Here is a 57,671-nt window from a genome sequence, read left to right on the forward strand (position 1 = left end):
TAACTACTTCAGCTGTAACCATTACCTATTGTGCATCACAAGGCAATAGCACAGCTGATGAAAAAATAGGAAGAGTTGCAATCGGTTCGATCAACAATCCTTCAACTGGAACTGCTGGTTATGAGAATTTCACTTCATTATCAACTTCTGCAGCTCAAAATTCATCACAAACTATCACAATTACTCCTTCATGGACTTCATCTACTTACGCTGAAGGCTATGCTGTATTCATCGATTACAATAAAAATGGAGTATTTACAGATGCTGGCGAAACAGTTTGGACAAGAGCGGCTTCAACAACGACTCCGGTATCAGGTTCATTTACAATTCCTGCTTCTGCTAGTTTAGGTGCTACAAGAATGAGAGTTTCTATGAAATACAATGCGGTACCAACATCATGTGAGGCTTTCTCATACGGTCAAGTGGAAGACTACACGATTAACATCACTGCTGGAACTTCAGATACAACAGCTCCAACAGCTCCAACTAGCTTAACCGCTTCTGGAACTACATCTTCATCCACTAACTTATCATGGACGGCTTCAACCGACAATGTTGGTGTTACCGGATATGATGTATACCAAGGAGCAACGTTAAAAGCTTCTGTAACTACAACTTCTTATACAGTAACAGGATTAACCGCTGCAACTGCATATACATTCTCAGTGAGAGCGAAAGATGCTGCTGGTAACGTTTCTGCGGCAAGCAACACGGTTAATGTAACTACTTCATCTGTAACATTGACATACTGTACTTCTCAAGGTAACAATACTAATGACGAGAGAATCGGAAGAGTTGCTATTGGATCTATCAACAATGCATCTACAGGAACAGCTGGTTATGAAAACTTCACTTCTATCTCTACTAATGCAGCAAGAAGTGCTTCACAAACTATCACAATCACTCCAACATGGACTGGTTCAACTTATGCTGAAGGGTATGCCGTTTTCATCGATTACAACCAAAACGGTGTATTTACAGATGCTGGTGAAACAGTTTGGACAAGAGCAGCTTCAACAACAACTCCAGTTTCAGGTTCTTTCACGATTCCAGCAACAGCTACTTTAGGTGCTACAAGAATGAGAGTTTCAATGAAATACAATGGTGTACCAACTTCTTGTGAGGCTTTCTCTTATGGCCAAGTAGAAGATTACACTATCAATATTACTGCTGCAGCAAGAGAAGAAGATTCTTTCGAAAGCATTGTGGTTAATGACATCAAACTATATCCAAACCCAACTTCGTCAATTTTAAATGTAACTTCAGTTTCTGAAAACGCTTCATTTAGAGTTTATAACGTAATGGGACAAACTATTTTAGATGGTAAAATCAACAATGGAACAATTGATGTTTCTCGTTTGACAAATGGAAATTACATTATGGAAATTTCTGACAACGGAAATTCAACTACCAAACGTTTTATCAAAAACTAAATTATAAAACCAAACTTAAAGACGCCTTCTTAACCGAAGGCGTTTTTTTATAGTCATTATTCATCAGTCATAAAATTTCAGTAATTTAGCGACACTTTCAAAAAAATTAAAAATGAAAAAACTGCTTATTTTAACTCTTGGAATCATGGGATTATCAGCAAATGCACAAGAAGTTATGTCACCCGAATTGCTTTGGAAATTGGGCCGTGTAACTGCACTTGGAATTTCTAAAGACGGAAAAAACATTGTATACAAAGTTGCCACTCCTTCGGTTGAAGACAATAAATCCAATTCTAAATTCTACACCATTCCTTTAACAGGAGGAAAAGCCACTGAAGTTACAGATACTAAGGAATTACTAAAAGATAAAAACATTTCGCCAGATGGACTCTACTTACTTTCTCATCAAGAAGTAAAAGTAAATTCTGTACTAGGAAAAGATGTGTATCCGGAACTAACAAAGTCGGACGCAAAAGTTTACGATGGTTTGGATTACCGTCATTGGGATACATGGAGAGACGGAACTTACAATCATGTTTTTTTTAGTGGCGTTCCTGGACCCAATGTACGATTAGCTCCTCCTGTTGACATTATGCCAAACGAAGCTTTCGATTCACCTCAAAAACCATTTGGCGGAGACGAAGACTACATTTGGTCACCTGACAGCAAAAACATCATTTATGTTTGCAAAAAGAAAGCAGGCACTGACTACGCAACGAGCACTAACACCGATTTGTACGAATACAATATCGATACTAAAGAGACAAAGAATTTAACCGAAGGAAATTTAGGATATGATACACATCCCTTATTTTCTCCTAAAGGCGATTTGACTTGGTTACAAATGAAACGTGACGGTTACGAAGCCGACAAAAACGATATCATTGTTCGTTTTAAAGGAATGGACATGAACCTAACATCAGCATGGGATGGCACTGTAGAAAGTTTCAAGTGGAGTCCTGACAATAAAAAAGTATATTTCATTGCACCAGTTGATGGAACAAAACAATTATTTGAGGTTAATTTTCCGGGATTGAGCCGAATAGCAATAACTGTAAAGCAAATCACGAATGGAACATTTGATGTTACTGAAATTGTTGGCTTCAACCTTGACAAAGTAATTGTGGCTCGAAACGATATGAATCACGCCTCAGAACTTTTCTCCTATGATTTAAAAAAGAAAACCTGGAACCAGCTAACCAATGTCAATACAGAAACTTACAAAAATCTAGCATTAAGCAAAACGGAAAAACGATATGTAACCACTACCGATGGCAAAAAAATGCTGGTATGGGTAATTTTACCGCCAAATTTTGATGCTACTAAAAAATATCCTGCATTATTATACTGCCAAGGCGGACCACAAAGCGCCTTATCACAATACTACTCTTTCCGTTGGAATTTCCAAACCATCGCCGCGCAAGGATATATCGTAGTAGCGCCAAACCGCCGCGGAATGCCGGGTCATGGTGTACAATGGAACGAGCAAATTTCAGGAGACTGGGGCGGACAGGTGATGGATGATTATTTAGCAGCCATTGATGATGTTGCCAAAGAATCGTATGTAGACAAAAACCGTTTGGGAGCTGTAGGCGCGAGTTATGGTGGTTATTCTGTATTTCAATTGGCGGGTATCCACAAAAACAGATTTAAAACATTCATCTCTCACTGCGGAATCTTCAACACACAAAGTATGTACGGCACCACTGAAGAAGTGTTCTTTACTAATTGGGATTCGGGAGGAGCTTACTGGGAAAAAGAAAATAAAACAGCCCAAAAAACCTACAATGAGTTTAACCCGATGAACATGGTTAACAATTGGAATACACCTATTATGATTATCCAAGGCGGAAAAGATTACCGTGTACCTATCGGACAAGGTCAGGAAGCTTTCCAAGCCGCTCAGTTAAAAGGAATAAAAAGTAGATTTTTATTATTCCCGGAAGAAAATCACTGGGTATTGAAACCTCAAAATGCTTTAGTATGGCAACGTGAATTTTTCAAATGGTTAAAAGAAACCTTATAAATAAAATGATGTTTACAATAATTCACAATCGCGACTAAATTAAAGCTATAAGTAGCAACAAAAAAACCATTCGTAAACGAATGGTTTTTTTGTTTATAAAATCACTTATTTACAAAACATAACTTGACGTCCCTTTGTTAGGCCAAGCTGTATTTGCGCTAGGCAAAAATAAATCATCTACATGAATTGCAGGAGCTTTCGTATTATTCATAAAACTTGGATTTATAATATTAGGGTTGTAACCGTTTTTGATTCGAATATCAGTCAACAAGGTATTACCAGTGCAATACATAAACGTTAGTTTCGGGTTTGAGTCAAAATTAAGTGTTGTCCATCTGTTTGTAGAACAATTAATTTGCTTCAACAAGCTAAATGTAGAAAAGTTCAAAGCTGTTAATTTATTCGAATGAATGAATAAATCAGTGATTTTAACATTACCGTTCAAATTTAGAGTAGTCAATTGATTTCCATAACACCAAACACCCCAAAGCGTATTTACAGCCGATGGAATTGTCAGACTAGTCAATTGATTATTATTACACCAAATTTGAGACAAATTAGTATTGGTACTAAGATTCAGAGTTGTTAACAAATTGTTGTTGCATTCAAGCACGCCTAAAGTGGTCATTCCAGCCACATCCAAAGTCGTTAGATTGTTGTAACCAACTGATAATTGCACCAACGAAGTAAATGCTTTAACTCCAGTTAAATTACTAATACCAGCACCTGTCAGATTCAATCCAGCTCTACCTTGATCAATCATCACATAATTGTCGGTAGTATTTGTATCTGTAGCTGCACCCAAGCTTATCAATTTAGCTCTGAAAGCAGCATCCGGAACATAGGTATTAACCCATGGCGCTCTTTGAGCATTGCTTTTTCCTTCAATTGCATGCTCCATAGTTAAAAGATCGCTCATGAAATTTGGATAATTTGCTTTTCTGTAATCTTCCGGAGTTGGATTTGGATTGAAGCTACTTGGTTTTGTCTCAGCTACTTGAGTTGAAGATGTTTCATCTGTATCATTAGAACAGGAAACCAGATTCAGCACAAGCGCAATCATTAGTAATTTTTTCATGTTTTTTATATTTAAAATTTGTTCAAATGTATCCAAATCGCTTTGTCAAATAAAATTATTTGTTGGTAATTTCTTACAATTTTTATTGTGCTGATTTCAAAAAAAATATTAACAAAAGAAGAAATAACACTCTTTAAAGCGCTGAAAACGCAAACATCAAACCCAAAAAAAGCGCAAATAAAAAAATTCATTCTAAATCCTAAATACCGATAGGCAACACAATTTAGTCGAGCAGGTAACATTTTTATTATCTTTACTATTTGAATTTTACAACCTATGACTACAACAACCATAAAAGAATTTTACGACGAAATGTTTGGAGACTATTGTCCGGAAGTACTCAAATACGTGGAAGAGATGGACAAAAAAGATGTAGGTCATTTTAATGTTTTCAACATTAGCGACATGTATGATACTTGTAAAGCAAAACCCAGCATGCCTTACAATAGAAGAACCTATTACAAGATTAGTTTGATCAACGGAAAAAACAAAGTGGAATACGCTGACAAGACTATTGAAATAGATCAGTTTGCCATTTTATTCGCCACTCCAAAGATTCCGTACCGTTACACTCCTTATGACAGCAACCAAAAAGGCCATTTTTGTGTTTTCACTGAAGAGTTCATGACCAAATCCAAAACTGGTTTATTACTAGACGAACTACCAATATACCAACCCAATACCGATTTCATTTTTCAGTTGAATGAAAGACAATACGAAGAAATTGCCACTATTTTTGAGAAAATGCATCATGAGATTCAATCAGATTATCAATTTAAATACGATTTATTGCGGAACTATGTGATTGAATTATTGCACAACGGACAGAAACTCAAGCCAATGGATTCGTTAATTGATACCATGAATGCCTCGTCACGAATCACTTCATTGTTTCTGGAATTATTGGAAAGACAATTCCCGATTGAATCCAACACACAAGCCTTACTCTTGCGCAATCCGAAAGATTATGCCGAAACACTCAACGTACATGTTAATCATTTAAACAAAACCCTAAAAGAAAGAACGGGAAAAACCACCAGTGAAATCATTACTTCGCGACTACTACAAGAATCAAAAATATTATTAAAGAACACCAGCTGGAACATTTCGGAGATTTCAAATTGTTTGGGTTTTGAAGAAGTTGCACACTTTTCGAACTTTTTCAAAAAACAATCCGGATTATCCCCATTAGCTTTCAGAAGGTAATTATTTGATTTTTACAAAAGATAGATTGTTTAGAGCAACAACGAATCAATACAATCGATGCAACTTTGTACTGTAATTTAATACCTATCAAAATGACAAACAGTATCAATAAAATTGCATTGGTTACAGGTGGTAGCCGTGGTTTAGGAAAAAATTCTGCCTTGCAGCTTGCACATAAAGGATTTGATGTAATCATCACCTATCAATCTCAGAAAGAAGAAGCAGAAAAAACCGTATCAGAACTACGTTCTTTAGGAAGAAAAGCGAGTCTTTTACAATTGGATTTATCGAACATCCCTTCATTTGATGCCTTTGCAGGCAGTTTAAAAAACACCCTTTCCAATGATTTTGGAACTGAAAAATTTGACGCTTTGGTCAATAATGCCGGTTCAGGTTATTATGCATCAATCGCTGAAACAACAGAAGAAGGATTTGACGCTATGAGCACCATTCATTTAAAAGCTCCTTTTTTCTTAACCCAGAAATTAGCCTCATTATTAAATGACGGAGGAAGCATTGTGAATACCTCATCGGGACTTTCCCGCTTCAGCTACAACGGTTATGCCGCTTACGCTATTATGAAAGCCGCAATTGACGGATTAATCCGTTACCAAGCCGTTGAATTTGGCCCTAGAAAAATACGTTCCAATTCAGTAGCACCCGGCGCGATTGAAACCGATTTTGGTGGAGGTGCCGTAAGAGAAAACAAAGAGTTAAATCAGATGATCAGCAATTTGACACCACTAGGAAGAGTTGGTCAGCCTGATGACATTGGCGGTGTTGTGGCATTCCTTTGTTCTGATGAATCGAAATGGGTTAATGGACAAAGAATAGAAGCCTCTGGAGGAATACATAGTTAACCCAAGTACAAAGCCTCTGGTAAAACAGAGGCTTTTTTATGCTTTGGAATTAAATCATTGGCCTCAACAAATTCTGCTCGAGGCTTAACAAACTTTACAGAAGACATAACAAACTCTGCACAAGGCTTAACAAACTCTGCACAAAGCCTAACAAACATTACACAAGACATAACCAACTTTATTCAAAGCCTAACAAAGTTTACATAAAGCCTAACAAACTTTACAGAAGACAATACAAGCTTTTCTCAAAGCCTAACAAACTTAACACAAGACATAACAAACTCTGCATAAAGTCTAACAATAAATACAATTCACAAATCGTGACAGCAAGTTTTGCTAAATAAAAAAACTTTTAATTAAACGGTATTCCACAGACTGAGTACCATACTGCGCCTTGACACTTTCCTTGATTCTTGTGGCGCTATGGGAAAGATTTGAATAAGCCTCAATTCTTCTACTGTTAGTTAAAGAAAATTGGACATGAGAATCAACCACACCTTTATTTGCAGCAACAGCATCATTATATAAAGCTTGAAGAGAAATCACATTAAGTTTAGAATTAGCCGGGCTATATTCGGAACCGAAGTCAGAAATATTCGCTATTAAATCGGCAAAGAATTGCGTTTTTGAATGATAAGACTGATAGGATTGACTTACAGTATCAACTTCGGGATTTTTTGGCTTCGCTATATTAGCACCTCTCATTTTTTCGATGATACCCGCGACAAGCAATGCTTCTTTGGCACTTCTTCCATAAATAGCCTTTACATTGGCATTAATGGGTGACAACACTTTTTTAATTGAGTTTGGACTTTTTTCCAGAATTTGGAGACGGTGTTCGACAGCCAGTGAATAAGCTTGTTTTTTAGAAGCCACTTCGCTATTGAGTTTGTGGATTGCAGCAATTTGTTCGTTTAATTTGGCGATACTCAGTTCCGGTTGTACAGATTGGTAATTGGAGAAACTTTCGAGTGCCTGAACCAGTTTTTGAGCGTTACCGATGCGGGCTCCGTATCCTCTTTCCGTAGTTGAATTCATCTTGATGGTTTTAGTGGTTAACAAGACGATTACCGAACAATTATAGTGCCAAAGGGGGTTATGAGTTATGAGTTGTGAGTTGTGGGCGGATCTTTATTAGTGAGGATAGGTTTAAAAAAAAAGCCCTGATCAATCAGGGCTTCGGTATTAATTTTTAGGTTCTTTCATGACGAAAGACTCCATGAATTTTGTTGTATAGTTACCAGCTACATAATCAGCCTCGTCCATTAATTGTCTGTGGAAAGGGATTGTAGTTTTGATACCTTCGATTACGAACTCATCCAAAGCACGTTTCATTTTAGAAATAGCTTCTTCTCTCGTTTGCGCAGTTGTGATCAACTTCGCAATCATTGAGTCATAATTAGGTGGAATGGTATAACCTGCATACACGTGAGTATCCAAACGCACACCGTGACCTCCTGGAGCATGTAAAACGGTAATTTTACCTGGAGAAGGACGGAAATCGTTGTATGGATCTTCCGCATTGATACGACATTCGATAGAGTGCAATTGCGGCAAATAGTTTTTACCAGAAATTGGCACACCCGCTGCAACTAAAATTTGCTCACGAATTAAATCGTAGTCGATTACTTGTTCAGTGATTGGGTGTTCTACTTGGATACGCGTATTCATCTCCATGAAGTAGAAATTTCTGTGTTTGTCCACTAAGAACTCAACAGTACCCGCACCTTCATATTTAATAAACTCAGCCGCTTTAACTGCAGCCTCACCCATTCTGTGACGTAAATCGTCGGTCATGAAAGGAGAAGGTGTTTCTTCAGTTAATTTTTGGTGTCTTCTTTGTACAGAGCAATCTCTTTCCGAAAGGTGACATGCTTTACCGAATGAATCTCCGACTACTTGAATTTCGATATGACGTGGTTCTTCGATAAGTTTTTCCATGTACATACCGTCATTTCCGAAAGCAGCAGCAGCTTCCATACGAGCACTTTCCCAAGCTTTTTCAAGCTCTTCTTCTTTCCAGATTGCGCGCATCCCTTTACCACCACCACCGGCAGTAGCTTTCATCATAACAGGGTACCCGATTTCTTTGGCTGTTTTTTTAGCTTCTTCAAAAGAGGCTAAAATACCCTCTGATCCAGGAACACAAGGAACGCCAGCAGCTTTCATCGTTGCTTTTGCAGTTGCTTTATCCCCCATTTTATCAATCATTTCGGGAGAAGCCCCGATAAATTTGATACCATGTTCTTGACAGATTTTAGAGAATTTAGCATTCTCAGACAAGAAACCGTAACCAGGATGAATTGCATCAGCATTAGTAATTTCAGCAGCTGCGATAATGTTAGACATTTTCAAGTACGACAAGTTACTTGGTGCAGGTCCGATACAAACTGCTTCATCAGCAAATTTGACGTGCAAACTTTCTGCATCGGCTGTAGAATAAACCGCTACGGTTTTAATTCCCATTTCTTTACAAGTTCTAATTACACGAAGTGCAATTTCTCCCCTGTTTGCGATTAATATTTTTTTAAACATAACTTTACAATAAAATTTCAAATCCCAAAAACAAAATCCCAACCAAATTGGAATTTGGATTTTAATTACTTGGAATTTTATTAAATTATGACGGGTCTACTAAGAATAATGGTTGGTCGAATTCTACTGGTGATGCATCATCTACTAAGATCTTAACGATTTTACCAGACACTTCACTTTCGATTTCGTTGAATAATTTCATTGCTTCAATTACACAAAGCGTATCACCTTTACCGATTGACGAACCTACTTCAACAAATACAGGTTTATCTGGAGATGGTTTACGGTAGAAAGTACCGATCATTGGAGATTTCACAGTGATGTACTTCGCGTTGTCATCTGCATCAGCTACAGGAGTTGCTGCTGTAGGTTGAGCTGCTACAGGAGCTACAGGAGCTGCGGCTTGTACTTGAGGCATTGCAGCTTGCATAGGCACTTGTTGAATGTAAGTGTGCTCAGTTGCTCCAGCATCAGTAGTTTTGATAGTGATTTTGAAATCATCCATCTCTAATTTTACTTCAGTAGCACCTGATTTTGCTACAAATTTAATTAAGTTCTGAATTTCTCTAATATCCATGATATTCGATTTTTGGTTTATTATTTAGTATCATAAGCCCATTTCAGATAAATAGATCCCCAAGTGAATCCACCTCCGAAAGATGCAAATATAAGATTATCTCCTTTTTTTAATTGTTTTTCGAAATCACTCAATAACAACGGTAAAGTTCCCGAAGTTGTGTTTCCGTAACGATGAATGTTGATTAAGACTTTGTTTTCGTCCAAATTCATACGTTGAGCAGTAGCATCGATGATGCGCTTGTTGGCTTGGTGTGCTACCAACCAATCCACAGAATCTCCGGTTAAACCGTTGCGTTCCATGATTTGTTCACTCACATCAGCCATACCGGAAACAGCGTATTTGAATACTGTTTTTCCATCTTGGAACACGGTATGCAAACCGTTTTCTACGGTATCTTTAGAAGCTGGCATAATAGAACCACCTGCATCAATTTTAAGGTAATCACGACCGATTCCGTCGCTTTTTAAAATTTCGTCCTGTAATCCAAACCCTTCATAGTTAGGTTCAAAAAGAACAGCACCTGCACCATCTCCAAAGATAATGCAGGTTGCTCTGTCTGTATAATCAATAATTGATGACATTTTATCGGCACCAATTAGCAATACTTTTTTATATCTACCTGATTGAATGTAGGCTGCGGCATTTGACATTCCGTAAAGGAAGCTCGAACAGGCAGCTTGTAAATCATAGGCATAGGCATTGGTTGCACCAATTTGACTCGCCACATACACACCTGTAGATGCTACCGGCATATCCGGAGTAGCTGACGCCAAGATAACCAAATCAATGGTTTTTGGATCCAGACCCGTTTTTTCGATTAAGTTTTGAGCTGCTTTGATAGCAAGATAAGAAGATCCTTTTCCTTTTTCTTTCAGAATTCTTCTTTCTTTGATTCCTGTTCTGGTGGTAATCCACTCATCTGTCGTATCTATCATAGTCTCAAGAACTTCATTAGACAGAACATAGTCAGGAACATAGGCGCCTACGGCGGTTATTGCGGCAGTAATTGTATTCATGTTGTTCAAATAATTCAACTTAAAACAAATGTTTCAAAAAGAGGTTGAAGTTACGAAAAAACTTTAAAACAAAGACATTAAGTTCTTTGAAAAATAATTTCGGTTCTATCCAACAAAAAAACTCTCACATTTCGAGTGAGAGTTCGATTTTCTTTTTACTAAAACGTATTAAGCAACAGCTACTGATTTATCAATAACTACTTGACCTCTGTAATACATTTTACCTTCATGCCAGTAAGCTCTGTGGTATAAATGCGCTTCTCCAGTTACTGGACAAGTTGCGATTTGAGCAACAGTTGCTTTATAGTGAGTTCTTCTTTTGTCTCTTCTTGTTTTCGAGGTTTTTCTCTTAGGATGTGCCATTTTACAAAATTATTTATCCGTTAATAGTTTCTTTAATGCTGCCCAACGCGGGTCAATTTCTTCTTCTTTTATTTCTTCTTCGTCTTTGACTTCGATAGTATTCAACTTATCCATCGCGTCCGTTTTCAACGTTCCATCCTTCACTCCGGGATGAATCCTTTTTAATGGAATAGACAAGACAATCATTTCATAAATGTACTGCATGACATCAATTTGGTGTTCTCCAAAAGGAAGAATCAACAATTCTTCATTGTCATCGTTATACGTTTCTCCAAATCTAACAACCAATTTCAATTTTCCTTTAATAGGCAAATCAAACGGTTCATTTGTCAAATCGCAAGGAACATTTATGGTTCCGTTGTGCTTGAAATTCAATTCAAGCATCGAACTTTGCTTTTCTAAAACCAAATTCACTTTTATGTCGGCCGAATCAAATTCGTCGTACTCAAAGTGATCAAAGAACGCCTTACTAATTTGGTATTCAAACTGATGTTTCCCAAGCTTTAATCCCACATATGGAATTAAATATTCATTTGTAACTTTCATCTGATCAATCTACATTTTTTATAGGCATCAGATGGAACGCTTTGTGATTTAACCCTTTAAATAAAGAAATTTTTCTTTACAGCGTTTCATCCTAACAACAATTTGTCCCTCAATTAGGGTGTGCAAAGATATAAATAATTTATAAATTCAAAAGGGTTATAAACATTTTTTTGTTTATAACTGCTTTTCTTTCACTTTTAAAGGATTCGCAACGATATCTTTATAGTCATTTCGTGATTTAAAAATATCAATGGCCGCATAAATTGCTTCCAAAAAAGACTGATGCTCTGCAATTCCTTTTCCGGCAATGTCAAAACCAGTTCCATGATCTGGAGAAGTTCTTATCTTATTTAATCCTGCGGTATAATTTACTCCTTTTCCAAAAGACAAGGTTTTAAACGGAATTAAACCTTGATCATGATAGGTTGCAATGACTGCATCGTACTTTTCGTATTGATTACTTCCGAAGAATCCATCTGCTGAAAAAGGACCAAAAACCAAAATACCTTCCTCAAAAATCTTTTTCATAGCTGGCTTCAACACTTTTTCTTCTTCATCTCCAATCACACCATTGTCACCTGAATGCGGATTTAAACCTAAAACTGCAATTCTAGGACGGTTAATTCCAAAATCCTGAATCAAGGACTGGTGAATGGTTTTTATTTTTTTACGAATCAATTCTTCTGTTAAATGTTTCGCCACCTCATTAAGCGGCACATGATCTGTAAGCAATCCAACACGTAAATTATCTTGAATCATAAACATTAACGCATCACCTTCCAATTCCTGATCCAAATAATCAGTATGTCCTGGGAAAGAAAATTCTTCCGATTGAATATTCGATTTATTGATAGGCGCAGTAACCAAAGCATCAATTGCTCCTTCTTTTAAAGCTTTAGTCGCTTCAACAAAAGATTTCACAGCATACTTCCCGACATTTTCATCTACTTTACCGTATTCAACATTCACTCCTTCACGCCAAATATTAAGGACATTGATTTTTCCAGTCAAAGCTTGTTCTATTTTATCGATGCCATGAAGGTTGACATTCAGATTCAAACTCTTTTTCAAGAAAGAAAGAATTTTAACATTAGCAAAAATCACCGGCGTACACAGTTCCAGCATACGTGTATCTTCAAACGACTTCAGGATGACTTCGCTTCCCACTCCGTTCAAATCACCAATAGAGATACCTATAATTATATTTTCTGGTCTTTTTGTCATCAGTTCAATGTATTTATTGCTAATTTTGAATGCAAATTTACTAAAATTAATCAGTTAATGTTTACAGGCATCATAGAAACTCTCGGAACTATACAATCACTTCAAAAAGAAGGTGAAAATATTCACGTTACCGTACAATCTTCAATCACAGAAGAATTAAAAATTGACCAAAGTGTGGCGCACAATGGCGTTTGTTTAACCGTGGTTAACATAGAAAACGACAAATACACCGTTACTGCCATTAAAGAAACTATCGAAAAAACCAATTTGGGCGATTGGAATGTTGGTGACAAGGTAAATTTAGAACGTGCCATGAAACTAGGTGACCGATTGGACGGTCATATTGTTCAAGGTCATGTGGATCAGACGGCAGTTTGCAAACACATCGAAGAAGCCAATGGAAGTTGGTATTTTACTTTCGAATACGACAAATCATTAAACAACATCACAATCGAAAAAGGATCAATTACTGTAAACGGAACCAGTTTGACTGTGGTCAATTCAAAGCTGAACGAATTCAGTGTTGCGATTATACCTTATACTTATGAGCACACCAACTTCAATAGTTTTAAAGTAGGCACAAAAGTGAATTTAGAATTTGATGTGATTGGGAAGTATGTAAAACGTTTGCATGAGTTGCAGGCGTAAACAACAAATTCCAAAAACTAAATTCCAATTTAAACATCATAAAAAATCCCAAATACCTTAACTGGAATTTGGGATTTTTATATTTTGGGTATTTAATAAAACTACATTTTCATCAACCAGTTTCTCATGGAAACTTCGTTACTGATAATTCCTCTTAAATCAGCAATCGCAACGCGATCTTGTTGCATTGAATCACGGTGACGGATAGTTACTGTTTGATCTTCTAAAGTTTGATGATCGACTGTAATACAGAAAGGTGTTCCTAAGGCATCCTGACGACGGTAACGACGACCTACCGCATCTTTTTCATCGTAAGCTACATTGAAATCCCATTTCAAATCTTCTATAATTTGTTTGGCAACATCAGGCAATCCATCTTTTTTCACCAATGGCAATACAGCTGCTTTGGTTGGCGCTAAAACCGAAGGCAAACGCAAAACTGTTCTTGTAGAACCATCTTCCAAAGTTTCTTCTTGCAACGCTTTTGAGAATACCGCTAAGAACATACGATCCAAACCAACTGAAGTTTCCACTACGTATGGCGTGTAGTTTTTGTTTTCTTCGGTATCGAAATATTGCATTTTTTTACCTGAAAACTCTTCATGCGCTTTCAAATCGAAGTCGGTACGCGAGTGAATTCCTTCCAATTCTTTGAATCCGAATGGGAAATTGAATTCGATATCGGCAGCGGCATTTGCATAATGCGCTAATTTTTCATGATCGTGGAAACGGTAATTTTCTTTACCTAATCCTAATGATAAATGCCAATTCAAACGTGTATTTTTCCAATACTCGTAGTATTTCATTTCTTCACCTGGTTTCACAAAGAACTGCATTTCCATTTGTTCGAATTCGCGCATACGGAAAATGAATTGACGCGCTACGATTTCATTACGGAATGCTTTACCCGTTTGTGCAATACCAAATGGAATTTTCATACGTCCCGTTTTTTGAACATTCAGGAAATTAACGAAAATACCTTGAGCTGTTTCCGGACGTAGGTATAAATCCATAGCCGTATCAGCAGAAGCTCCTAATTTTGTTCCGAACATCAAATTGAACTGACGTACTTCCGTCCAGTTTTTAGAACCTGAATCCGGACAAGCGATTTCCAACTCTTCAATTAAGGCTTTTACATCGGCCAAGTCACCAGTATCCAAACCTTTTGCCATTCTTTGGAGAATTGCATTTTTCTGGTCTAAATACCCTTTTACTCTTTCATTAGTAGCCACGAATTGCGCTTCGTCGAAAGCATCACCGAAACGACCTTTTGCCTTTTCGATTTCTTTTTGTGCTTTTTGGTTTAATTTTTCGGCATAATCCTCAATTAAAACATCGGCACGGTATCTTTTCTTAGAGTCTTTGTTGTCGATCAATGGATCATTGAAAGCATCAACGTGACCTGATGCCTTCCATGTGGTAGGATGCATGAAGATAGCAGCATCGATACCCACAATATTTTCGTGCATCTGCACCATTGATTTCCACCAATAGTCTCTAATATTCTTTTTTAATTCCACTCCGTTTTGAGCATAATCATATACTGCGCTCAAACCATCATAAATTTCGCTCGATTGGAAAATGAATCCATACTCTTTTGCATGCGAAACTACATTTTTAAATAAATCTTCTTGTTTTGCCATAGTGGTGCAAAAATAAAAAAAACGGACTTAAAAAATCCGTTTTGTATTACAATTTATATGAGATGAAAGTTGGTTTTTAATTGAAAAGTGACAAATCGTATTATTTTAATGAAAATACAGTACTTCCAATCAGGTTAATTCCTGAATAGATGTTGATTTCATAGTCACCTTTAGACATATCTTTTTTATTAGGATCCACGAATACACAAACGTCCAATTCTTCATTGTCATAATACACATTGGTTTTTGCGCTGAAATTTAGTAATCGTTCTCCGGATTCCATAAACTCTCCATTTTGAGACACTACTTTACCATCAGGATTAACCACTTGAATGTATACATCTTTATATCCCTTTACTGCTGCCTTATTTTCCAACAAAGTAAAACAAACCTTAATTTGTTCGGTAGCATTAAAACGTTTGGTTTCAATAATGTTATTGGATACAATCTTAATTCCGTTTGCAGTTACGTTCGTTGCAGTAAGATTTTTAGAAACGGCGAGTACCGCCTCATTATCGTTATTCTTTCTTTGTAGTTCTCTGTTTTTCTCGGACAAATTTTTCAACTGATCTGACAAGTCTTTATTTTCTTCAATTTGTCTATCCAAAATCACTTGAAAGGAATCTGTTTTGGTCTTTTTAACCAATTTATCAATCGGAACTAATCGCTTCTCAAGACGATAAACATTTTTACCTGAAGACACTACTTGCTCCTGTACTACTACACCTCTTTCTTCCAACAACTGTTTATTTTTCAGCACTTCAGAATCATAACGATTCAAAATTTCTTTTAACTCATTGGTATAGGTTTCCCTATCAAGTCTTATATTTTCTTCAAGTTTTTTGTTTTGATTTTTAGAATCGTAATATTTTAGGGCAAACACAAAAGTTGCAGACATAAGTGCAACTGAAGTCAATTTCAATACCACTGTAGGAATTTTCACCGTCATACTCAGGGCCTAATTAATTTATTTTTTCTAAATTTATCTGATTACACGAGAAAGAAAAAAAAAAATCGACGAAATGCTTAAATATTTGTTAAACTTATTTTACCCCAAAGTTTGTTCTGGTTGCAGTCAATTTATTTTAGAATCTGAAAATCACCTATGTACGGTATGCCGACATGAGATTCCTCTTACAAATCATACTGCTTTTAAGGAAAATGAAGCCTACAAAAAATTTTATGGAAGAATTCCTACACAACATGTTTCTTCTATGTTTTATTATCATAAAAAAGGTGTTACTCAACAACTTATCCACAATTTAAAATACAAAAATCAGCAACACATCGGAACGATACTTGGCGAATGGTATGCTGAAGAACTAGCACAGCAATCCGTTATAAAGTCGGCCGACTATATTATCCCTGTACCATTACACAAAAAAAGGCTTAAAGAACGCGGCTATAATCAAGTAACTACATTTTGCAATGCACTTGGCAAAGAACTCAACATTAACGTTAACAATGATTTGCTGTTTCGAAACCATCACACTATTAGTCAATCCAAAAAGAATCTGACCTCTAGATCCAATTTAGCTGAAAATACTTTTGACATACATTTCGATGAGCAACATCACAACAAACACTTTCTTATTGTTGATGACGTTTTAACTACAGGCGCCACTTTAGAAAGTTGCGGACGCGCCATTTTGAAAATTCCTGGAGCCAAAGTAAGTATTGTCACAATGGCCTTTTCGGAGTCGTAAAATTGCAAACATTCCAAAAATATTTCATTAACACTAAATAAAGTGGTTATTTTGCACTGTAAAACAATCTGAATGAGAAAACTTAAGTTTTTAAGCTATACAACTATTGCTCTACTATTTTTGGTCGCTTGTGCCAAAAGAGGCTCCATTACTGGTGGTGAGAAAGACGTTACACCGCCTAAAATTGTTTCGAGTAATCCAGAGAATCTATCTACAAATTTCAATCAAAAAACCATCAAAATTAATTTTGATGAATACGTAAAAGTAAAAGATTTACAAAAAAATCTTATTGTTTCACCACTAATGAAAAATCAAATTACTGTGCTTCCTCAAGGGAGTGCCAGCAAACAGATTACCATTAAAATCAACGATACTTTACAAGCCAACACAACCTATAGTTTTAATTTTGGAGAAAGCATTCGCGACAATAATGAAGACAATATCTTATCACAATTCAAATATGTTTTCTCTACTGGATCCGAATTGGATTCACTTCGCATTGAAGGAATCATCAAAGATTCTTACGAAAAAGAAGCAGACTCTTATGTTAATGTAATGCTTTATGAAGTAGACACCAACTACAATGACTCCATCATTTACAAGCAAACTCCAAGATACACGACGAACACTTTAGACAGTTTAAAAACATTTAAAATCGAAAATGTTAAAGCTGGAAAATACAAACTTATTGCTTTAAAGGAAAAAACTGCAAACTACAAATTTGACCCCAATACAGACAAGATTGGGTTTTACAACCAGACGATTACAGTTCCTGACAATGCAATTTTTGAATTGGAGCTTTTCAAAGAAGTACCGAAATTCAAAACCAAAAAACCGACTCAGACTTCGGCAAATAGAATAACGATGGGTTATGAAGGTGATTTCAAAAACGCAAAGATAACTGCACTCCGTCAAAATCAGGATTTCAAGATTAGAACCACCAAGATGAAGGATAAAGATTCGCTTCAGATTTGGTTTTCTCCTTTACAAAAAGATTCAATACAACTGAATGTTTCTAAAGAAGATTATCGCAAAGAATACACTATAAAAACACGCGGTTTAAAACAAGACACGATTAGCCTTTCGAGCAAATACAGAGGCAACATTGGATTCAACGATGTATTCAAGTTAAATTCAAATACACCTTTGGAAAAATTTGACATTACCTTAATGAAACTTGTAAAAAGTGATTCAACTGCTGTTAAATTCTCCCTAAATTACGATGAATTCAATCAGGATCTTGAAGTTAAGTTCGACAAAGAACCGAATGAAAAATACACCTTTACAATGATGCCTAAAGCCATTGAAGATTATTTGGGACAAGTCAATAAATTGGTGAAAATAGATTTATCGACAAGGTCGTACGCTGATTACGGTAATTTGAAATTGAATCTGAAAAATGTCAAATCATTCCCTTTAGTAATTGAATTGACCGATAATAAAGGAACAGTTTTAGCTACTAAATATACTGAGAGCAATCCTGTTGTAGAGTTTTTATTGATTGAACCACAAAAATACTCGCTCCGAATAATTTATGACGAAAATAAAAACGGTCAGCGTGATACCGGTAGCTTTTTGCAAAACAGACAAGCTGAGGAAGTTTTTCATTTCCCAACCGAAATCGATGTACGAGCCAATTGGGATGTCAATCAGGATATTGACTTAGGTAACTGACATCAATTCATCAGTTATCCTTTTGATGATTAATCCTCAAAGAATTTATCTTTTTTTCGAATAGTTGAAAAGTATCTTTATCGTTAAGAAAGTTCAAACGATTACGGGTTTCTAACATGGTATTTTTATCCAAAGCAATCACTTTGACTGCTTCCGTTTCAAACGGTTCTATAGTGAAATTTCCTAGATAGTCAATAATTTGAGAATGCCCAATATACTCCAATTGATTGGCGTCGAACCCAATTCGATTAACTCCGATAGTGTAGCAAAGATTTTCGACAGCTCTCGCTTTTAGCAGAATATCCCAGGCATTGATGCGTGGTTTGGGCCAACTGGCCACATAAATGAGCAGATCGTAATGCTCAACATTTCGGGTAAAAACAGGAAAACGTAAATCGTAACATATTTGAAGGCATATTTTCCAATCTTTATACTCAACTATCACTTTTTCCTTCCCTGGAGTGAAAACCTGTTCCTCTTTAGCCAAAGTGAAGAGATGACGTTTATCATAAGTTTTCAGTCTTCCATCTGGAAAGACAAAAACCATCCGATTATAATAGTTATTGTTTTCGGCAATAACCAGACTGCCTGTTAGGGCAGTATTTTTCGTTTTAGCCAAAGAAATCATCCACGAAACGGTTTCGCCATCCATTGCTTCTGCAACCGCTGACGGATTCATGGTAAAACCCGTGGAAAACATTTCGGGTAACACTATAAGGTCAACAACGTCATTTATTGCATTAATTTTTTCTTCGAAATGATTCCGATTGGCAATTGGATTTTCCCAAACAATATCAGACTGGATAATGGCTATTTTCATATGTTAAAAATACAAAAACACATCCAAATAAAAACCTTGTAGTATTTGGGTGTGTTTGTAATGAGGTAATGAATCAATTAAAGTTATATTTTACGCCTAAATTGAAATGGTTATTATCTGTGTAATAATTATTCCCCATTATACCGCCTGTGTTACCTTTGTAACCACCTAAGCGATACGCTTCCAAATCGATGTAAAAAGCCATTTTAGGAGAAACGAAATAACTTATTCCGGCACCTGAATTCATACTGAAGAATGATTTTGAAAAGTCGGTTTCTTTTCCTTCAGGAAAACGATAATCACTTTTAATTTCATGGTTATAGGCTGCACCTAATTTCAAATTTCCTTTAAGGTTTTTATGAATAGTAAATTCCCATTTCAGATCAACCGGAACCGAGACAACAGCTCCATCAAAAATGCCATTCGCTTCGTCTTCAACAAAAGAAACACCTGTTTTAAAATATTTAATCCTTCCAATGGCACTCCATTGCTTTGCAAAATAATATTCAGCCGTTAAACCACCTTGAAAGGAATGTTTTGTTCCATTGTTAGCAAAAGAAGGTATACTATTCAAACCTAATTCTGCACCAAAATACCACTTCCCTTTGGGTTCTATATTTACGTTTTGGTTACTTACCTGAGCCTCAGCCAACAAAGGCAAAAAGCAAAAAAATAGAAGTTTTTTCATACGTAAACATAAAAAAAGCATTCTTTTTCAGAATGCTTTTTACATATAATTAACTTTTAATTATCTCATCACATCGATGATAGTTCATTTATTTGAGATAACATAATCCCAATTATTTTCTTTGTATCTTTTACCAAAAGCAGGCAATGCCAATCCTATACCATCAATCGTAACTCCGACTGGCACTAACAATACAGCGTAACCACCATATGCAATTGACACAATCGTAACGGGTGTACCAATTCCTACAACAAGCAAACCAGAAGCAATAGATAAACCTACAGGACGTCTTTTAATTTTAGCAATTGAGGTCAAAGCGATAGTGTCTTTACGTGTAGCAATAGACTTATCATCAACGATTTTAAAACGACCTTTAAAAACTTTACCACTATCCGTTTTAACAGCTACTCTTTTGTTTTCTTTCAAAAAAACAGTTTTCCCATTTTCCTTGTTCTTCATATTGATTCCCTTTTCTTGTGCTTTCAACATCATGTTTGAAAACATCACAAAAAACACCAATGCTACTATTTTTAAATTTAAAGTCATCTTAATTTTTTTATCCTTTTTGCGAAAGATAGGAATTCATAAGCAATACTTACAGTTATTTCATACAAAAAAGCATCTGTAAATACAGATGCTTTTAGAATTATGCCAATAGAGAGTTTATCAACTTTTAACTTTCCAACTATCTAAGAAAGTTTTGATTTTCTCTTGACTGTATCCTTTTCCTTCTTCCAAAGAACCAGTTTCTTGAACATGCAACACTTTACCATTGGAATCCAATATCATAAAAACTGGGTATCCCATTTTTTCGCCTGGGTTACCGTTATAGTGGCTGAAGAATTTTTCGTTTTTATTTTTGGGAGACCAATTCAAATGATAATAAATGTAGTTTTCATCCATTGTACTTTTCAATACCTCCGTTTTTTGAACGAAATCGTTCAGTCGTAAACACCATACGCACCAATTTCCACCAATTTGGATCATAATATTTTTATTTTCCGCTTTGGCCACACCCAACAGTTCTTTCACTTTGCTATCAGCATCTTCCATTTCTTGGTAAGGTTTAGGCAAAGAAGCCTTTTCTGCTTCAATTTTCCTTTTCTTTTCTGCCTTTTCTTCGTCGGTTTGTGAAAATGCTAGTGTAGAAACCAATAGAAACAATAGATATATACTTTTCATTATTCTTTTTGAATTAAATTAACAAAAATCGAACCATTAAAAAAAGCGTCCGAAGACGCTTTTCATTATTTTATCAAACTTGCTTTCAGATATTCTCTGTTCATGCGAGCGATATTCTCCAATGAAATACCTTTTGGACATTCGATTTCACAAGCACCGGTATTCGTACAGTTACCGAATCCTTCTTCATCCATTTGACGAACCATATTTAACACACGGTCAGTAGCTTCTACTCTACCTTGAGGTAATAATGCATATTGAGATACTTTAGCACCAACAAACAACATAGCAGAACCATTTTTACAAGTCGCCACACAAGCTCCACAACCAATACATGCTGCTGCTTCGAAAGCTTTATCAGCATCGGCTTTAGGCACTGGAATTGTATTCGCATCAATAGTATTACCCGAAGTGTTTACCGAAACGAAACCACCAGCTTGCTGAATTCTATCAAAAGCACTTCTATCAACCACTAAATCCTTGATTACTGGGAACGCTTTACTTCTCCATGGCTCTACATAGATTGTATCACCGTCGTTGAACATACGCATATGCAACTGACAAGTAGTAATTCCTGTATCTGGTCCGTGTGCGCGTCCGTTGATGTATAATGAACACATACCACAAATTCCTTCACGACAGTCGTGATCGAATGCGATTGGTTCTTTTCTTTCATTAACCAATTGTTCATTCAATTGGTCCAACATTTCTAAGAACGAGCTGTCAGTAGAAACATTATCCAGTTGGTATGACTCCATACTTCCTGAAGTTTTAGCGTTTTTCTGACGCCAAACTTTCAATTTTATATTGATATTCTTTTTAGATGCCATAATCTTATTTTTTTATAGCCGTCAACTAATTATTTATAGTTACGTGCAGCGATTTTGATGAATTCGTATTTCAACTCTTCTTTGTGTAATACCTCTTTATTGATGTCTTCCCCTTGGTATTCCCAAGCTCCAACAAACGAGAAGTTTTCGTCATCACGTAAGGTTTCTCCCTCAGCATCCTGATGCTCTTCACGGAAGTGACCACCACAAGATTCTTCACGTTGTAATGCATCCATTGCCATCAATTGACCCAATTCCATGAAATCGGCAACACGAATTGCTTTTTCCAATTCTGTATTCATTTCATCAGCAGAACCAGGAACAAAAACATCTTTATAGAATTCTTTACGTAAAGCATCAATTTCGGCAATAGCCTCATTTAATCCTTGCGCATTTCTTCCCATACCTACTTTATTCCACATAATGTTTCCTAAAGCTTTATGGAAATGATCAACCGATTTCGTTCCATTGTTATTCAAGAAGAAATTGATTTGATCTTTTACTCTCTTTTCTGCTTCAACGAATTCAGCAGACTCAGTAGAGATTTTTCCAGTACGGATTTCATCGGCCAAATAGTTAGAAACAGTATATGGCAGCACAAAGTATCCGTCTGCTAAACCTTGCATTAAAGCTGAAGCTCCCAAACGGTTTGCTCCGTGATCAGAGAAATTGGCTTCACCTGCTACGAAACATCCTGGAATTGTTGATTGCAAGTTGTAATCAACCCAAACACCACCCATAGTATAATGAACTGCAGGATAGATTTTCATTGGCGTTTCGTATGGATTTTCGTCTGTAATTTTTTGGTACATGGTAAATAGGTTACCATATTTTTCTTCCAACCATTGTTTTCCTAAAGCAGTAACTTCTGCATCGGTAGGATTATGATTTCCTTTAGCGTAAGCCGCTTGTTTTCCTTTTGAAATGATTTCAGAAGAGAAGTCTAGGTAAACTCCTTCGTTGGTGTCGTTTGCCTCGATTCCGTAACCGGCATCACAACGCTCTTTAGCGGCACGTGAAGCAACGTCACGTGGTACTAAGTTACCGAAAGCAGGATATCTTCTTTCCAAGTAATAATCTCTATCTGCTTCTGCAATTTGCGTAGGTTTTAGTTTTCCTTCACGGATTGCTTGTGCATCTTCTTTTTTCTTTGGTACCCAAATACGTCCAGAGTTACGTAACGATTCAGACATCAATGTTAATTTCGACTGATTGGTTCCATGAACTGGGATACATGTTGGGTGAATTTGTACATAACATGGGTTTGCGAATAAAGCACCTTGTTTGTGGATTTTCCATCCAGCGGTTACGTTACTTCCCATAGCATTTGTCGACAAGAAATATACGTTACCATAACCACCAGACGCGATGATTACTGCGTGAGCAGAATGGCGTTGAATTTCACCAGTCACCAAATCACGAGCAATAATTCCACGAGCTTTACCATCCACTTTTACAATATCTAACATCTCGTGACGATTGTACATTTTCACACGACCTAAACCGATTTGACGAGACAATGCAGAGTAAGCACCCAATAACAATTGTTGTCCTGTTTGACCCGCTGCATAGAATGTACGCTGTACTTGAGTACCACCGAACGAACGGTTATCCAACAAACCTCCGTACTCACGTGCAAAAGGGACTCCTTGTGCCACACATTGGTCGATAATATTTCCTGAAACTTCCGCTAAACGATGTACATTAGCTTCACGTGCACGGTAATCTCCACCTTTAATTGTATCATAGAATAAACGGTAAACAGAGTCACCGTCGTTTTGGTAATTTTTAGCAGCATTTACGCCACCTTGAGCCGCGATTGAATGCGCACGACGTGGAGAATCCTGAAAACAAAATGCTTTTACATTGTATCCCATTTCACCTAAAGAAGCAGCAGCAGACGCTCCAGCCAAACCTGTTCCTACAACGATAACATCAATTTTAGGACGGTTATTAGGTGCAACTAATTTTAAATGGTTTTTATGATTAGTCCATTTCTCTGAAATAGAACCTTCTGGTATTTTAGAATCTAACTTCATATATTAGTGCTTTACAACAAGATTAAAATAAATACAAACTGGGATAACTGCAAACAAAAAAGGAACGATGATTGCAAATCCTTTACCGAATAATTGGATAGCCGGTGTGAACTTATTATTGATACCCAAAGATTGGAATGCACTTTGGAAACCATGCCATAAGTGAAATCCTAACACTAGCATTGATAAAACATAAAAAATCGTAAATGGTAATCCCCATTTTGGATCTTTAAAGAATTCGAAAGTAATTTTGTGCAAATCTTTGTACGCTTCTTTAAGTTTGATATTCAATTTAGCGTCATAGATTTCTGTTTTATTTTTCACGACATAGGCAGTCTCATCAACAGGAACATAACCGCCATCTGTTGTTAGATAGAAATCCTGAGCCATACCTGGTTGTAATTCAATCGTTGTTTTTTGCAATGGCATTTCGGAAAAGTGCATTTTTGCCCAGAAATTAGTCATGTGTGTTGCTATGAACACTAAAATCACTGTACCTAAAACCGCCATGTTTCTTGACGCCACAGAACTGCTGTTTTGCGGACTGCTCATTGCGTAAGCAATAGGACGTGCTTTTTTGTTTTGAATCGTCAACATGATTCCATCAACAGCGTGGAAAACAATTGAAATGTACGTTAAGTAAGAAAGTAATTTTACCGCAGGATTGGTCGTCATAAACAACGCATACTTGTTGAATTGCAATGCGTCGCCGAAAATTAACTGTAAATTACCAGCTAAGTGACCGACCAAAAACAAGCATAAAAATAAACCCGTAAGAGCCATCCAATATTTTTTTGCTAATGATGACTTTAAAAGTGCAGATTTTGCCATAATATTTGTTAGATAATTGGTTGTAAAAAAATTGAAACAAAAATAAGGGAATTTGACTGTATCTACAACCCAATTCCCCTTATTTATAATGAATTTAAAATGACTTATTTTTTTGTTGATTTACAAAAGTTTACAGTCAAAATTATCTATAAAAAAATCAATACGCTATTTCACAAATGAAGGAATCAATCCTCTCAAACCCATATCTACTACATTTTCACCAGCATTGGGTTCAAATTTACCATCTGTATTGACTTCTTCCCATTCGAAACTGTTATTGACAGACAAAGACAAGGTCACCACAATATCTTGCGTTTCATTGCCCGTAATCTCTAATTTTTCAGCAAATTTACCAGTAACCACACAAGAACCTGCCGGTATTGGAGAAGTTGACGCTAATGGGTTGGGAACCGTAGTAGCTCCTTCCGGGGACTGTCCTGAAAACGGCAAACCTGAAACACTTAAAGCCCAATAACCTTGTTTGCGATTGCCATTCACAGTAAAATTGGAAGCACCCAAACTGTGAGTTGTGATATAAGTATTAAACCCAACGAAACTTCCTAGATTTCCCACCAAATTTGCTCCCGAATTCCATATGTTAATAGTATAATTCTGATACGCCAACGAACATCTCACCCATTCATAACTTCCCGCCTGAATTTGTCGAATTGGTATTGCCAAAAAAGTTTCACCTTCAGCTACAATTTTGGATTTACTGAAATCAATTGCACGTTCTCCACCTGCTGTAGTTTCCGGAGCATGGTATAAGATTTCACCTTGACCTAATTGTGTTGTTGCCAAAGGAGCTAATTCCAAATAATGCGAACTTATCGAATTAAATACCGGAGATTGCGCTGCATTTCCAGCCGAAACTGTTGAAGGTTGCCCAAGGTTATTCAAACGCTCTTGATTGGGATCAAATTTAAATTTCACAATCAAAAACGGACCTTGATAAGGCGGCGTATCGTCTTTATCATCACAGGATAAAAATAGCATTCCAAAAAGCAAACAGCTTAGAAATTTTTTTAGATTCATAGGAATAATGAATTAATTACAGATAAAACTAAAGTAATCATAAAATTGAAAACAAACCGCGTTAGTTTTTTAAATTTGGAAAAAGAATACAATTGATGCAAACCACAAAAATCACACACACACTTTCTTCTTTTTTTGATGGCACGAACACCCTATCAATAGAACGATTTAAAGGCAATTTTAGTCCGTTGCTATTAAAAAAGAACGACTATTTAGTAAAAGAGGGCGAAATTTGTCCTTATTTCTGTTTTGTGGAAGAAGGCATTTTACAACATTCCATACTAGTAGAAGAAGAGGAAAAAACAACCTATTTGGCCTTAAAAAAAACCATCACTTCTTCGCTCAAAAGTTTCCTATTTGAAGAAATTTCCAGAAAAAACATCAAAGCATTAACAGACACTCGTTTGATGGTTATCAATTTGCATGACTTCAAAATATTAAGAGATCAAAACGAGGAATTCCATCGGTTTTATTATGATTTAATCGAAAAGCAAATTTGTCTGATTGATGACTATCGAATTGATTTACTGACACTCACCCCTGAGGAACGGTATCAAAAATTATTGCAAAATGAGCCTACACTTTTGAAAGAAATTCCGCTACATTATTTAGCCTCATTTCTTGGAATTTCGAGTCGGCATATGAGTCGAATCAGAAAGAATATAAAATAACGCCATTTGGCTGATTGATACTTATTCGGTTTATGTAACTTTGGTATTCTAAAAAATATAGTTTTATGAAATACCATCAGATAGCTCGTGATTTATTCATCAAAAACAGAAGAAAATTCACAGCACAAATGAAACCAAACGGAGTTGCTATCTTCAATTCGAATGATATTTATCCAGTTTCTGCAGACAGCACATTGCCTTTCGCTCAGCATCGCGACATTTTCTACTTATCCGGAGTAGATCAAGAAGAAAGTATCCTATTGTTATTTCCTGATGCACCTTATGAGCATCTAAAAGAAATATTATTCTTAAAAGAAACCAATGATCATATCGCAGTTTGGGAAGGTGAAAAATTAACCAAAGAGCGTGCTTTTGAAGTTTCTGGAATCAAAACCGTGATTTGGTTGCAAGATTTCCACAAGACTTTAAAAGAAATCATGGCATACGCCGATACGATGTATATTAACACTAATGAACATTATCGCGCTGTTATCGAAACAGAAACGCGTGAGGCAAGATTCATCAAATGGTGGAAAGAAACGTATCCTGCACATAAAGTTGAAAAATCGAACCCTATCTTACAACGCATTCGTTCAATTAAAGAAAGTGAAGAAATTGATTTAATCCAAAACGCATGTAATATCACTGAAAAAGGGATTCGCCGACTTTTGTCTTTCGTTAAACCGAACGTAATGGAATACGAAATCGAAGCCGAATTGGCTCACGAATTTTTACGTAACCGTTCCAAAGGATTTGCGTATACTCCGATTATCGCTTCGGGAAACAATGCTAATGTTTTGCATTATATTGAAAACAACCAACAATGTAAAGCGGGTGATTTACTACTATTGGATGTAGGAGCTGAATACGCCAATTATTCGAGTGATTTAACCAGAACCATTCCGGTTTCAGGTCGTTACACCGAAAGACAACGTGCCGTCTATAACGCAGTTTTGAACGTGAAGAACGAAGCAACTAAAATGTTAGTTCCTGGAACACTTTGGAAACAATACCATATTGAGGTAGGTAAAATCATGACATCCGAATTATTGGGATTAGGTTTGATTGACAAAGCCGATGTACAAAATGAAAACCCAGACTGGCCAGCGTATAAAAAATATTTCATGCACGGCACTTCACATCATTTAGGTTTGGATACGCACGATTACGGATTATTGCACGAACCGATGGAAGCCAACATGGTGTTTACTGTTGAACCCGGCATTTACATTCCGGCAGAAGGATTTGGAATCCGCTTGGAAGATGATGTTGTGATTCAAGAAAAAGGCGAACCTTTCAACTTAATGCGCAACATTCCAATTGAAGCCGATGAAATTGAAAGTTTGATGAATTCTTAATTTAGAAAAAAGAGTAAAGAATAAAGAGAAAAGACGCCTCACGATTGTGGGGCTTTTTTTTAATCAATGTCACTATAATTTTAACTTTATTAAAAAATATTTTAACTTTATTAAAATTCATTTGATAAATTCATACATTTGCAGTAGTACTATTTAAATTTATTTAACGAGATACTTATGAAGTTACCTATCGTATGTCCAAGCTGTGAAAGCGCACTCCGTGTAAGTCAAATGAAATGTGATCAGTGCACCACTGAAGTCAATGGCAATTATGAACTGCCTTTATACCTCAAACTTAGTCGTGATGAGCAAGAATTCATTTTGGAGTTTTTCCTTACTAGCGGAAGTATTAAAGAAATGGCAAAACAAGCAGATCTTTCTTATCCCACCATGCGCAACAAAATGGACGATTTAATTGACAAAATTCAAAAAATGAAATAAGCATTATGAACTGGCAAACAATTTTTAATCCGTTTTCAATCTTTTCAGAAAAACAACTGCTGTTAAGTGGCATTGTTCTATCAGTAGCAGGAACTTTCATAGGCTATTACTGCAACAGTTCCTTCAACGGCACTCTCGACATGCATCTTATAGAGGACAGTAAATTACTTACTGTTGCTTTAGAAAATACAATTGATATTAGTGTAGTAACACTATTGCTTTTCGCATTAGGAAAATATCTTAATTCCAAAACGAGATTTGTAGATATATTAAATACAGCTTTTTGGTATCGACTCCCAATATATATAGTGGCTTTTATAAGCTATGTGATATTACCTGCCGATTTTAACGATAAAGTCAAAAAGAACATCCATACTCCAGAAAAAATTTTCTCCAACCCATTAGAAATCATAATGAGTGCTGTTCTTGGAATTGCTATACTATTGTGTTTGGCATATGCAATTGTTTTACTAGTAAACGGATTCAAAACAGCAACCAATACAAAAAAATGGCAACACTGGGCCGCCTTCGGATTTGTACTCTTGGTTTCTGAAGGAATTACACAATATCTTATCAGACACCTTTTATAATCATCAAAATCATGAATCAAAAAACGAACACTATGAAAAAGACATTTGCACTTCTCCTGCTATTATTTTTCCCTCTATTAACTTTTTCCCAAGACATCAATGGAAGTTGGTTTGGAGAATTAGAAATTCAAGGTATGAAATTACCTTTGGTTTTCAATATCAAAACGGAAGGCACTCTTTTGAAAACTACATTAGACAGTCCGAAACAAGGAGCGAAAGACATTCCGGTTAAAAACACACTTTTTGAAAACAATACACTTAGTATTGAAGCATCCGATTTAGGTATTTCATACAAAGGAAATTATAACAATGGAAAAATAGAAGGTACATTCAAACAAGGCAATATAGAAATTCCTTTGGTTTTGGATAAAAATCAAACAAAAAAGGAATATACTTTCAATCGCCCACAAACTCCTAAAGAACCTTTCAATTACAAAACAGAAGAGGTTAGTTTTGTTAATCCGATTGATAAAAACACTTTAGCAGGAACTATCTCAACGCCGAGTGACAAAAAAAACCTACCAATTGTTATTATGATTACGGGTTCCGGAGGACAAAATCGTGATGAAGAACTTTTCGGACACAAACCATTTGCAGTTATTGCCGATGATTTTGCAAAAAAAGGAATTGCAACTCTTCGTTTAGATGATCGCGGAATTGGTGGATCGAGTAAGGTTGACAAAAAATCGACCACAGCAGATTTTGCAACAGACATTAACTCGGCAGTAGATTTTTTACAGCAAAAAGGATACACTAACATTGGGTTATTGGGCCATAGCGAAGGCGGAATGATTGCTCCAATGGTGGCAACTATGAATAAAAATGTGAAATTTATCATTTCAATGGCTGGTCCTGGGATTAAAATAACAGATTTAATGCTGCAACAAATCGAACAAGGAGGATTATTATCTGGTGAAAATCCTGAAAAAGTAAAACTTGATGTTTTGACTTCTAAAAAACTATATGCTTTTATTGAAAACTACAAAGGGAAAGAACTCGCTAAAGACTTGGAAAATTTTTACATCTATGAATTAAAACAATATCCTTCCGAAGTAATTAAATCCGATAAAATTGAAGAGCAAGCTAAATCAGAAATTAAGCAAATTACCAGTCCATGGTTTTTATACTTCTTAAAATTTGATCCGCATTATTATATTTCAAAAATCAAAATACCAGTATTAGCTATCAATGGAAGCAAAGACTTCCAAGTAGATGCTAAAAGCAATCTGGAAGGTTTCAAAAAGGGATTAACGAAAGCGGGTAACAAAAAATACGAAGTTGTTGCTTTCGAAGGTCTCAATCATTTATTCCAAGAATGCAAAACTGGTGCTTTTTCAGAATATGCTGAAATCGAACAAACCATAGCTCCAAAAGTACTCGACAAAATGAGTGATTGGATATTGAAATTATAAAACTAAAGATTTGTTAACGTCCTACTTTGTAGGACGTTTTTATTTATTTTTATTCCTTAATTCAGAATAATGAAAAAAATAATATACTTCTTTTTAGTTTTTACAGCTTTACAGGTAAATGCCCAAACCGAAGGCTACTCTCCTAACATTGACGGCACGCAAACCTTTTATAAAATCTATGGAAAAGGCGAACCTTTATTAATCATCAATGGCGGACCGGGCATGAATAGCAATGGATTTGAGTTTTTAGCCAAAACCTTGGGTGAAAAATACCAAACGATTGTATACGATCAACGAGGCACAGGCAAATCAACTTTAAAAGAACTAAATTCAGAAACCATTACCATTAAACTAATGGCTGAAGATATCGAATCGCTCCGCAAGCATCTAAAAATAGAAAAGTGGTCCATTCTAGGCCATTCATTTGGCGGAATCATGGTTGCGCATTATGCTACAATGTATCCAGAGAGTATTCAAAAGATTGTTTTTTCTGCCTCTGGCGGAATAGATCTGGGACTAACCACTTATGTTTCGACCAATATCACATCCAAACTCAGCAAAATAGAACGCGATTCCTTAAATTATTTCAGTGCCAAAATAGCTGCAGGTGACACCTCAAAAAAAACTTTGCTAGGTAGAGGAAGAGCATTGGCTCCTGCTTACTTATACAACAAAAAATACGTACCTATACTAGCTGAAAGACTTACACAAGGTAATTCTAGAATTAACGAATTGGTTTGGGATGATTTGAACAAGATTAAATTCGATTGTAAACCAAAACTTAAAGACTTTACTCAGCCTGTTCTAATTATTCAAGGCAAACAGGATGTAATAAAACCAGAAACTGCAGAAATCGCACATAAGATTCTTAAAAATTCAAAAGTCATATTCTTAGATAATTGTGGTCATTATGGATGGCTCGATGCCGAAAAAGAATACTTTAATGCGTTATTTGATTTTTTGAAGTCCTAAACTAAAGTTACCTTTGTTACTATAATTACAGACTTTGAATTCTATTTTTTACAAAAATATAAAAATTGCTTATTCGGATAGTGGAAGTGGAATGGCTTTGGTTTTCTTACATGGCTTTCTAGAAAATTCTACTATGTGGCATTTTTATACCGATTATCTTTCGAAACAATACCGTGTAATTACCATTGATTTACTTGGACATGGAAAAACCGAGAGTATGAGTTATATGCACACTATGGAAGATATGGCTGACGTTGTTCATGCCGTTTTATCCCATTTGCATATTTCCGAAGTCGTTTTTACAGGACACTCCATGGGAGGCTATGTTTCTTTGGCATTTTCTGAACTCTATCCAGAAATGGTCAAAGGATTGGTGTTGCTCAATTCTACTTCAAAAGAAGACAGTCATGAACGTAAATTGAATCGAATGCGAGCCATTAAAGCAGTGAAACAAAACGCTGCGACTTTTGTAAGCATGTCGATAGCCAATTTATTCAGTGAAGAAAATCGAGAAAACTTAACAAAAGAAATTGAAGCTGTAAAACAAGAAGCGTTGCGAACTCCTTTACAAGGCATAATTTCAGCTTTGGAAGGTATGAAAGTTAGAAAAGATAGAGAAGTTATATTACACCAAGCTGCATTTCCCATTCTTTTAATTTTAGGAAAGAAAGATCCAGTTCTTACGTATGAAGATACAATTTTACAAATCGAAGGAACTTCAGTTAAGCTAATAACTTTCCCTGACGGACACATGAGTCATATCGAAAACCAAGAGCAACTATTGTTGGTACTTATTGATTTCTTTGGAAATATCTAGTTCGTTTTTTCTTCAAATGGCAGATTGTCGTCAAGAATTTCATTCACAAGACCAACTAATTCATTTTTAAATTCACTTAAAACATCTTTAGTAATGTTCGTTTGAAGTTCTTTGCCTTGTTTAAAACCAAAAGGCATAAATCCCGCTTTCATGTTTTTGAAAGAAATAATTCCCGCTTCCATCTCCATTCCATTTGTGAACTCCTCATACATAAAAGCATAACACAATAGCTGAATTATCTTTTCATTTTTAACCTCCGATGTTAAACCATTCCAGTCCGAAATCACTAAATTTCTAGCTTCTACCTTTCCGGTTTTATAATCAATAATGCGAAGTTTATTATTCCGAATTTCGATTCGGTCAACATTTCCAGAGATTACAATTGGAAACGGCAAACGATCGTCATTCAATTCAGCTTTTAATTGTTTTTCCAAATCAAGCACCTTAACAGCATCTCCTTGTTCTATTAGTTTCTTTTCATCTTTTAGAAAATTGAACACATTCCGTTTTGCCACTTCGAAAGCCAAAAGATTTTTCCCTTTTTTGACTTCTCCTTCTTTATACACTTCTTTGAATTGATTGTATACTTCAGCATCTGCCAATGTCAACATACTTTCTACATCTTGTACAGTAAGGAACTTGTTCATAAATGGCTTGTACAATTCCTCCAACGTCTTATGAATAATTGTCCCTAAAGTATTCAATGCAATATTTTCTTCGACTTCATCGACTTCTTTAATCGACAATAATCGTTGAAAATAAAACTGAATCGGATTTCGTATATAAGTTGTTAAAGCAGAAGGCGAAAATCCTTTTCCTGATGCAATTTCCTTAAGTCTTAGGATAACGCTTTCCGACTTTGGGATCGACAAATTCTCATGAGCGATATTGGGCACATGTGGCTGTATAATTTTATGGATCAGAGTATGATTTTTCTTTTTTTCAACTTCCAATTGCGTAATGAATCGACTCTTTTCGCCACCATCCAAACCTTCGCTTTCGGTATTATACAATAAATAAATTCGTTTCGCTCTTTGCAATAAGTGATAAAAATGATAGGTATAAATTGCATCCTTCTCTTTAAAAGTTGGCAAACCGATTTCTTTTTTAACATCATATGGAATGAATGAATTCGCACCTTTACCCGCTGGAAATTTCCCTTCGTTCATAGAAGTGATAATCACAGTTTCAAAATCAAGCACTCGACTTTCCAAAACTCCCATGATTTGCAAGCCGGAGAGTGGTTCACCTTCAAAAGAAACCTCAGCAACATCGATAACCTGTTTGTATATTGTATGCAATACATCAACCGAATCTACATAATCATTTTTAGCACAATACGAAATCAGCTTATTAATTACTTTAAATATTGAATACAAAAAGGAACGAACCAATTTGTCCTCTTGTTCATTATGCGCCAAATTCTGTTTAATATGAAGTAATATTTGCGCTATTTGCTCCAAAATTGCAATAGGTTTTAGATTCCATTTTCCGAACAATAAACCAAAAAGCTGATTATATTCGCCCTGCAATGACATTACTTTTTGATGCGTTATAAAAGTATAATTGTTGCGTTTAATTGTAGCAATCAAATTGGAAGCATCAACATAGGACTCAATAATAGGATTAGACAAAACATCCAAAACGTCTTTGTAATACATTACGTAGCTCTCCGCATTACGATTAATGGCATTACCATGCATTTTAAAAAGCTTTGCAAGTAAAATTTGGACGGGGTTATTTTTGCTAGAATAGCCCATCGTGATATTGAGACTACCGACATTTTCAGGCAACGAGTGTAAAATGGGAATGAGAAGGTTTTCATCTCCTAATACTAGAGCTACATTATCCAATTTGACCGCTTCGTTCTCTGATATAATATCATGAATAAGTGATGATGCAATTTTAGCTTGTCCTATTGATTTGGAAGTGCCAATAATTTCAATATGTTTTTCCTGCGAAAATTCGTCTACAATCCATTCAAACGGATGATTCTTGTAATATATCCATTTTTCCTTGAAACGTCTTACAAACAATCCGGTATCATGATAGGGGTCAGCAATGAAAGCAGCATCGATATCCCATAAAATTTCAGCTTTATCCAATGCTATTAAATGTTGAATAATCTTTTCTTCTGCTTGGTTTAACGCATTAAAACCTGCAAATACTAATTTTTCTGACTTTAAATTAGATGAAAAAAACTCAAGATTGTTTACTGCTTCTTTATAAATCAAACCTTGATAACCTATATTTTTTTGAAGTAAATGATTACTAAGATTCTCATAGTACAATGGCAATCTATCCCAGAAATCCAATTGTTTATCAATAAGATCGGTTCGATCCTCTTGATTTAACTCCCAACGTTTTAAAACTTCAATATCCTTTAAGTAAGAAAAAACATATTGGGAATCCAAAAGATAACGATCAATTTCATTAAAATCTTGAAGTAGCGTTTTCGCCCAATTGGCAAATTTTTCGAAGGATTGTCGCTCATTTATAGCTGTTAACCCAAGGTAAACTTCGTAGAATTCAAAGAGCAATTCAATTTGATCTACGGATCTTATACCAGCTAAATCTTGAACAAACTCTTCAATACTGATTATTGTAGGAGCAAAAAAAGGATTTTCCAGCTTGTTTTTCAAGATATCCAAAAGAAATACTCTAGCTCTTTTGTTCGGAAGAACAATAATACTTTCGGAAAGATCTCCTGTACTGTTTTTAAGTATATGGTTGGCGAGTTTATCAAGAAAAGAGTTAACTGTCATATCATAAAAATAAAAAAAACGCTCCGAAACCGGAGCGTTTTAAAGAATTTATTTTAGAGGAAATTATTTAGATAATTTCACTTCAACTCTTCTGTTTTGAGCTTTACCAGCTTTAGTTTTATTAGAAGCGATTGGTTTAGTTTCACCGAAACCAGCAGATGTTAATCTAGCAGCATCAACTCCGTTTTCTACTAAGTAGTTTTTAACAGCAGCAGCTCTATCTTCAGATAATTTCAAGTTAGTAGCATCTTTACCGTCAGAATCAGTGTGACCTTCGATAGAGAAGTTAGAAGCTGGGTACTCTTTTAAGATAGCAACCATTGCTTGTAATACTGGGTAAGTTCTTTCTTGGAAAGTAGCTTTGTTAGTATCGAATAAGATAGTTTTAGCGTAGTCGTTTAATTTTTTCATTACGTCTTCGCTTACTTCAGGACAACCGTTATTAGCTACAGTACCTTTAACATCTGGACATTTGTCATCTTTGTCAAGAACTGAGTCACCGTCAGTATCTGGCCATGGACATCCACCGTTTTCTCTTGGACCTGCAACAGTAGGACATTTGTCTTTGTTATCAGCTACACCGTCACCGTCAGAATCAGGACAACCTTGTAAGTTAGCTAAACCTGGAGTTTCAGGACAAGCATCATCTTTATCAGCAATTCCGTCTCCGTCAGTATCAGGACATCCATTTAATTCTTTAGGACCAGCTAATTCAGGACAAGCATCTTCTTTGTCTTGGATTCCGTCTCCGTCAGTATCAGGACAACCTTGGAATTCTTTTAAACCAGCAACTTCAGGACAAGCATCATCTTTATCATAGATACCGTCATTATCTGTGTCTTTACCTCCAAATTGGAAAGTTAAACCAGCCATGTGTTGGAATACAGAAGGTACATCTAAAGCACCATCCTCATCAATTCTGTCTGTAAATGCTTTTTTGTAAGTAGAGCTTAAAGATAGACCAACTTGCTCAGTTAACCATAAAGTCAAACCAGCACCAAAGTTAGCATTTCCAGCACTTTGCTTATCCATCCAAGTGTAACCTCCACCAATGTGAACTGAAGGATCGAACCACTTGCTTCCGATTAATGATTTAAAGCTATATGCGATTTTACCGTCAGCTCCATAATACATAAAATCACCTGGATTATAAACTACAGTTGTAGAAGTTGTTCCAGGAGCAATATCAACCCATTTAGAAATTTTGTTAACTGATCCAGTAATTCCAACTGAAAAGTTACCACCAACATTTTTAGCAACTGACAAATAAGTTACCGATGGAATGATATTCCAGTGGTCGTCTACTTTAAAAAATTGCGAAAAATGCTCGTTTAAATTAAAATCTTTTACTCCAGCACTAGTTCTAGTATCTACTGCATTAGCTCCAAAAGATATTGCCCATGGGTTATCACTGCTTTGAGCATTTGCATTCAAACCAGCAACCATCAACATGGAAACAAAAAGTTTGTTAAGATGTTTCATACTTAATTTTATTTGATTACAATACGTTATTGTGACAAAAGTAAGTCGTAAATAATTAATTACAAAATGAATTGTTAAAAAAATCGACTTCTTTCTCGAAAAAATTATTTTTTTATTATATTTAGTTCCAGTCCAACTTCTGTAAAAGCATTAATTGCTTTGTCCAAATGTTCTTTAGTATGTGCCGCCGAAAGTTGTACTCGAATTCTAGCTTTTTCCTTTGGTACAACAGGAAAAAAGAAACCAATTACATAAATTCCTTTCTGAAGCAATTGATCCGCCATGTTCTGGGAAAGCTTCGCGTCGTAAAGCATTACTGGCACAATAGCAGAATCTCCATCTATAATATCGAAGCCCGCTTTTTTCATACCTTCTTTAAAATAATTGGTATTCCACTCTAGTTGATCACGAAGCGTAGTATCTTTTTCCAACAATTCGAAAACTTTCAACGAAGCACCAACGATAGCCGGCGATAACGAATTGGAAAATAAGTAAGGCCTAGAACGTTGGCGTAAAATCTCAATGATCTCTTTTTTTGCGGTTGTATAACCTCCCATTGCACCTCCTAAGGCTTTTCCTAATGTGCCCGTAATTATATCCACACGGCCCATTACTTTTTTGGCTTCCAATGTTCCTTTTCCGGTAGCTCCAATAAAACCTGCTGCGTGACATTCATCCACCATAACCATAGCATCGTATTGATCAGCCAAGTCGCAAATTTTATCCAATGGCGCTACTAAACCATCCATGGAAAAAACACCGTCTGTTACAATCAATTTAAAACGATGACCGGCCGCCGTCGCTTTTTTAAGCTGTTCTTCCAGATCAGCCATATTATTATTTTCATAACGATAACGCGCAGCTTTACACAAACGCACCCCGTCAATAATGGAAGCATGATTCAAACTATCCGAAATAATACAATCTTCTTCACCCAGCAATGGCTCAAAAACCCCACCGTTAGCATCAAAAGCTGCAGCATACAAAATAGTATCCTCGGTTCCATAAAATTTTGCAATAGTTACCTCCAATTCCTTATGGATATCCTGAGTTCCACAGATAAAACGCACCGACGACATTCCAAAACCATGACTATCCAACGCATCTTTCGCTGCCTGAACTACTTCAGGATGAGAAGACAATCCCAAATAGTTATTGGCACAAAAGTTCAAAACAGTTTCACCATTTACAGTAATCTCAGCACCTTGTGGCGAAGTAATGATTCGTTCTTTTTTATACAATCCGTTTGCCGTAATTGTATCTAATTCATTTTGCAAGTGTTGTTTAATTTTTCCGTACATGTCAATATTAATTAGTGTAATCGGTTATTATTTAGCGTTACAAATGTACTACTTCTAAATTTTCACCTATATATAAAAGTGTTTTTTTGTCAACACTATATCCCATCTCTTCTAAAACCAACTCGTACTCTGCCAGCTGTTTTTCATATTTCGATTGATGTGCTCCGGTTTTATAATCCAGCAAAAAAACCGTTTTACCCTGAATAACGACACGATCAGGAATCATGGTTTTCGCATTCTTTTTAAGCACACTCCTTTCGTTGAACACTCTATTGCCTTCAGCAAAAAAGTCCTGCAATTCAGAATGACTCACTATACTTCGAAGTTTTTCAGCGACAGTATCTTTTTGATTTTCGGAAATCAAGCCACTTTCTACTGCCTTAATCACTGCCAAATCAACATCATTTTTGGTTGTTACAAAAGATAATATTTCATGCATCATATTCCCGAATTCAATAGCTTCTTGCTGAACTGTTCCCCACATTAACGCTTCTCGCTGAGCAATTTTAATCGATTCGGAAGCAATTACAGCATGTTGTGCTTTAATTGTCTCCATCGCAGTAACCAATTCATTACTTACCGACACTTTCTCTGGAGACCCAAAATCATAGCTCATTTTATTTTCCTCAAAAAACAGACTATCTTCAACAAATTCCATAAAAAAAGAAGCCAAATTATTGGGTAACTTTCCTTCCTTATTTCTTTTTTTCTTGCACGAAATCACATACAGTTGTTCCTCAGCTCGGGTCAGTGCCACATACAAAACATTAATATTATCCAATAAATCTTCCTGTGCTTTCTGATTGTACACAAGTGCCGCCTCTTCACCAAATCTTTGAACATCTTTGTTTTTAGCCACTAAAGCCTTAGCCATACCCATTTCCGTTTCGTCTGCTTCAATCCAAATTTTCTCACCCTTGTTCCTTGTAAAATCTTCTTCAGCAAAAGGAAAAATAACCACCGGAAACTCTAAACCTTTGGATTTATGAATCGTCATAATCCGAATCGCATTAGAACCTTCTGCAGAAGGCACACTCAATTTACTTCCACTCTTCTCCCAATACTCCAAAAAATCACCTATACTCATCTGATATTTCACATCTCTTTCTAAAACCACATCTAAAAAGAATTGTACATAAGCATTGTTTTTTTCGGATGTAATTCCGTTTAAAATCAACTTTTCGACAATTTCATAAAGTGATTTTCTTCGAATGGCCTTAAAATCGAGGTTAATTTCAAAACCTTGAAACCATTGTTGCAATTCGTTTTCATTTTCAAAACGAATTCCGGCGCTTATAAAATCATGAACCGAAAATCCCGTTTCGTAATTTTTAGCCAAATAATACAACGCGTGTGCCAGCGACTCTTTATCCTTTTTATCATTCAAATATCGAAGTGTATTTAATAAAAACTGCACCTCTGACGAACTATCCAACAATAAACTTTCTGAGGAAATCACAGGTATTTTATGTTCAGTCAAGTAGTTGGCCAATAAAACCCCATGTTTATTACTTCGTGTAAGCAATACAATATCTCTTAGAGAAAATCCTTTTTCTTGTACTTCCTGTATGGTTCGAAATGTTTTCTGAAGATACATCTCATTAACAGTCAACTCTTCATCCTCAATATCTTCCAACTCTGCCAAAAAAGTGATATTAACAAAACCTCCTTTTTTCTTATTTACACGTTGGTAACTCTTATTTAAATACAAATCCTTATAATCTTCATTTTCAAACTTATCCGCTAGGAAACGAAAAAAATCATTATTAAAATGAATTACTTCATCATAACTACGATAATTGGATTCAAGAGAAAACACTTTGAAATCTTGATTACTAAAAGGGTAATTTTTCCTTTTTGTCAAATCAATAAATTGCTCTGCTTTTCCACCACGCCAACGATAAATTGACTGCTTTGGGTCGCCTACAATTAACAAAGAACCCTGATTTCCCTGCAAGTCTTCGCTAGACAAGGCATTATCAATTAACGGAATCAGATTTTGCCACTGCATTTGGGAAGTATCCTGAAATTCATCAATAAAAAAATGCTTGTAGCGTTCGCCCAATCGTTCGTATATGAATGGCGCCGGTTGATTTTGAATTTGTTCGTTGATTAGCTTATTAAATTCGGAAATTGACAAAATACTTTGTTCTTCTTGAATTTTGGCCAATTGATTACTTACAGTATTCAAAAGTGAGAGTGGTGTTATATTTTTGAGAAAAGCTTCATAAAAATGTTTTTTCTCCATTTTTTGATATACCAAAGCCAAACTAGACAGAAGTTGCGGAATAATTCCTTCTATAACAGATCGATCTTTAGCCGATTTGTTGATTTTGACATCTTCAAATTCATGATACGTTTTATTCGAAGGATTGAACTTTTTATCCTGAATACTTTTCAAATGATTTGGAAAATAGCCCGAAGAAAAAGATTTCATATCAATTCCATTGGATTCGATCAATTGCAAAGCATCCGAAGCCAAATCAGCAGACTCCTTTTCAATACGATCACACACCTCGACCAACTTATTTTTTAGCGCAATGAACTCCGGTATTTGTTTCTCTTTCAGTGAGACTACTTCTTCCCGATAATTTTCGTTCAAGATTAACTTTCCTGTCGTAAAAATATCACTTGAAACATCCCATGATTTATCGTCATCTGTCTTCTCCATGGTGAAATCCACCAACAACTTTGTCAACACTTCATCTTCTCCCGCTTGAGCAACAATTGCATCAACTGCTTCCTGCAACAGATTCTCAGTATCCAATGACACATCAAAATTAACAGGCAAATCCAAATCATGCGCAAAAGAGCGAATCACCTTGTGTGTAAATTTATCAATGGTCGAAATATCAAAAGCTGCATAATTGTGAATGATATTTTTAATGATTGCTTTCGATTTTTCGGTAATCTTGTACAAATCCAATCCAGTATCTGTAGCAATATCCTGCATTAAACCCAATGATTTATCGCTGGGATTGTCTTTAGTAAAATCGAAAAGACTTTCTACGATACGGGTTTTCATCTCATGAACCGCCTTGTTGGTAAACGTGATAGCCAAAATAGATTTATACGCGTCATCTTTTTTGGAGGTAAGGATAATTTTCAAATACTCCTTAACCAGTGTATATGTCTTACCGGATCCCGCAGAAGCGTTGTATATTGAGAAAGCTGGTTTTTTCAAGAGAGATTTGCGTATAGAGATTAATTTATAGCGAAATAAAAAATAACTATTTCCTTTTCCAAAGTTAAATGATTAATTTTGAAAATATTTATTTATTAATCTTTAAACAGACAATAGTATGGCTTTCGAGTTACCGCAATTACCTTATGCATATGATGCATTAGAACCACATATTGATGCAAGAACAATGGAAATTCACCATTCAAAACATCACAATGCATATACCACTAATTTAAATGCTGCAATAGCAGGAACAGAATTAGAAGGCAAATCAATTGAAGATATTCTTTCTAATTTAGATATGTCCAAAGCAGCGATTCGCAACAATGGTGGTGGATTTTACAACCACAATTTGTTTTGGACAGTTATGTCACCTGACGGTGGCGGTGAACCTACTGGCGAATTAGCTGACGCGATCAACGCAGCATTCGGAAGCTTCGCAACTTTCAAAGAAGCTTTTGCCAAAGCTGGAGCCACACAATTCGGTTCAGGATGGGCATGGTTATGTGTAAAAGACGGAAAATTAGAAGTGTGCGGTACTCCAAACCAAGACAACACTCTAATGCCTGGTGTTGGATGTGGAGGCACACCAATCTTAGGTATGGATGTTTGGGAACACGCTTACTACCTTAACTACCAAAACCGTCGTCCAGACTACATCGAGGCTTTCTTCAATGTAATTAATTGGAAAGAAGTGGCAAGACGTTTTTCAGCTGCAAAATAATACATCGATTTAAAAAGAGAAAGCCAGACAATTGTCTGGCTTTTTATTTGAATCAATAATTAACAAAGAATAAAAAAGGTGGACGTATTAGTTCCACCTTTTTTGCCCCAAATCTACCATAAACTTAACCTACTTATGTAATGGTGATTCAAATGTATAGCGGTTCTATCTTGATACCAAAGAAAGTCGTCAAACTACCAATAAAATCGACAAGGCAAACATCTTAACCAACAATGGCAACCCGTCTAATCCAACACTCTTATAAAGGTTAAAATGAAATCCATTGAAAAATAAAAAAGGCAGGATCACTCCTACCTTTTTTGCCCCAAATCTACCATAAACTTAACCTACTTATGTAATGGTAGAGCGAATGTATATCAGCACTTATTGAACTTCAAAATAAATCGTTGAATTGTAAAAAAAATCGTTGATAGGGTTAGCACTCATTAAATTTAGTTAGAAGATTCGAAGTTGAATCGGAAGTGCCTTAAAATAAAAAAGGCGGAACTAATAAGCCCGCCTTTTTTGCCCCAAATCTACCATAAACTTAACCTACTTATGTAATGGTGATGCGAATATAGATTCAGGATACAATCTCGCCAAACTTAATCGGTGAATTGTAAATAAAGTCGATAAAAGACATTTTTGTAGTCCTTTTAGTATGCTCTTGCGTCTTTCCCTTCATAAAAATTCATAAACGCCCTGTTTACTACACGATTCCCTCCATCTGTAGGGTAATTCCCGGTAAAATACCAGTCACCCAAATTTTTAGGACAAGCTTTATGTAAATCGGCCACACTTTGGAAGATAATTTTCACTTCGGCTTTCACCGTAGGTTCGGTAAGCATTTCAGCAATTTTATCTGAAATTTGTTCATCGGTGAATTGTTCGTACAATTCATTCACATAATTTACCACTTCGGCATCACTAAAATGTTCTTGCGCTTTACACTTCGCATATACCTCGTCCACCAAATGATATTTATTACTATCCTTCAATAATTCCAACATCGCCTGAAAAGCCACTAATGTTTCCAATTTAGCCATATCTATACCATAGCAATCTGGATAACGTATCTGCGGTGCCGATGATACCACCACAATTTTTTTAGGATTCAAACGATCCATCATCTTGATGATACTCTTTTTCAAAGTAGTTCCACGAACAATACTATCATCGATGATAACCAAATTATCTGTAGGCTGAATCACACCATATGTAACATCATATACATGTGCAACCATATCATCTCTGGAGCTATCTTCGGTAATGAAGGTGCGTAATTTGACATCTTTAATGGCGATTTTTTCAGAACGAAGTTTAACCGAAAGAATTTCTTGCAATTTCTCTTCTGACAATGACTCTTTATGCTCTAAAATAGTTGCTATTTTCCTTTGATTTAAGAAATCATTGGCCGCTTCCACCATACCGTAGAATGAGGTTTCTGCTGTATTTGGAATATACGAAAAAACAGTATTATCAGTATCATTATCAACTGCTTTTAAAACCGCCGGCATTATTAGCTTACCTAGTTCTTTGCGTTCCTGATAAATTTCAGCATCGCTACCACGAGAAAAATAAATTCGTTCGAATGAACACGCTTTTTTATCCAAAGCTTCCCGTACTTTCTCGTCGATCACCGTACCATTTTTCTTGATAATCAATGCATGTCCCGGTGTAATTTCTTCAATAGCTTCGAAAGGCACATTGAAAACCGTTTGAATTACCGGTCTTTCAGATGCAACCACCACAATTTCATCATCCTGATAATAATAAGCTGGTCGTATTCCTGCCGGGTCACGAGTTACAAAAGCATCACCATGACCTAACAAACCTGCCATTGCATAACCACCATCCCAGTTTTTAGAGGCACGACGTAAAATTCGACCTACATTCAATCGTTCAGCAATAACTGGCGATGCTTCTTGTTTTGACAAACCTTCATTCTTGCATTCTTGGTATAAGTCGGTTACTTCATCATCTAGAAAATGACCGATTTTTTCCATCACAGTAACAGTATCCGCCATTTGTTTTGGATGTTGTCCTAATTGTACTAAATCCTGAAACAACTCTTTAACATTAGTCATATTAAAGTTTCCAGCCACAATCAAATTTCGATGCATCCAATTGTTCTGACGAAGGAAAGGGTGAACATTTTCGATACTGTTTTTACCAAATGTGCCATAACGCACGTGTCCTAAAAACAATTCCCCAACATAAGGGATGTGCTTTTTTTGCAAGGTTACGTCATTCAAATATTCCGGGTGATTTTCAAGCTCTTCATTAATACGACCATTGATTTGTCCGAAAATATCTTGAATAGGTTGCGCCTGATTGGAACGTATTCTACTGATATATCGTTCACCTGGTTCAACATCTAATTTAATACTTGCTAAACCAGCTCCATCCTGACCTCTATTGTGTTGTTTTTCCAACAGAAGGTACATTTTTTCGACACCGTAAAAAGCTGTTCCGTATTTTTCTTTGTAGTATTCTAAAGGTTTTTTTAATCTCAAAAGTGCAATACCACACTCATGTTTTATCGCGTCACTCATACTGTTAGTTGTGCTTCTGAAAAGAATTCAGAAAATGTTGTGTTGTTGTTATTTAAATAAAAAAAGCCCCGAAAATCGAGGCCATACTTTTTTTATGCTAATTCTATGTCAAATTGCGTCAATGCTTTGAATTGCTTTAATCTGCTTTTCACTTCTTCTTGGGTCAAGCTCACCATTCTTTCTGTACCGAATTTCTCTACACAGAAAGAGGCCAAATTAGAACCATGAACGATAGCTGCTTTCATGTTTTCGAAAGAAATATTTTCACTTTGCGTAATAAATCCAGAAAAACCTCCTGCAAATGTATCACCAGCTCCAGTCGGATCGAATACTTCTTCCAATGGCAATGCTGGAGCAAAGAAAACGGAAGTATCATGGAATAATAAAGCGCCATGTTCTCCTTTTTTAATCACAACATACTTTGGTCCCATAGTTTGAATTTTAGCTGCTGCTTTTACTAATGAATACTCACCTGATAATTGACGAGCTTCTTCATCATTGATAGTAATTACATCAACACGTTTCATAACTTCTTTCAATTCCGGCAAAGCGCAGTCCATCCAGAAATTCATTGTATCCAAAACCACTAATTTTGGTTTAGCTGTCAATTGATCCAAAACACTACTTTGAACCAAAGGATGTAAGTTTCCTAACATTACAACATCTGAATTCTTGAAACTTTCCGGAACGACAGGTTTAAAATCGGCTAATACATTTAGTTCTGTCACTAAAGTATCTCGAGAATTTAAATCGTTATGGTATTTTCCACTCCAAAAGAATGTCTTTCCTCCTTTGACTACTTCAAGACCAGTTACATCAATATTTCTTGATTTCAACAAATCGATATATTCTTGGGGAAAATCCTCTCCTACAACCGAAACGATTGCAGATTGTAAGTTGAAATGAGATGCAGAAAGACCGATAAAAGTACCAGCTCCTCCTAAAATTTTATCAGTTTTTCCAAACGGCGTTTCAATAGCATCAAAAGCTACTGTTCCTACAATTAATAATTTGTTCATAAAACGAATTGAAAATTAAGGCACAAAGATACAATTTAGTTTTTGTTCTTCCCAACAGAATTTTTAGTTCTGTTTTCCAACTGATATTTCATTACTTTGAAAGTTTCATAAGGTGCTTTACTCAACATCGAATTGATCACAAAAGCAGGCACATTTGCTTCAGGATCACCGAATAATTGTTGTGTTACCAAAGTAGTTGACTCATCTATCTTCTTAAGATTCCAAAAACCTCTAAAGCGTTTAATGCGAATAATCTTAGGATTAACTTTAACGATATTATTTGCAGCAGAAAGCATTATAGTACATTCCTTTTTTTTCCGAGTCAAGACAACCTTAGAAACATGATCCCTATCTTTTATAGGCCAATCAAAATTATTTTGAATGTAAAACACCCAACTTGTATCCGAAAGTTTTTTTATCAAAACTGAATTATTGGTTTTATAACTCCAGTTTTTTAAGTTTTTAATGTCTAGTATTTTTTTTAAAACAGTATCCATAGGAGATTTAACCTCCATAACCGCTTTATATTCCTTAATTGAAGAAGAGTCCGATTTTCTTACATATATTTTGATATCCTCTTTATCCAAATCAAGCTTCCACGGATGAGTCAACTGAGCAAACCCTAAAAGAAAAAACCCAATAATGAGATAAAATAGTTTTCGCATTGTATAAAATTAAGGAAATCAAAGCAGTTTGTCAGCTTCATTTTCATAAAACGAATCGACAGCCAATTTATTTTGCTGAGAAGCCATAACAGCTAATTGATCGCAGCGTTCATTTTGTGGATGATTATTATGTCCTTTGATCCATTTGAAATCCACTTGATGTTGACGGTAGATTTTTAAAAAACGTATCCATAAATCAGGGTTTTTTTTGGCTTTGAAACCAATTTTCTCCCAACCGAAAACCCATCTTTTTTCAACTGCATCAACTACATATTTCGAATCAGAGACCACCAAAACTTTCATGTTCTGATTCTTAAGCTTCTCCAAACCAACAATTACCGCTAATAGCTCCATCCGATTATTTGTGGTTAATCGGAATCCTTCATAAAATTCTTTTTTATATGCAGTACCAACTAACTCCATAACAACCCCGTATCCTCCTGGACCAGGATTGCCTTTTGCGGCACCATCTGTATATATGTGAACTTGATGTGACAATTAAAACTATTAATTTAATTTAGTAAGTAGCTTTTCAATAATTAAAGGAAAAAATTCATATTCTAATTCATGAACTTTTTGGGCTATCTCATCGACAGTTGTACAGCCTTCGATTGTAACCGAATGTTGAAAAATAACCCCACCTTCATCATAATGGTCATTAACATAATGAATAGTAATACCAGTTTCTTTCTCCTTATTATCTAAAACAGCCTGGTGTACGTTCCTTCCATACATTCCCTTACCTCCAAATTTTGGCAAAAGTGCCGGATGAATATTAATTATTTTATCTGGGTATTTCGAAATAATATCCGAAGGAAATTTCAAAAGAAAACCTGCCAAAACAATTAAATCAGGTTGTAATTCTTCAACTTTTTGCAATACGAATCCATTATTCAACTCTTCTTTGGTAAAGGTTTCAAAAGGAATATTATGGTTTTTCGCCTTTTCTAACACTTTGGCATGTAGATTGTTAGACAAAATACCGACTACGTTTCCTTGCTTACTGTTTTTAAAATGTAATATGATTTGTTCAGCATTAGAGCCTGAGCCCGAAGCGAATATTACAATTTTTTTCATTTGTTGTGTTGTTAAAAGTGTTGACTATAAACCCATTGGATTTTAAGCGCAGATGTAATTTTTATTACGCAAAAAAAAGAATAATAAATGACAAATAATTAAAAATGGTATTCTTTGTGAAATTAATTTTCTAAATTCGTAGTTAGATTTATTAACTAAAAAAGTGGTTGTAAAATAATTTTTTTATTTTTGCCAACTAATTAAAATTTAAAATTAAAGATTATGTCAGACATTGCATCAAGAGTAAAAGCGATTATCGTAGACAAATTAGGTGTTGACGAAAACGAAGTTGTTACAGAAGCAAGCTTCACTAACGATTTAGGAGCTGATTCATTAGACACTGTTGAGCTAATTATGGAGTTCGAAAAAGAATTTGACATTCAAATTCCAGACGACCAAGCTGAAAACATTGCTACTGTAGGTCAAGCTATTTCTTACATCGAAGAAGCTAAAAAATAATAATACTACCCAACATCTGTAAGTGCAATACCTTACAGATGTTATTATTTTTTACTGTCTTTATCAAAATCTTTTGTAGATTTGTAAAAACATTGATTGTATTACAATCATAAAATATTATGTAATACCCATTGTTTCTTTTAGTTAATTAAAAGTACCATGGGTTTTTTTATATCAAACAAAACCAACTAAGGATGCAATTAAAGCGAGTAGTAGTAACAGGATTAGGAGCACTTACCCCAATAGGAAACACAATTGAAGAATATTGGAACGGTCTAATTAACGGTAAAAGCGGTGCTGCACCAATCACGTATTATGACACTGAAAAACATAAAACAAAATTTGCCTGTGAAGTAAAAAACTTCAATGTTGAAGATTATATTGACAAAAAAGAGTCCCGCAGAATGGACAAATTTGCCCAATATGCTATTGTAGCAGGGGATCAAGCCATTAAAGATGCCGGAATAACAGACTCTAATGTTAACAAAGCCAGAGTTGGTGTTATCTGGGGTGCAGGAATTGGTGGTTTGGAAACTTTCCAAGAAGAAGTTTTGAGCTATGCAAAAGGTGACGGAACACCACGTTTCAACCCTTTCTTCATACCTAAAATGATTGCCGATATTGCACCAGCACATATTTCAATGCGTAATGGATTTATGGGCCCAAACTACACAACAGTTTCTGCTTGTGCTTCATCTGCCAATGCTTTGATTGATGCTTTCAATTACATCCGCTTAGGAATGTGTGATGTAATCATTTCAGGTGGTTCAGAAGCTGCCGTTACCATTGCTGGTATGGGTGGATTCAATTCAATGCAAGCCTTATCAACCAGAAACGAAAGCCCAGAAAGTGCCTCAAGACCTTTTGACGCAACAAGAGACGGTTTTGTTCTAGGCGAAGGAGCAGGCGCTTTGGTATTGGAAGAATACGAACATGCAAAAGCAAGAGGAGCAAAAATATATTGTGAGGTAGGCGGTGGAGGTATGTCTTCAGACGCGTATCACTTAACAGCACCACATCCAGAAGGAATTGGGGTAATTGCCGTTATGCAAAACTGCTTAAATGATGCCGGTATGAAGCCTGAGGATGTTGAACACATCAATACTCATGGAACTTCAACTCCACTTGGAGACGTAGCAGAATTAAAAGCAATCAGTGCTGTTTTTGGAGATCATGCTAAAAACATCAATATCAATTCTACAAAGTCAATGACCGGACACTTGCTTGGTGCCGCCGGAGCTATTGAAGCGATTGCTTCAGTTTTAGCCATAAAACATGGAATTATTCCACCAACCATCAACCACTCCGTAGTGGATGAAAACATTGATCCTTCGTTAAACTTAACACTTAATAAAGCTCAAAAGAGAGAAATTAAAGTAGCTATGAGTAATACTTTCGGATTTGGTGGTCACAATGCTTGTGTTTTATTCAAAAAAATTGATTAATTCCTCTATATGAGTATTATTAAAAAAATATTTAAAACTTCCCGTTCGCCTGAAGACGGGATTTTTTTTGATAAACTCGAGAAATTACTCGGCTTTAAGCCAAACAACCTAGAGCATTATAAAAAAGCATTCACTCACCGTTCCATGAATAAAACGGATGAAAACGGAAACCCAATCAATTATGAACGTTTGGAGTTTTTGGGTGATGCTATGTTGGGCTCAGTGATTGCAGCGCATCTTTTCAACAAAGTACCCAAAGGAGATGAAGGCTACCTTACAAAAATGCGCTCAAAAATAGTGAGCCGTGAACACCTTAATGAATTAGGGAAAGACTTTAACTTGATTCAATTTGTGGAAAGCAAGGTAGCTCCGCAGCATTTTGGAGAAAATGTACATGGTAATATTTTTGAAGCATTTATAGGCGCCATCTACCTTGATAAAGGTTTTTTATACTGCGAAAAATTCATTCATCGAAAAATCATCAAACCCTACGTTGATATTGATCGCTTGGAAGGCAAAGTCATCAGTTACAAAAGTTTGCTGATTGAATGGTGCCAAAAAGAAAAAAAATCATTCAACTACGAAGTATACGACGACAACGGCACCGGTAATTTAAAATACTTTGGTGTTAAACTACATATTGACAGTAAAGTTGTGGCCAAAGCTCGTGCAACTTCAAAAAAGAAAGCAGAAGAAATTGCTTCCAAAAGAGCCTATTTCGTTTTTCAATCCAAAATTGATTCCAAATAGAAGCTATCTTTCTAAAACTCAAACGTTTTCGTTAATAAATTAGCAAAAAGCTAACGTTTTATACTGTTTTAAGTCGGTTATTAATAGTATATTTACATCTTATTTTGAATTATATGGCCATTCATAAATTACAGTTAGAGGATTTTGACCAAGTAGATTATGATCTTATTGCCATACACACAACCTTGGAAGATTTCAGGTTAGCATTCAAAATAAATCAACAGTTAGAAATTTTACTTTCTAAAAACGAAGACGAAATCCCTATTGAAATCAACAAACAAAAAACCTCATTTTCAAGGTTTACTTTTGAAGATGAAATTGCCATGATGGCATGGGATTTAATTCAGAACAAACAAGAAATTGAAATGCCGGTTCAAGTCAAAAACAACTCACTTTTTGACGATGATGTTGTGGTAAATCAGGTTAATCTGATTAATGAACTCAAAAAAGTGGATTATTTTCTAAAAATAGAACATGACGAACAAATAGATATTAAAGAAATAATAAGTAAAATTAAAAAGATTGACTCTATCAACACGGTGTATGAAGTAGATGTTCATGAGATCAAATCGAAAAACAATTTAATTTTTTAACGATGCCAACAAGAAAAAAGACCAAAGTTGTAGCTACCCTAGGTCCAGCGTGTAGTACAAAAGAAGTGATCCAAAAAATGATGGAAGCCGGAGTTGATGTATTCCGAATCAATTTCTCTCATGCCGACTATACAGATGTTGCCGAAAGAATCCGAATCATCAGAGAAATAAACGACGAATGTGGTTATACAACTGCCATTTTAGCCGATTTACAAGGACCCAAACTTCGCGTTGGAGTTATGAAAGAAGATGTCGTTGTAAACGAAGGTGATTTGGTCACTTTCCAAACTACTGACGATGTTCCCGGAACACCGGATAATGTATACATGACTTACAAAACCTTCCCTCAAGATGTTAACCCAGGTGAACGCATTTTGTTGGATGACGGAAAATTAATTTTTGAAGCCGTTTCAACTGATAAAAAAGCAAAAGTGGTTTGTAAAGTAATTCAGGGTGGTCCGCTGAAATCCAAAAAAGGAGTGAATTTACCCAATACAAAAGTTTCTTTACCTGCATTGACTGAAAAAGATATTAGAGATGCTATTTTCGCTATCGAAAATAAAGTAGACTGGTTGGCTTTATCCTTCGTAAGAACTCCAGAGGATTTAAAAGATTTACGAGATTTGATCGAAAAACATTCGGATCATAAAATTCCAATTGTAGCTAAAATAGAAAAACCTGAAGCAGTTGAAAATATTGACAAAATTGTAGCGCATTGCGATGGTTTAATGGTAGCTCGTGGTGATCTTGGTGTAGAACTTCCTGCACATGAAGTTCCTTTGATTCAGAAAAAATTAATCAATAGAGCAAAATTAGCGCGTATTCCAGTAATTGTAGCAACACAAATGATGGAAACAATGATTACAAGCTTAACTCCAACACGTGCAGAAGTAAATGACGTTGCCAATTCAGTTATGGATGGTGCAGATGCTGTAATGCTTTCGGGAGAGACTTCTGTTGGAAATTACCCCGTGCAGGTTATCGAAAAAATGACACAAATCATTGAAGCAGTTGAAGATTCGCCACTAATTCAGGTACCACAAAAGCAACCTCAAATCAAAACCAATCGTTATATCACGAAACATATTTGCTATCACGCTGCCATTTTAGCAGACGATATCGAAGCAAAAGCCATCACCACTTTAACCAATAGTGGTTATACCGCATTCCAAGTTTCGGCTTGGCGTCCACACGCACATGTTTTGGTATTCACATCCAACAAACGCATCTTAACCCAATTGAATTTACTTTGGGGTGTACATGCTTTTTTCTATGACAAGTTTGTAAGTACAGATGATACTATTGATGATATTAATGCTATTGCCTACGAAACCGGTTATGTGCAAAAAGGGGACATTTTAGTAAATCTTGCGGCGATGCCGGTGGTTGACAAAGGAATGGTAAATACCTTACGTATTTCTGAAATAGTTTAATTTTACACTACCGATTAAAATTCAAACCGTAGTTGAACGACTACGGTTTTTTTTATCTCCGTATTCAAGTTAGCCAATGAAATTCCTAACAAACGAACAGAATCCTTCATACGTTCTTGATACAATAATTCTTTAGCATTTTCGAACAATAAACCTTTATCCGAAATAAAATAAGGCAAGGTTTTACTCCTAGTTTGCTGGGTAAAATCACTGTATTTGATTTTAAGTGTAATTGTTTTTCCTGAAATTTTATGCTTTTGAAGACGTCGAGAAAGTTCATCAGCGATTCGCTCCAATTTTTCCTCCATAAAAATTTCCGAAGTCAGATTCGTATAAAACGTATGTTCAGCAGCGACCGATTTTGTTGTTCTATTAGGCTTAACAGCGCTATGTGATATACCACGTACCAAATAATAATAATGCCTACCACTTTTCCCAAAATGTTCGTCTAAATACTCTAAGGATTTCGATTTTAAGTCGGCACCGGTATAAATACCCAACTGGTACATTTTTTCGGTAGTAACTTTACCTATACCATAAAACTTTTTCACATCCAAACCTTCCAAGAAAGGTTCCACTTCATCTGGGTTAATGGTTTTCTGACCATTTGGTTTGTTATAATCCGAAGCAATTTTAGCTACAAATTTATTAATAGAAATTCCAGCAGATGCAGTTAAACCAACTTCGTCAAATATTCGTTTACGGATTTCTTGAGCGATTAGACTAGCACTCGGATTTCCCTTCTTATTTACAGTTACATCGAGATAGGCCTCATCTAGAGAAAGAGGTTCGACCAAATCGGTATAATCATGAAAAATTTTGCGGATTTGTTTGGAAATTTCTTTGTAGCGATCAAACCTTGGTCGGACGAATATTAATTCCGGGCATAATCGTTTCGCTTGTATGCCACTCATAGCACTACGTACGCCAAATTTTCTCGCTTCATAACTCGCTGCCGATACTACTCCACGCACCTCATTTCCTCCAACAGCCAATGGTTTCCCTTTCAATTCAGGATTATCCATCTGCTCCACAGAAGCATAGAAAGCATCCATATCGACATGGATTATTTTTCTTTGAGGAATAGATTCGGTCATAGGACAAATTTAATACCTTTATCCTATGATTGAAATAGAACGCAAATTTTTAGTTACCAACACTGCTTTCAAAGAATTGGCAGTTACACAAAACAGAATAGTTCAAGGTTATTTGAATTCAAATCCTGAACGAACAGTCAGAATTCGTATTAAAGGCGAAAAAGGTTATTTGACCATAAAAGGCAAAGGAAACGAATCTGGCACGTCAAGACTCGAATGGGAAACAGAAATTTCAATAACAGACGCCGAGCATTTACTTTCTTTATGTGAAAAAGGAGTGATCGACAAAATTAGATACGAAATTCCAGCCCAAAATCATATATATGAAGTTGATGTGTTCTCAGGAGAAAATAATGGCTTAATTATTGCTGAAATCGAGCTAAAAGAAGAAAACGAACCCTTTTACAAACCAGATTGGTTAGGAGATGAAGTTACTGGCGATGAAAAGTATTATAATGCCTATTTGAGCAATAACCCTTACCAAAGTTGGTAAATCATTCTTTCTTTTGAGCAATTTCTATTTTTACACGCATTTCGCCTCCGGCTTTATTTGTAGCCAAAAACATAAAAGCAGCCCTCGATAAATCAATTTCACGGCTTCTCACATGAGGGCCTCTATCATTGACTTTCACCAAAACGTGTTTTCCATTACGAAGGTTAGTAATCCTTAAAAGCGTTCCGAATTTAAATTTGCGGTGTGCGGCAGTAAATTTTTTATTATTGAAGCGTTCACCACTTGCCGTCTTTCTTCCATTGAATTTATTGGAATAATAGGAAGCATGCGCATTGCTTTTGTACAATTTATAGTTGTACAATCCTTCTTCTATTGAAAGGCTATCAATAGTTAGGCTATCGATGGTATCATTTTTTACAGTATCCTGAACTTGAGAAAAAGCATAATTTTTTTTGTCAAATTTTCTAAAGGAGAAATTTGAAATCAGCATTACAGCTATCGATGTGGTAATTACCAGTAAAATTCTATTTATCATATCAGTTTTATTTAACATCACACCTCTTTAATCAAATACCATACCTAAAAAACAAAAAGCCCTAATTAAAGGACTTTTGCTTTATTTTAGAACCATAGAGACCATGGAATTCTACTTAAAATTAGAACCAATCCCAATCCAAAGAAAACAAGAATCGATTTGAATTTAGCAGCACTCTCAGCTTGTCTTTTATGTTTTGACCAACCGATAGTAATCAAAACCAAAGCAATAACATTAATCAATGGATGTTCCAAAGAAGTTAAACGTACTGCTGCATCTTTCATTTCGCCCAACAAAGCGTGACCTAAAGGAGAAACAAAATACAAGATCAATCCAACTAAAAGTTGAATATGCGCTGCAATCAATCCGAATAGAGAAATTTTTCGATCTTTAGCAGTAAATTCTTTCTTTCCAAAAAAACCTGAAGCACTGTTCAAAACAGCAACCAATAACAACACAAGAGCCAAATAAGCCCAGCCTGAGTGAAATTTTTGTATAAATTCGTACATTTTGATAGTTTTAGTTTAAAACAAATATAGCCAAAAAAAACAAAACCATCTGCCTGAACAGATGGTTTTGATATATACACTTTGTAATGATTAGAAATCGTATCTCAAAGAGAAGTTCCATGTTCTTCCGAAACCGAAGAAAACCTGGTTTCTTGAATCAACACCATCATACGTACCTTTAGCTAAGTAATCTTGGTAAGTAGCATATCTACCTTCACCAGCACCTAATAAAGGTTGATTAACGATTGAACCATTTTGCAAAACACCTCTACCGTCACCTGTTCCAGCATTAAACTCTGCCTCAGTTGCGACGAATTGATTAGTTCTAGATTCAGCAATATACACTTCATTTAAAAGGTTATTTACGTTAATTCTGAAGTTGAAAGAATCTTTACTTCCTTTAGTTCTGTTAACTTTTAAAGACAACCCTGCATCCACTAAACCATAACTTGGCAACAATAAAGTACCTTTATTATCTTCAGCTGTAAATCTTGCTGGATCAATACTTGCATATAATTTATCTGCAAATCTGTACGTTGCATCAACTTTCAAATTATCTACAACTTCGTAGTTAGCACCAAAACTAGCTGTCCATTGCGCTACGTCACCCACTTTAACTCCGTCAAGGAATAACGTTGTCGCTGTTCCACCCGCAACCGGATCATTGTTTGCATCAAATCTTTGACTTAAACTGTTTCCTTTGTATTTCCAATCACCCAAAGACGCCATTGCAGTAATACCTAATCTAGGCAACGGTTTTGCATTGATATCCAATTCTAAACCAGCGTGAATTTCTTCAATACCAGAGAAGTTATAATATCCACCTACGTTATCTGGAGCAGCGTCAGTTGAACGTTGGAATCTATCTTTCCATGAAGTATAGTATGCATTCAAATTAGCATTGAATTTAGGAGAACGGTAACCGTAACCTGCTTCAAGACCTAAAATCTTTTCATTCGTAAGATTTCCAGCAACAATAGATTGGTTGTTTGGATAAACAGCATTAAAGAAAGGTTGTTTTGAATAATAACCTGCATTTGCAAAAACATTCATTTGATCGTTGATGTTGTAATTTACACCACCTTTAACATTACCACCAAGAATATTTTCATAGTCTGTCATATAAAGGTCGTCTGAACTTAAGTAAACGAATGTATCTTCTCTTTTGAAACCTTGCTGAGAAATAGCACCTTGAAAGAATGCAGATAATTTATCATTAGTATACTCTAACTGAGTGAAAGCTCCGTACCATTTTACGAATCCATTGTTATTGTATTCGATTTTTTCCTGATCTTTTACATTAGCAAAAGGGTTGAAACTTGGAGTTGCAGCATAGGTTTCATACAAGAAACGATTTGGATTATTGATATCTCTATTATCAAAATAACCATCAGCACCTAATCTGTTACTCACATTTCTAAAATGGTACCCGATATAAGTTCTTGCATCTAAACCAAAATCTAAAGTCAATTTATCATTCAATTTAGTATTCAAGTTAACTACTCCACCATACCAGTCGTGAGAGTTAATAGAAGCTCTTCTTGTAAAACCAGCAGTACGGCTTGTAATTTGTTCACCGTTTGTTGGTGCTAAATTAGAAGGCCCAGAAATAATACCTGTATTTCCTGTTCCTCCGTAGAAAGCTTCTCTTGTAGCAGCGTTATAAGTACCAGTGTTGTATGCGTAAAAGTCATTAAAAGGTACTAAACCATTAACTGTTTTGAAAGCAAAAGGAGATCTACCGATATTTCCTGTTCCTCCACCACGACCCCAAGAACCGTAGAATACAGAAGATAATTTCATTTTATCATTGATTTTCCAATCGTAGTTCAATGATGCAACCGGTTTGTGGTAGAAATTTCTTGCCCAAGAAAATTCTCTTCCATTCAAATGACCCCAATCAGAGTTGTATTTGATGTTTGGTGTATTTTCTGCTGGGTTTCCAAATTTAATATATGAACCTAAGTGGTTTGCAAAACTTCTTTGGTGATGCCATTGTGGTGCACCTGTAAAAGTAAATTGTAAGTCATGTTTTTCATTGATTTCATATCCAAATCCAATAAAATAATTTTGACCTTCAAATTTAGTTCCATCAACATATCCGTCACCCATTGTGTTACTTAACAAAATAGAAGCTGAAAGACCATTTTTCATCTTACCTGTTGAGTAAGAAGCTAAAGTTTTGATATAGTTATCATTACCAATTGTCGCAGAAATAGATCCTCCTTCTTTAGTATCAGCACTTCTAGTAATAATATTAATTGTACCACCCACTGAGGAGATAGCCAATTTTGAAGAACCTAAACCTCTTTGCACCTGCATAGCTGAAGTTACATCTGATAAACCAGCCCAGTTACTCCAGAAAACCGATCCGTTTTCCATATCATTAACCGGAACACCATTAATCATAACCGCAATGTTTCTTTGGTCGAATCCACGAATGGTAACTCTTGCATCTCCGAAACCACCACCTGATTTAGTAGCATAAACTGAAGGAGTAGTAGCTAAGATTTCAGGAAATTCCTGTGAACCTAATTTTTCTCTGATTTCAGCTGCTTTAATTGTAGATACTGCAACCGGAGTTTTTCTATCTTTTGCTACGTCTATTACTGTAGAAGTAACAACAACCTCACCTAATTGATTGCTTTCGTCTTGTAAAACAATAGTTCCTAAGTTTGTAGAACTACCTACAATTGAAAATTCAACTTTTTGAGTTTGATACCCTAAGTAAGACACAACAAGCACACCTGTTGCTTTTGAAGAATTTAAAGTGAAACTACCGTCGAAGCCAGTAGACACAGAAGTTGTTGTTCCTTGAATAACAACGTTTGCTCCCGGAAGTGGTCCAACTTTATCTTGAACTACTCCAGAGATTTTACCTTGAGCAAATACAGACGAAATGCTTAGGAAAAAGAAAGTCACTAAAAACCAATTTTTCATGTTTCTCATTTGTGATGTTTAAATTTTTTGTTTAGGCAAAATTGTAACAAATAATCAAGTCCAATGTTAAGTTAATGTTAACATTATGCAGGCATACCTTTAAACAAAATTCATTAAAAACAAAAAAATCGGCAATTATTAGCCGATTTTAAATAAATTTCAGAGTTAAATTTAACTAATTGTCAGTTTATTAAATAATTCTTCAATAAAAATTCAGTCGAAGAATCATGCTTTTTTACCTCAGAACTGTTAATTTCTTCTAAAATTGTAGTAGCCAATTGTTTACCTAATTCTACACCCCATTGATCATAACTATAGATATTCCAAACCACACCTTGCACAAATATTTTATGTTCATACAAAGCAATCAAAGCTCCCAAGGTTTCAGGTGTCAACGAATCAATCAATAATGTATTGGTTGGTTTGTTCCCAAGAAAAACCTTAAATGGCAGTAAAGCCG

General features: G+C 35.7%; 53 protein-coding genes (2 of these 53 cut by a window edge). 21 read left to right on the plus strand and 32 right to left on the minus strand.

Features of this window, described 5'->3' with window-relative positions; genetic code table 11:
* Both ACFO7M_RS03140 and ACFO7M_RS03145 read left to right on the plus strand, forming a co-directional pair.
* On the plus strand, positions 1–1,433 hold the 3' end of the coding sequence (locus tag ACFO7M_RS03140; RefSeq protein ID WP_379733976.1) for a reprolysin-like metallopeptidase. It extends 2,506 nt beyond the left edge of the window; 1,433 of the gene's 3,939 nt are visible here — the last part of the coding sequence; its start codon lies off the left edge, out of view; it ends in the stop codon at positions 1,431–1,433.
* 112 nt (positions 1,434–1,545) lie between these two features.
* A complete protein-coding gene (locus tag ACFO7M_RS03145; protein WP_379733978.1) occupies positions 1,546–3,459 on the plus strand; it encodes a S9 family peptidase in 1,914 nt (637 codons plus the stop codon).
* Positions 3,460–3,568: 109 nt separating this feature from the next.
* On the opposite strand, the gene ACFO7M_RS03150 is transcribed toward ACFO7M_RS03145, so the two are convergent.
* Positions 3,569–4,537, minus strand: coding sequence for a hypothetical protein (locus ACFO7M_RS03150; RefSeq protein WP_379718181.1), 969 nt, complete (start codon positions 4,535–4,537; stop codon positions 3,569–3,571).
* A 276-nt stretch (positions 4,538–4,813) separates the two neighbouring features.
* Between ACFO7M_RS03150 and ACFO7M_RS03155 the strand changes: the two genes are divergently transcribed.
* Together ACFO7M_RS03155 and ACFO7M_RS03160 are read left to right on the plus strand one after the other, a co-directional pair.
* A complete protein-coding gene (locus ACFO7M_RS03155) occupies positions 4,814–5,743 on the plus strand; it encodes a helix-turn-helix domain-containing protein (protein WP_379718179.1) in 930 nt (309 codons plus the stop codon).
* 92 nt (positions 5,744–5,835) lie between these two features.
* Positions 5,836–6,603, plus strand: a complete 768-nt coding sequence (locus ACFO7M_RS03160; protein ID WP_379733980.1) for an SDR family NAD(P)-dependent oxidoreductase — start codon at positions 5,836–5,838, stop codon at positions 6,601–6,603.
* 336 nt (positions 6,604–6,939) lie between these two features.
* Here the strand turns inward: ACFO7M_RS03160 and ACFO7M_RS03165 are convergent, their stop codons facing one another.
* The 7 genes from ACFO7M_RS03165 to pdxA all read right to left on the minus strand — a co-directional run bounded on the left by ACFO7M_RS03165 (position 6,940) and on the right by pdxA (position 12,867).
* Positions 6,940–7,641 (minus strand): hypothetical protein, encoded by a 702-nt coding sequence (locus tag ACFO7M_RS03165; RefSeq protein ID WP_379733982.1) that lies wholly within the window; start codon positions 7,639–7,641, stop codon positions 6,940–6,942.
* A gap of 147 nt (positions 7,642–7,788) precedes the next feature.
* Positions 7,789–9,138, minus strand: a complete 1,350-nt coding sequence (gene accC / locus ACFO7M_RS03170) for an acetyl-CoA carboxylase biotin carboxylase subunit (RefSeq protein WP_379718173.1) — start codon at positions 9,136–9,138, stop codon at positions 7,789–7,791.
* Positions 9,139–9,223: 85 nt separating this feature from the next.
* The gene (accB, locus tag ACFO7M_RS03175; RefSeq protein WP_379733984.1) at positions 9,224–9,715 is read right to left on the minus strand and encodes an acetyl-CoA carboxylase biotin carboxyl carrier protein; all 492 of its coding nucleotides are present in this window, start codon (positions 9,713–9,715) and stop codon (positions 9,224–9,226) included.
* 20 nt (positions 9,716–9,735) lie between these two features.
* Positions 9,736–10,734, minus strand: coding sequence for a beta-ketoacyl-ACP synthase III (locus ACFO7M_RS03180; RefSeq protein ID WP_379718169.1), 999 nt, complete (start codon positions 10,732–10,734; stop codon positions 9,736–9,738).
* 168 nt (positions 10,735–10,902) lie between these two features.
* Positions 10,903–11,097 carry a 50S ribosomal protein L32 gene (gene rpmF, locus ACFO7M_RS03185; RefSeq protein ID WP_073308476.1) on the minus strand — a complete coding sequence of 65 codons (195 nt, stop codon included), beginning with the start codon at positions 11,095–11,097 and terminating at the stop codon, positions 10,903–10,905.
* A gap of 9 nt (positions 11,098–11,106) precedes the next feature.
* Positions 11,107–11,643, minus strand: coding sequence for a YceD family protein (locus tag ACFO7M_RS03190; RefSeq protein ID WP_379718166.1), 537 nt, complete (start codon positions 11,641–11,643; stop codon positions 11,107–11,109).
* Positions 11,644–11,817: 174 nt separating this feature from the next.
* The gene (gene pdxA / locus ACFO7M_RS03195; RefSeq protein ID WP_379718164.1) at positions 11,818–12,867 is read right to left on the minus strand and encodes a 4-hydroxythreonine-4-phosphate dehydrogenase PdxA; all 1,050 of its coding nucleotides are present in this window, start codon (positions 12,865–12,867) and stop codon (positions 11,818–11,820) included.
* 57 nt (positions 12,868–12,924) lie between these two features.
* Here pdxA and ACFO7M_RS03200 point away from each other — a divergent pair, with 57 nt between their 5' ends.
* The gene (locus ACFO7M_RS03200; RefSeq protein ID WP_379733986.1) at positions 12,925–13,515 is read left to right on the plus strand and encodes a riboflavin synthase; all 591 of its coding nucleotides are present in this window, start codon (positions 12,925–12,927) and stop codon (positions 13,513–13,515) included.
* Between the two features lie 101 nt (positions 13,516–13,616).
* Here the strand turns inward: ACFO7M_RS03200 and ACFO7M_RS03205 are convergent, their stop codons facing one another.
* Together ACFO7M_RS03205 and ACFO7M_RS03210 are read right to left on the minus strand one after the other, a co-directional pair.
* Positions 13,617–15,158, minus strand: coding sequence for a glycine--tRNA ligase (locus tag ACFO7M_RS03205; RefSeq protein ID WP_379718160.1), 1,542 nt, complete (start codon positions 15,156–15,158; stop codon positions 13,617–13,619).
* Between the two features lie 100 nt (positions 15,159–15,258).
* Positions 15,259–16,107 carry a hypothetical protein gene (locus tag ACFO7M_RS03210; protein WP_379718158.1) on the minus strand — a complete coding sequence of 283 codons (849 nt, stop codon included), beginning with the start codon at positions 16,105–16,107 and terminating at the stop codon, positions 15,259–15,261.
* Positions 16,108–16,180: 73 nt separating this feature from the next.
* Here ACFO7M_RS03210 and ACFO7M_RS03215 point away from each other — a divergent pair, with 73 nt between their 5' ends.
* Together ACFO7M_RS03215 and ACFO7M_RS03220 are read left to right on the plus strand one after the other, a co-directional pair.
* Positions 16,181–16,864 (plus strand): ComF family protein, encoded by a 684-nt coding sequence (locus tag ACFO7M_RS03215; protein WP_379733988.1) that lies wholly within the window; start codon positions 16,181–16,183, stop codon positions 16,862–16,864.
* A gap of 72 nt (positions 16,865–16,936) precedes the next feature.
* Positions 16,937–18,538 carry an Ig-like domain-containing protein gene (locus ACFO7M_RS03220; RefSeq protein WP_379718154.1) on the plus strand — a complete coding sequence of 534 codons (1,602 nt, stop codon included), beginning with the start codon at positions 16,937–16,939 and terminating at the stop codon, positions 18,536–18,538.
* 10 nt (positions 18,539–18,548) lie between these two features.
* On the opposite strand, the gene ACFO7M_RS03225 is transcribed toward ACFO7M_RS03220, so the two are convergent.
* The 8 genes from ACFO7M_RS03225 to ACFO7M_RS03260 form a co-directional block, all read right to left on the minus strand.
* Entirely contained in the window at positions 18,549–19,358 is an 810-nt protein-coding gene (locus ACFO7M_RS03225) for a nitrilase family protein (RefSeq protein WP_379733990.1), read from the minus strand.
* A gap of 73 nt (positions 19,359–19,431) precedes the next feature.
* On the minus strand, positions 19,432–20,046 hold the full coding sequence (locus tag ACFO7M_RS03230) for an outer membrane beta-barrel protein (RefSeq protein WP_379733992.1): 615 nt from the start codon (positions 20,044–20,046) through the stop codon (positions 19,432–19,434).
* Positions 20,047–20,130: 84 nt separating this feature from the next.
* The gene (locus ACFO7M_RS03235; protein ID WP_379733994.1) at positions 20,131–20,592 is read right to left on the minus strand and encodes a hypothetical protein; all 462 of its coding nucleotides are present in this window, start codon (positions 20,590–20,592) and stop codon (positions 20,131–20,133) included.
* Between the two features lie 120 nt (positions 20,593–20,712).
* Entirely contained in the window at positions 20,713–21,228 is a 516-nt protein-coding gene (locus tag ACFO7M_RS03240; protein ID WP_379718146.1) for a thioredoxin family protein, read from the minus strand.
* A gap of 65 nt (positions 21,229–21,293) precedes the next feature.
* On the minus strand, positions 21,294–22,058 hold the full coding sequence (locus tag ACFO7M_RS03245; RefSeq protein WP_379718144.1) for a succinate dehydrogenase/fumarate reductase iron-sulfur subunit: 765 nt from the start codon (positions 22,056–22,058) through the stop codon (positions 21,294–21,296).
* A 29-nt stretch (positions 22,059–22,087) separates the two neighbouring features.
* Positions 22,088–24,097 (minus strand): fumarate reductase/succinate dehydrogenase flavoprotein subunit, encoded by a 2,010-nt coding sequence (locus ACFO7M_RS03250; RefSeq protein ID WP_379718142.1) that lies wholly within the window; start codon positions 24,095–24,097, stop codon positions 22,088–22,090.
* A gap of 3 nt (positions 24,098–24,100) precedes the next feature.
* Positions 24,101–24,928, minus strand: coding sequence for a succinate dehydrogenase cytochrome b subunit (locus ACFO7M_RS03255; protein ID WP_379733995.1), 828 nt, complete (start codon positions 24,926–24,928; stop codon positions 24,101–24,103).
* 165 nt (positions 24,929–25,093) lie between these two features.
* Positions 25,094–25,963, minus strand: a complete 870-nt coding sequence (locus ACFO7M_RS03260) for a hypothetical protein (RefSeq protein WP_379733997.1) — start codon at positions 25,961–25,963, stop codon at positions 25,094–25,096.
* Positions 25,964–26,058: 95 nt separating this feature from the next.
* Here ACFO7M_RS03260 and ACFO7M_RS03265 point away from each other — a divergent pair, with 95 nt between their 5' ends.
* The 7 genes from ACFO7M_RS03265 to ACFO7M_RS03295 all read left to right on the plus strand — a co-directional run bounded on the left by ACFO7M_RS03265 (position 26,059) and on the right by ACFO7M_RS03295 (position 32,224).
* Positions 26,059–26,634 (plus strand): Crp/Fnr family transcriptional regulator, encoded by a 576-nt coding sequence (locus ACFO7M_RS03265; RefSeq protein WP_379718136.1) that lies wholly within the window; start codon positions 26,059–26,061, stop codon positions 26,632–26,634.
* A 65-nt stretch (positions 26,635–26,699) separates the two neighbouring features.
* Positions 26,700–27,992, plus strand: a complete 1,293-nt coding sequence (locus ACFO7M_RS03270) for an aminopeptidase P family protein (protein ID WP_379718134.1) — start codon at positions 26,700–26,702, stop codon at positions 27,990–27,992.
* Positions 27,993–28,169: 177 nt separating this feature from the next.
* Positions 28,170–28,433 carry a DUF2089 family protein gene (locus tag ACFO7M_RS03275; protein WP_379718132.1) on the plus strand — a complete coding sequence of 88 codons (264 nt, stop codon included), beginning with the start codon at positions 28,170–28,172 and terminating at the stop codon, positions 28,431–28,433.
* Positions 28,434–28,438: 5 nt separating this feature from the next.
* Complete coding sequence (locus tag ACFO7M_RS03280) at positions 28,439–29,023, plus strand: YIP1 family protein (RefSeq protein ID WP_379733998.1); 585 nt, start codon at positions 28,439–28,441, stop codon at positions 29,021–29,023.
* Positions 29,024–29,055: 32 nt separating this feature from the next.
* Complete coding sequence (locus tag ACFO7M_RS03285) at positions 29,056–30,435, plus strand: alpha/beta hydrolase family protein (RefSeq protein ID WP_379734000.1); 1,380 nt, start codon at positions 29,056–29,058, stop codon at positions 30,433–30,435.
* Positions 30,436–30,504: 69 nt separating this feature from the next.
* Entirely contained in the window at positions 30,505–31,407 is a 903-nt protein-coding gene (locus ACFO7M_RS03290) for an alpha/beta fold hydrolase (RefSeq protein WP_379734002.1), read from the plus strand.
* Positions 31,408–31,441: 34 nt separating this feature from the next.
* Complete coding sequence (locus ACFO7M_RS03295; protein WP_379734004.1) at positions 31,442–32,224, plus strand: alpha/beta fold hydrolase; 783 nt, start codon at positions 31,442–31,444, stop codon at positions 32,222–32,224.
* On the opposite strand, the gene ACFO7M_RS03300 is transcribed toward ACFO7M_RS03295, so the two are convergent.
* From ACFO7M_RS03300 to ACFO7M_RS03315, 4 genes are all read right to left on the minus strand, one after another.
* The gene (locus ACFO7M_RS03300; RefSeq protein WP_379734006.1) at positions 32,221–34,989 is read right to left on the minus strand and encodes a PD-(D/E)XK nuclease family protein; all 2,769 of its coding nucleotides are present in this window, start codon (positions 34,987–34,989) and stop codon (positions 32,221–32,223) included. The two genes, ACFO7M_RS03295 and ACFO7M_RS03300, sit on opposite strands and share 4 nt — an antisense overlap.
* Before the next feature lie 63 nt (positions 34,990–35,052).
* Positions 35,053–36,471: an OmpA family protein gene (locus tag ACFO7M_RS03305; protein ID WP_379718120.1), complete on the minus strand. Its 1,419-nt coding sequence runs from the start codon at positions 36,469–36,471 to the stop codon at positions 35,053–35,055.
* Between the two features lie 104 nt (positions 36,472–36,575).
* Positions 36,576–37,772, minus strand: coding sequence for a glycine C-acetyltransferase (kbl, locus tag ACFO7M_RS03310; protein ID WP_379734008.1), 1,197 nt, complete (start codon positions 37,770–37,772; stop codon positions 36,576–36,578).
* A 37-nt stretch (positions 37,773–37,809) separates the two neighbouring features.
* Positions 37,810–40,956: a UvrD-helicase domain-containing protein gene (locus ACFO7M_RS03315; RefSeq protein WP_379734010.1), complete on the minus strand. Its 3,147-nt coding sequence runs from the start codon at positions 40,954–40,956 to the stop codon at positions 37,810–37,812.
* Between the two features lie 118 nt (positions 40,957–41,074).
* Here ACFO7M_RS03315 and ACFO7M_RS03320 point away from each other — a divergent pair, with 118 nt between their 5' ends.
* Positions 41,075–41,680 (plus strand): superoxide dismutase, encoded by a 606-nt coding sequence (locus ACFO7M_RS03320; RefSeq protein WP_379734011.1) that lies wholly within the window; start codon positions 41,075–41,077, stop codon positions 41,678–41,680.
* A gap of 656 nt (positions 41,681–42,336) precedes the next feature.
* On the opposite strand, the gene ACFO7M_RS03325 is transcribed toward ACFO7M_RS03320, so the two are convergent.
* From ACFO7M_RS03325 to ACFO7M_RS03345, 5 genes are all read right to left on the minus strand, one after another.
* Positions 42,337–44,235 (minus strand): amidophosphoribosyltransferase, encoded by a 1,899-nt coding sequence (locus ACFO7M_RS03325; RefSeq protein WP_379734013.1) that lies wholly within the window; start codon positions 44,233–44,235, stop codon positions 42,337–42,339.
* 92 nt (positions 44,236–44,327) lie between these two features.
* On the minus strand, positions 44,328–45,254 hold the full coding sequence (locus ACFO7M_RS03330) for a PfkB family carbohydrate kinase (protein ID WP_379718110.1): 927 nt from the start codon (positions 45,252–45,254) through the stop codon (positions 44,328–44,330).
* Between the two features lie 35 nt (positions 45,255–45,289).
* Positions 45,290–45,919 carry an START domain-containing protein gene (locus ACFO7M_RS03335; protein ID WP_379718108.1) on the minus strand — a complete coding sequence of 210 codons (630 nt, stop codon included), beginning with the start codon at positions 45,917–45,919 and terminating at the stop codon, positions 45,290–45,292.
* An 18-nt stretch (positions 45,920–45,937) separates the two neighbouring features.
* Positions 45,938–46,417, minus strand: a complete 480-nt coding sequence (gene rnhA, locus ACFO7M_RS03340; protein WP_379734015.1) for a ribonuclease HI — start codon at positions 46,415–46,417, stop codon at positions 45,938–45,940.
* 9 nt (positions 46,418–46,426) lie between these two features.
* Complete coding sequence (locus ACFO7M_RS03345) at positions 46,427–46,996, minus strand: phosphoribosylglycinamide formyltransferase (protein ID WP_379718104.1); 570 nt, start codon at positions 46,994–46,996, stop codon at positions 46,427–46,429.
* 222 nt (positions 46,997–47,218) lie between these two features.
* Between ACFO7M_RS03345 and ACFO7M_RS03350 the strand changes: the two genes are divergently transcribed.
* The 5 genes from ACFO7M_RS03350 (at position 47,219) to pyk (ending at position 51,676) form a co-directional block, all read left to right on the plus strand.
* A complete protein-coding gene (locus ACFO7M_RS03350; RefSeq protein WP_007137004.1) occupies positions 47,219–47,455 on the plus strand; it encodes an acyl carrier protein in 237 nt (78 codons plus the stop codon).
* A 194-nt stretch (positions 47,456–47,649) separates the two neighbouring features.
* Positions 47,650–48,900 carry a beta-ketoacyl-ACP synthase II gene (gene fabF, locus ACFO7M_RS03355; RefSeq protein ID WP_379718102.1) on the plus strand — a complete coding sequence of 417 codons (1,251 nt, stop codon included), beginning with the start codon at positions 47,650–47,652 and terminating at the stop codon, positions 48,898–48,900.
* A 9-nt stretch (positions 48,901–48,909) separates the two neighbouring features.
* On the plus strand, positions 48,910–49,650 hold the full coding sequence (gene rnc, locus ACFO7M_RS03360) for a ribonuclease III (RefSeq protein WP_379718100.1): 741 nt from the start codon (positions 48,910–48,912) through the stop codon (positions 49,648–49,650).
* 113 nt (positions 49,651–49,763) lie between these two features.
* Entirely contained in the window at positions 49,764–50,243 is a 480-nt protein-coding gene (locus tag ACFO7M_RS03365; protein ID WP_379718098.1) for an IPExxxVDY family protein, read from the plus strand.
* 2 nt (positions 50,244–50,245) lie between these two features.
* Positions 50,246–51,676, plus strand: coding sequence for a pyruvate kinase (pyk, locus tag ACFO7M_RS03370; RefSeq protein WP_379718096.1), 1,431 nt, complete (start codon positions 50,246–50,248; stop codon positions 51,674–51,676).
* A gap of 14 nt (positions 51,677–51,690) precedes the next feature.
* Here the strand turns inward: pyk and dinB are convergent, their stop codons facing one another.
* Positions 51,691–52,773, minus strand: a complete 1,083-nt coding sequence (gene dinB / locus ACFO7M_RS03375; RefSeq protein WP_379734017.1) for a DNA polymerase IV — start codon at positions 52,771–52,773, stop codon at positions 51,691–51,693.
* A 25-nt stretch (positions 52,774–52,798) separates the two neighbouring features.
* Between dinB and ACFO7M_RS03380 the strand changes: the two genes are divergently transcribed.
* A complete protein-coding gene (locus tag ACFO7M_RS03380) occupies positions 52,799–53,266 on the plus strand; it encodes a CYTH domain-containing protein (protein WP_379734019.1) in 468 nt (155 codons plus the stop codon).
* Position 53,267: 1 nt separating this feature from the next.
* On the opposite strand, the gene ACFO7M_RS03385 is transcribed toward ACFO7M_RS03380, so the two are convergent.
* From ACFO7M_RS03385 to pgi, 4 genes are all read right to left on the minus strand, one after another.
* Complete coding sequence (locus tag ACFO7M_RS03385) at positions 53,268–53,762, minus strand: septal ring lytic transglycosylase RlpA family protein (RefSeq protein WP_379718090.1); 495 nt, start codon at positions 53,760–53,762, stop codon at positions 53,268–53,270.
* Positions 53,763–53,848: 86 nt separating this feature from the next.
* Positions 53,849–54,271, minus strand: a complete 423-nt coding sequence (locus tag ACFO7M_RS03390; RefSeq protein WP_379734021.1) for a hypothetical protein — start codon at positions 54,269–54,271, stop codon at positions 53,849–53,851.
* Between the two features lie 90 nt (positions 54,272–54,361).
* Entirely contained in the window at positions 54,362–57,220 is a 2,859-nt protein-coding gene (locus tag ACFO7M_RS03395; RefSeq protein ID WP_379718086.1) for a TonB-dependent receptor, read from the minus strand.
* 173 nt (positions 57,221–57,393) lie between these two features.
* On the minus strand, positions 57,394–57,671 hold the 3' end of the coding sequence (pgi, locus tag ACFO7M_RS03400; RefSeq protein WP_379734023.1) for a glucose-6-phosphate isomerase. The gene runs 1,363 nt beyond the window's last position; 278 of the gene's 1,641 nt are visible here — the last part of the coding sequence; the start codon falls outside the window, past its right edge — the gene reads right to left on this strand; the stop codon is at positions 57,394–57,396.

The organism is Flavobacterium sp. GCM10023249 (assembly GCF_042653365.1).
In the GTDB taxonomy this organism is placed as follows: Bacteria; Bacteroidota; Bacteroidia; order Flavobacteriales; family Flavobacteriaceae; genus Flavobacterium.

Bases quoted from the DNA above. Each gene is read 5' to 3' on its own strand.
- ACFO7M_RS03365 (WP_379718098.1), top strand. From the start codon at position 49,764: ATGGCCATTCATAAATTACAGTTAGAGGATTTTGACCAAGTAGATTAT.
- ACFO7M_RS03235 (WP_379733994.1), bottom strand. From the start codon at position 20,592: ATGACTTTAAATTTAAAAATAGTAGCATTGGTGTTTTTTGTGATGTTT.
- ACFO7M_RS03245 (WP_379718144.1), bottom strand. From the start codon at position 22,058: ATGGCATCTAAAAAGAATATCAATATAAAATTGAAAGTTTGGCGTCAG.
- dinB (WP_379734017.1), bottom strand. From the start codon at position 52,773: ATGACCGAATCTATTCCTCAAAGAAAAATAATCCATGTCGATATGGAT.
- rpmF (WP_073308476.1), bottom strand. From the start codon at position 11,097: ATGGCACATCCTAAGAGAAAAACCTCGAAAACAAGAAGAGACAAAAGA.
- pdxA (WP_379718164.1), bottom strand. From the start codon at position 12,867: ATGACAAAAAGACCAGAAAATATAATTATAGGTATCTCTATTGGTGAT.
- ACFO7M_RS03380 (WP_379734019.1), top strand. From the start codon at position 52,799: ATGATTGAAATAGAACGCAAATTTTTAGTTACCAACACTGCTTTCAAA.
- rnc (WP_379718100.1), top strand. From the start codon at position 48,910: ATGAGTATTATTAAAAAAATATTTAAAACTTCCCGTTCGCCTGAAGAC.
- ACFO7M_RS03220 (WP_379718154.1), top strand. From the start codon at position 16,937: ATGAGAAAACTTAAGTTTTTAAGCTATACAACTATTGCTCTACTATTT.
- ACFO7M_RS03395 (WP_379718086.1), bottom strand. From the start codon at position 57,220: ATGAGAAACATGAAAAATTGGTTTTTAGTGACTTTCTTTTTCCTAAGC.
- ACFO7M_RS03265 (WP_379718136.1), top strand. From the start codon at position 26,059: ATGCAAACCACAAAAATCACACACACACTTTCTTCTTTTTTTGATGGC.
- ACFO7M_RS03305 (WP_379718120.1), bottom strand. From the start codon at position 36,471: ATGAAACATCTTAACAAACTTTTTGTTTCCATGTTGATGGTTGCTGGT.
- ACFO7M_RS03350 (WP_007137004.1), top strand. From the start codon at position 47,219: ATGTCAGACATTGCATCAAGAGTAAAAGCGATTATCGTAGACAAATTA.
- kbl (WP_379734008.1), bottom strand. From the start codon at position 37,772: ATGTACGGAAAAATTAAACAACACTTGCAAAATGAATTAGATACAATT.
- ACFO7M_RS03155 (WP_379718179.1), top strand. From the start codon at position 4,814: ATGACTACAACAACCATAAAAGAATTTTACGACGAAATGTTTGGAGAC.
- ACFO7M_RS03180 (WP_379718169.1), bottom strand. From the start codon at position 10,734: ATGAATACAATTACTGCCGCAATAACCGCCGTAGGCGCCTATGTTCCT.
- ACFO7M_RS03275 (WP_379718132.1), top strand. From the start codon at position 28,170: ATGAAGTTACCTATCGTATGTCCAAGCTGTGAAAGCGCACTCCGTGTA.
- ACFO7M_RS03270 (WP_379718134.1), top strand. From the start codon at position 26,700: ATGAAATACCATCAGATAGCTCGTGATTTATTCATCAAAAACAGAAGA.
- ACFO7M_RS03145 (WP_379733978.1), top strand. From the start codon at position 1,546: ATGAAAAAACTGCTTATTTTAACTCTTGGAATCATGGGATTATCAGCA.
- ACFO7M_RS03385 (WP_379718090.1), bottom strand. From the start codon at position 53,762: ATGATAAATAGAATTTTACTGGTAATTACCACATCGATAGCTGTAATG.
- ACFO7M_RS03280 (WP_379733998.1), top strand. From the start codon at position 28,439: ATGAACTGGCAAACAATTTTTAATCCGTTTTCAATCTTTTCAGAAAAA.
- ACFO7M_RS03200 (WP_379733986.1), top strand. From the start codon at position 12,925: ATGTTTACAGGCATCATAGAAACTCTCGGAACTATACAATCACTTCAA.
- ACFO7M_RS03255 (WP_379733995.1), bottom strand. From the start codon at position 24,928: ATGGCAAAATCTGCACTTTTAAAGTCATCATTAGCAAAAAAATATTGG.
- fabF (WP_379718102.1), top strand. From the start codon at position 47,650: ATGCAATTAAAGCGAGTAGTAGTAACAGGATTAGGAGCACTTACCCCA.
- ACFO7M_RS03285 (WP_379734000.1), top strand. From the start codon at position 29,056: ATGAAAAAGACATTTGCACTTCTCCTGCTATTATTTTTCCCTCTATTA.
- ACFO7M_RS03260 (WP_379733997.1), bottom strand. From the start codon at position 25,963: ATGAATCTAAAAAAATTTCTAAGCTGTTTGCTTTTTGGAATGCTATTT.
- ACFO7M_RS03390 (WP_379734021.1), bottom strand. From the start codon at position 54,271: ATGTACGAATTTATACAAAAATTTCACTCAGGCTGGGCTTATTTGGCT.
- pyk (WP_379718096.1), top strand. From the start codon at position 50,246: ATGCCAACAAGAAAAAAGACCAAAGTTGTAGCTACCCTAGGTCCAGCG.
- ACFO7M_RS03240 (WP_379718146.1), bottom strand. From the start codon at position 21,228: ATGAAAAGTATATATCTATTGTTTCTATTGGTTTCTACACTAGCATTT.
- ACFO7M_RS03320 (WP_379734011.1), top strand. From the start codon at position 41,075: ATGGCTTTCGAGTTACCGCAATTACCTTATGCATATGATGCATTAGAA.
- ACFO7M_RS03335 (WP_379718108.1), bottom strand. From the start codon at position 45,919: ATGCGAAAACTATTTTATCTCATTATTGGGTTTTTTCTTTTAGGGTTT.
- ACFO7M_RS03150 (WP_379718181.1), bottom strand. From the start codon at position 4,537: ATGAAAAAATTACTAATGATTGCGCTTGTGCTGAATCTGGTTTCCTGT.
- ACFO7M_RS03210 (WP_379718158.1), bottom strand. From the start codon at position 16,107: ATGACGGTGAAAATTCCTACAGTGGTATTGAAATTGACTTCAGTTGCA.
- ACFO7M_RS03165 (WP_379733982.1), bottom strand. From the start codon at position 7,641: ATGAATTCAACTACGGAAAGAGGATACGGAGCCCGCATCGGTAACGCT.
- ACFO7M_RS03290 (WP_379734002.1), top strand. From the start codon at position 30,505: ATGAAAAAAATAATATACTTCTTTTTAGTTTTTACAGCTTTACAGGTA.
- ACFO7M_RS03250 (WP_379718142.1), bottom strand. From the start codon at position 24,097: ATGAAGTTAGATTCTAAAATACCAGAAGGTTCTATTTCAGAGAAATGG.
- accC (WP_379718173.1), bottom strand. From the start codon at position 9,138: ATGTTTAAAAAAATATTAATCGCAAACAGGGGAGAAATTGCACTTCGT.
- ACFO7M_RS03330 (WP_379718110.1), bottom strand. From the start codon at position 45,254: ATGAACAAATTATTAATTGTAGGAACAGTAGCTTTTGATGCTATTGAA.
- ACFO7M_RS03225 (WP_379733990.1), bottom strand. From the start codon at position 19,358: ATGAAAATAGCCATTATCCAGTCTGATATTGTTTGGGAAAATCCAATT.
- ACFO7M_RS03160 (WP_379733980.1), top strand. From the start codon at position 5,836: ATGACAAACAGTATCAATAAAATTGCATTGGTTACAGGTGGTAGCCGT.
- ACFO7M_RS03300 (WP_379734006.1), bottom strand. From the start codon at position 34,989: ATGACAGTTAACTCTTTTCTTGATAAACTCGCCAACCATATACTTAAA.
- ACFO7M_RS03230 (WP_379733992.1), bottom strand. From the start codon at position 20,046: ATGAAAAAACTTCTATTTTTTTGCTTTTTGCCTTTGTTGGCTGAGGCT.
- ACFO7M_RS03205 (WP_379718160.1), bottom strand. From the start codon at position 15,158: ATGGCAAAACAAGAAGATTTATTTAAAAATGTAGTTTCGCATGCAAAA.
- ACFO7M_RS03190 (WP_379718166.1), bottom strand. From the start codon at position 11,643: ATGAAAGTTACAAATGAATATTTAATTCCATATGTGGGATTAAAGCTT.
- accB (WP_379733984.1), bottom strand. From the start codon at position 9,715: ATGGATATTAGAGAAATTCAGAACTTAATTAAATTTGTAGCAAAATCA.
- ACFO7M_RS03345 (WP_379718104.1), bottom strand. From the start codon at position 46,996: ATGAAAAAAATTGTAATATTCGCTTCGGGCTCAGGCTCTAATGCTGAA.
- ACFO7M_RS03215 (WP_379733988.1), top strand. From the start codon at position 16,181: ATGCTTAAATATTTGTTAAACTTATTTTACCCCAAAGTTTGTTCTGGT.
- ACFO7M_RS03325 (WP_379734013.1), bottom strand. From the start codon at position 44,235: ATGAGTGACGCGATAAAACATGAGTGTGGTATTGCACTTTTGAGATTA.